This window comes from Streptomyces longisporoflavus (genome assembly GCF_014649775.1).
Taxonomy (GTDB): Bacteria; Actinomycetota; Actinomycetes; order Streptomycetales; family Streptomycetaceae; genus Streptomyces; species Streptomyces longisporoflavus.
This window is the reverse complement of the sequence record NZ_BMTR01000004.1, coordinates 1-57,376: the sequence shown is the minus strand read 5'-3', so window position 1 is coordinate 57,376 and position 57,376 is coordinate 1. Positions and strand designations below refer to the sequence as shown.

Here is a 57,376-nt window from a genome sequence, read left to right as displayed (position 1 = left end):
CCTGCCGCGGCGGCGACGAACCCGCGTACCTTATCCGCACCGCGTCCCTGGACGGCGCCCCCGTACGTACCTCCAGCGGACTCACCCTCGTACCGGACTGCTCCCTCGCCGATGCCCCTGTCCCGCACACCCTCCTGGCCCCCGGCGGCCTCGGCACCCGCGAGGCCGACCCGCGCCTGATCGCCTGGATCCGCGAGAACGCCCCCCGCGCGCAGCGCCTGGTCTCGGTCTGCACCGGCGCGATCCTCCTCGCCGAGGCCGGCCTCCTGGACGGCCGCCGGGCGACGACGCACTGGGCGTTCTGTGACAAGCTCGCCCGCGACCACCCCGCCGTCGAGGTCGACCCCGATCCGATCTTCGTCCGCGACGGTCACGTCGCGACGTCCGCGGGCGTGACCGCGGGCATCGACCTGGCGCTCGCGCTCGTGGAGGAGGATCTGAGCCGGGACGAGGCGCTGACGGTCGCCCGCTTCCTCGTCGTCTTCCTGCGGCGTCCCGCGAACCAGGCGCAGTTCAGCGCCCAGCTCGCCGCGCAGACCGCCCGGCGTGAGCCCCTGCGCGAGGTCCAGCAGTGGATCACCGAGCATCCGGACGACGATCTGTGCGTCGAGTCGCTCGCCGCCCGCGCCCGGCTCTCTCCCCGGCACTTCGCCCGCGCTTTCCAGACGGAGACCGGCATGACGCCGGGCAGGTACGTCGAGCGCGTGCGCGTCGAGCACGCGCGGCGGCTCCTGGAGGACACCTCCGACGGAGTGGAGCAGATCTCGCGCGCCTGCGGCTACGGCACTCCGGAGGCGATGCGCCGGGCCTTCGTCAAGATCCTCGGCGCGGCGCCCGCCGAGTACAGACGGCGCTTCCAAGGCCCACTCGCCCCGCGCGCCCCGATTGCCTCAAGCGCACCACGGCCGGTCCCCGCCCTCCACGGATAGGCACCCCATGCAGATCGCCATCGTCCTGTTCGACCGCTTCACGGCCCTGGACGCCGTCGGCCCGTACGAGATCCTCAGCCGTGTGCCCGGCGCCGAGACCGTCTTCGTGGCGGAGCGCCCCGGGCCGGTGCGCAACGACAGCGGTTCCCTCGCGCTCGTGGCCGACCGCGCCCTGGCCGACGTGCCCGAACCCGACGTCCTCGTCGTCCCCGGCGGACCGGGGCAGAGCGAGCAGATGGCGAACGAGGCGCTGCTTGGCTGGCTGCGCTCCGCGGACGCCACCAGCACCTGGACCACGTCCGTGTGCACCGGCTCCCTCCTGCTCGCCTCCGCCGGACTGCTCAAGGGCCGCCGCGCCACCTCGCACTGGCTCGCGCTCGCGGAGCTGGAGCGGTTCGGCGCGGAGCCGACGGAGGAGCGGGTCGTGTTCGACGGCAAGTACGTCACGGCGGCCGGCGTCTCCTCCGGCATCGACATGGGGCTCGCCCTCGTCGGCCGGATCGCGGGGGACGAGCGGGCCCGGGCCGTGCAGCTCCTGACGGAGTACGACCCGCAGCCGCCCTACGACGCCGGTTCGCCGCGGAAGGCGCCGGCGCACCTGGTCGAGCAGTTCCGCGCGGCCGGCCGCTTCAGTCGGCGGGGGTCGCCCGGGGCATCCACGTGAAGCGCGGCTCGCGGCGCTCCAGGAAGGCGGCGACACCCTCGGCGGTGTCGCCGCCCGCGCGCGCCTGCTCGCCCCAGTAGGCGTCCCGGTCAAGGCGCCCCGCGGCGAACTCCTTGGCCGCGGCCTGCGTCAGCTGCGAGCGCGCGGCGAGGATCCTGGTGAACTCCGCGACCCGCTTGTCCAGCTCGCCCGCGGGCGGCACCTCGTCCACCAGACCGGTGCGCAGCGCACGTTCCGCACCGATCAACTCGCCCGAGAACAGCAGGTACTTGGCGGTGGCGGGCCCCACAAGGGACACCAGGCGCCGCGTGGACGAGGAAGGGTAGACGATGCCCAGCTTCGCCGGAGTGATCCCGAAGAGGGCGCCCTCGTCCGCGAACCGCAGATCACAGGCCGCCGCGAGCTGGCTGCCCCCGCCCACGCAGTAGCCCCGCACCGCCGCGAGCGTCGGCTTCGGAAAGGCCGCGAGCGCCTCCTCGGCCAGCACCGCGAGCTCCTGTGCCTCGCCCGGCGACTGCCGCAGCGAGGAGATGTCGGCCCCCGCGCAGAAGGTCGCGCCCTCGCCGGTCAGCACGACCGTCCGTACGGCCGGGTCGGCGGCGAGCCCGGCGAGCAGCGGCGGCAGCTGCCGCCACATGTCCGCCGTCATGGCGTTGCGCTTGGCCGGATGGTCGATGACGACGGTGGCGACACCGTCGGTGACGGCGTGCCTCAGCTGCGGCTCCATGCGCCGGATGCTATCCGCACGCCCCGAACGTACGATCAAGAAGGGGCGGCCCTGAGAACTCTGCGCAGCGGGGGAAGCAGGACGGAGACGCTGATGGCCCTGTTCAAGACCTCCAAGCCCGCCGACACCTCCCCATCCGCCGAGAGCCCCGGGTCCAGCGGGCCGCCGAACCCCGCCGCGCCGGGGGCCAAAGACGCCAAGCGGCTCAACCGCGGCTTCGGCTGGCTCGCCCTGCTCGGCGCGATCCTCGCGGTGGCGGGAATCGTGGGCCTCGTGTACACGGGCGTGGCCACCCTCACCTCCATGCTCCTCTTCGGCTGGCTGCTCCTGGTGGGCGGCTTCGTCGGGCTGCTGCACGCGGTGCAGTCGCGCGGCACGAACTTCTTCTGGCTGGGTGTCGTGGTGGCGGCGCTGAACCTCGCGGCCGGTGTAGTGATCATCCGCAGGCCGGAAGTGGCGGCGGAGGCTCTGACGATGTTCGCGGCGCTGCTGTTCCTGACCGGAGGTGTCTTCCGCCTGGTCGGGAGCCTGGTGGTGCGCGGACCGCAGTTCGGCTGGACGCTCGTGCAGGGTGCCTTCGGTCTGCTGCTCGGCATCCTCGTGCTCGCCAACTGGCCCAGCAGCAGCCAGTACGTGATCGGCTGCTTCTTCTCGCTCGCACTGCTCTTCGACGGCCTGGGCCTGCTGGCCACGGGCCTCGGCGGGCGCCGGATCGTGAGCATGGTCACGGAGCGCCAAGAACCCCCCGCACAACCGGCACAACCCGTACAAACCGAAGAAGGCACGAAAGCGAAGCCGGGGGAACAGGAACTGTCGTAGGGCTGACGCGGTCGGACGAACGTGATCAGATACCGCCGATAATTGCTGACTTCTGGTCAGTCATGCGGTCGCACCCAGTGCGTTCCCAACACTCGATGTGTGGTGACAATCGAGCGCAAGGGCGGCGACCGGACGATGGACGACGAGGGGAGGGGGCTGGGCCCACTCCCTCGCGAGACCGAGAAGGTGCCGTACGAGGGGGTGTGGCGGTTCACCGCCGCCGCGGTCGACGCCTCGGTGCCCCAGGCACGGCACGCGGTACGCGACCTGCTCACCCGGCAGGGCGTGCCCGCGTCGGACGACCTCGTGCAGGGCTTGCTCCTGATCGTTTCCGAACTGGTCACCAACGCGGTGCGGCACGCGGCCCTGCTCTCGCCCATGCTGGCGGTGGAGGTGGCGGTGGGCGCCGAGTGGGTGCGGGTCTCCGTGGAGGACGACCATCCCTACCGCCCGACCGCCCTGGTGGCCGACCACGGCCAGACCGGCGGCCGCGGTCTTCTCCTGGTCCGCGAGATCACCCAGGAGGCGGGCGGCGCCTGCGACGTCGAGCAGACCGCGAGCGGGGGCAAGGTCATCTGGGCGGCCCTGCCCCTGAAGCCCAACGGAGCCGCCCCGCACGGAAGTTGACTCACCAGCCGGCGGAAGGCCCCGTCAGCTCACGGATCGCGGGCCGCGCCGAGTCGAGGACCGTCATGAACCACGCGGAGAACCGTCCCTCGGCGTGCCGCTCCGCCAGCTCCCCGGCCGTCACGAACGCGGTCTCGCCCACCTCGTCGGCGTCGGGCCGCAGCGGCGACTGGACCATCCCCACGAAGAGGTGGTTGAACTCCTGCTCCACCAGGCCCGAGTCCGGGTCCGGGTGGTTGTAGCGCACCGTGCCCGCCTCCGCGAGCAGCGAGGGCGAGACGCCCAGCTCCTCGTACGTCCGGCGCGCGGCGGCCGCGAACGGCGCCTCGCCGGGGTACGGGTGGCCGCAGCAGGTGTTCGACCAGACGCCGGGGGAGTGGTACTTGCCGAGGGCGCGCTGTTGCAGGAGCAGCCGCCCCTGCTCGTCGAAGAGGAAAACGGAGAACGCCCGGTGCAGCTGCCCGGGCGCTTGATGCGCGGAGAGTTTCTCCGCTGTGCCGATCGTCCTGCCGTCCTCGTCCACGAGTTCCAGCAAGATCGCTTCTCCGGTGCCGTTCGACGAACTGTTCGCCGCGGTGGCAGGTGTGGTCGGCATACCCATCCTTCGCTTCGGTCTACGAGCCTCAAGTCTGCCGCACGAGACCGGTGCTGCTCGCAAGGAACCACCGGAAGCCACTCTCAGGGGCGTCAGTGGCAGAGCTTCGCCTCGTGTTCCGCGTGGCCGATCGGCTCCAGTTGGAATGTGCAGTGCTCGACGTCGAAGTGGTCGCCCAGGCAGCCCTGCAGTTCGTGCAGCATCTTCTCGTTGCCGATCGCGTTCAGCGTCTCGGTGCTGACGACCACGTGTGCGGAGAGGACCGGCATTCCCGACGTGATGGTCCAGGCGTGCAGGTCGTGGACGTCCTCGACGCCCGGCAGGGCCAGTATGTGCGAGCGGACCTCGGCCATGTCGACGTTCTTCGGCGCGGACTCCAGGAGGACGTTCAGGGTCTCCCGCAGGAGCTTCACCGTACGCGGGACGATCATGAGGCCGATGACCAGTGAGGCGATCGGGTCCGCGGCCTGCCAGCCGGTCGTCAGGATGAGGACCGCCGCCACGATCACCGCGAGGGAGCCAAGGGCGTCGGCCATGACCTCAAGGAACGCACCGCGCACGTTCAGGCTGTCCTGCTGGCCGCGCATCAGGAGCGAGAGCGAGATCATGTTCGCCACCAGGCCGACGACGCCGAAGGCGATGGTCAGTCCGCCCGCGGTTTCGGCGGGCGTGATGAACCGCTGGATCGCCTCGAACAGGACGTAACCGCCGACGCCGAGCAGCAGCAGACAGTTGGCGAGCGCGGCCAGGATCTCGGCGCGGGCATAGCCGAAGGTGCGGTTCTCCGTCGCCGGGCGGCCCGCGAACTGGATCGCGAGCAGCGCCATGCCGAGGCCGAGGGCGTCCGTGGCCATGTGCGTCGCGTCCGCGATGAGCGCGAGCGAATCCGCCATGATGCCGCCGACGATCTCCACCACCATGACGGTCAGCGTGATCGAGAGGGCGATACGCAGCCGCCCCCGGTACGCCGCCGTCGCGGTCCCCCCGTGATGAGCGTGTCCGTGGTCGTGCCCTGCCCCCATGGAAGCCGCCTCCGTGTGCTCGGTATCGGTCTTCTGTTCCCCGGTCGCGCGTCTGTCGCGATCACAGTGAACTACGGGGAGGGGGTACCCGGCAACACGGCACTGAACACCGTTGTCATATGCTCTGACCTGCGGAAATGACCGCAGGTCAGAGCGTTGACGCGATCAGGAGCGGCGCACCTCGGGGTGGTGGAGGCACCAACCCGCCCACGCGGATTCGACCATCTCGCGTACCGTGCGCCGCGCCTTCCAGCCCAGCTTCTCCGCGGCCAGGCTCGCGTCCGCCACGGCGCGCGGCGCGTCGCCCTCGCGGCGCGGCTCGACGAGTGCCGGGCGGGCGTCGCCGGAGATCTCGCCGATGAGCGTGACGAGTTCGCGTACGGAAACGCCCTCGCCCCGGCCGATGTTCACCGTCAGGTCCCCCTCGGGGTGCGACTCGACGCGGCGGGCCGCCGCGAGGTGGGCGTCGGCGAGGTCGGCGACGTGGACGTAGTCGCGTACGCACGTGCCGTCCGGCGTCGGATGGTCGTCGCCGAAGATCCGCGGCGACTCGCCGCGGGTGAGCCGGTCGAAGACCATCGGGATCACGTTGTAGACCCCGTTGTCCGCGAGCTCGGGAGCCGCGGCGCCCGCCACGTTGAAGTAGCGCAGGCACACCGTCGCGATGCCGTGCGCCCGCCCCGCGGACCGCACCAGCCACTCCCCGGCGAGCTTCGTCTCGCCGTAGGGGTTGATCGGCACGCAGGGGGTGGCCTCCGTCACCAGGGCCGCGTCGGGCGGGTTGCCGTACACCGCGGCCGACGAGGAGAAGACGAAGCGCTTGATGCCGGCCTCGGCCACCGCTTCGAGCAGCGTCACCAGGCCGCCCAGGTTCTCCCGGTAGTAGCGCAGCGGCTGCTCCACGGACTCGCCGACCTGCTTGCGGGCCGCGAGATGCACCACACCCGTCACCTCGTGCTCGGCGAAGACCCGCCGCAGCAGCTCGGCGTCGAGCGACGAGCCCCTGATGAGGGGGATGTCCGCCGGGAGCCGCTCGGGCACCCCGGCCGAGACGTCGTCGAGGACGACGACCCGCTCACCGGCACCGGCCATCGCCCGCGCCACATGCGCCCCGATATATCCCGCTCCACCTGTGATCATCCATGTCATGGGCGTCGACTTTATGTCGTTTGTGCCGGTCGCATGAAGCGCGGTTTGTGGCCGCCGCCCCCGATCGACCATGATGATCGAGTTGGCGGAGGCCTCTGCAGGTCATGCTTATGGGGCCGTAAACGGGCGGTGAACGCCCGCTTCCCATCATCCGATAGCCTCTGCCGACGTGCCGCCCGGCCCGTGTCGGCCAGGGGCGCCCCTCATCACGCACGTGCCCGGCGCGCGCGCCGGCAATCAAGGAGTGAGTTCGTCTGTCGACCGCCATCCTGACCGGTCAGCCGGTCCCCGGGTCGCCGCTCGAAGGCGATCTGCGGTCCCTGGGGTTTGACGTCCGGGTCGCCTCCGACGCGGCGGACACCGAGACGCTGCTCGCCGCCGTCCCTGCCGGGCAGCGGGTCGCGATCGTCGACGCGCGCTTCGTGGGCCACGTCCACGCGCTCCGCCTCGGCCTGACGGACCCGCGCTTCGCGGCCTCGGCCGTCCCCGGCGCCGTCACCGCTCAGCCCGAGGCCCGGGCCGACCTGACGCGCGCCCTCGGCGCCGCCACCGGTTCCGGCAACGGCGGCGGCTCCGCCCTGACGGTGGAGGCGCTCGCGGACCACGTCTCCGAGACCCTGGCCGCCGAAGGCCGCGACGTCCACCGCCCCGACCTCGGCACCCTCGTCGCCACCGTGCCCAGCGACCCGCAGACGCGCAACGAGGCGCGCCAGGCCGTCGCCGCCGTGGACGACGAGGCCGTACGCCTGCGCACGGCCGTCAAATCGCGGGACGGCTTCTTCACGACGTACTGCATCTCCCCGTACTCGCGCTACATCGCCCGCTGGTGCGCGCGCCGCGGCCTCACTCCCAACCAGGTCACCACCGCCTCGCTGCTCGTCGCCCTGATCGCGGCGGGCTGCGCGGCCACCGGCACCCGCGGCGGCTTCGTCGCGGCCGGTCTGCTCCTGCTCTTCTCCTTCGTCCTGGACTGCACGGACGGGCAGTTGGCCCGCTACTCCCTGCAGTACTCGACGCTGGGCGCCTGGCTCGACGCGACCTTCGACCGGGCCAAGGAGTACGCCTACTACGCGGGCCTGGCGCTGGGCGCGGCCCGCGGTGGCGACGACGTGTGGGCGCTCGCGCTCGGCGCGATGGTCCTGCAGACGGCCCGGCACGTCGTGGACTTCTCCTTCAACGAGGCGAACGCCGACAGCATCGCCGCCAATGCCAACACCAGCCCCACGGCCGCCCTATCGGACAAGCTCGACAGCGTCGGCTGGACCGTCTGGCTGCGCCGGATGATCGTGCTGCCGATCGGCGAGCGCTGGGCGCTGATCGCCGTCCTCACCGCGGTGACCACCCCCCGCATCACCCTGATCGTGCTGCTCATCGGCTGCGGCCTCGCCGCCTGCTACACCACGGCGGGCCGTGTCCTGCGCTCGCTGACCCGCAGGGCCACCCGCACCGACCGCGCCGCACAGGCACTCGGTGACCTCGCCGACACCGGGCCGCTCGCCGCCGCCTTCGCGGCACTCAGGAGCGTCGGACTCCCCGCGCCGGTCATCGCCTTCGCCGGCGGCGCGGTGCTCGCCTGCGTGGCGGGCCTGACGTCCTACGGCAGCCCGTGGGTCGTCGTCGCCGCGGTGATCTACGTCGTCACGTCGGGGCTCGCCGTCGCCCGCCCCCTCAAGGGCGCCCTCGACTGGCTGGTCCCGCCGTTCTTCCGCGCGGCCGAGTACGGCACGATCCTGCTGCTCGCCGCCAAGGCGGACGTGAACGGCGCCTTGCCCGCGGCTTTCGGACTGGTGTCCGCCGTCGCCTACCATCACTACGACACGGTGTACCGGATTCGCGGCGGCGCGGGCGCGCCGCCGCACTGGCTGGTGCGGACGATCGGCGGGCATGAGGGCAGGACGCTGGTGGTCGCCCTCGCCGCCACCCTGCTCACCGACACAGATTTCACCGTCGCGCTCACGGCACTCGCCGTGGCCGTGGCACTTGTGGTGCTCGTCGAGAGCATCCGCTTCTGGGTGACCGCCCATAAACGCGGAGCACCCGCCGTACACGATGAAGGAGAACCCGCATGATCGGCCTTGTGCTGGCGGCCGGCGCCGGACGGCGTCTTCGCCCCTACACCGACACGCTTCCCAAGGCCCTGGTGCCGGTCGACGGTGACACCACCATCCTCGACCTGACCCTCGGCAACTTCGCGGAGATCGGTCTCACCGAGGTGGCCATCATCGTCGGCTACCGCAAGGAGGCGGTCTACGACCGCAAGGCGGCGCTCGAGGAGAAGTACGGCCTCAAGCTCACGCTGATCGACAACGACAAGGCCGAGGAGTGGAACAACGCCTACTCCCTCTGGTGCGGTCGTGACGCGATCAAGCACACGGTGATCCTCGCCAACGGCGACACCGTGCACCCGGTCTCCGTCGAGAAGACGCTGCTCGCCGCCCGCGGCGACGGCAAGAAGATCATCCTCGCCCTCGACACGGTGAAGAACCTCGCCGACGAGGAGATGAAGGTCATCGTGGACCCCGAGAAGGGCGTCCAGAAGATCACCAAGCTGATGGACCCGGCGACCGCCACCGGTGAGTACATCGGTGTCACGCTCATCGAGGGCGACGCCGCCGAGCAGCTGGCCGACGCCCTGAAGGCCACCTTCGAGCGCGACCCCGACCTCTACTACGAGGACGGCTACCAGGAGCTCGTCAACCGCGGCTTCAAGGTCGACGTGGAGCCGATCGGCGACGTCAAGTGGGTCGAGATCGACAACCACGACGACCTCGCCAAGGGCCGGGAGATCGCGTGCCAGTACTGACGAGGCTCATCCCCTCGCCGGTCGTCGTGGACATCCGGCCGGGGGCGCTCAACGACCTGGCCGGGGTCCTGGCCGACCAGCGGATCTGCTCGTCAAGCGGCAAGCTCGCCGTCGCCATCAGCGGCGGCTCCGGCGCGGTGCTCCGCGAGCGGCTCGAACCGTCGCTGCCCACCGCCGAGTGGTTCGAGGTCGGCGGCGGCACGCTCGATGACGCCATCAAGCTCGCCGACGCCATCAAGAAGGGCCGCTACGACGCGGTCGTCGGCCTCGGCGGCGGCAAGATCATCGACTGCGCCAAGTTCGCCGCCGCGCGGGTCGGCGCGCCGCTGGTCGCCGTCGCGACGAACCTGTCGCACGACGGCCTGTGCTCGCCGGTCGCTACGCTCGACAACGACGCGGGCCGCGGTTCGTACGGAGTGCCGAACCCCATCGCGGTCGTCATCGACCTCGACGTGATCCGTGAGGCCCCCGTACGGTTCGTGCGCTCCGGCATCGGCGACGCCCTGTCCAACATCTCCGCGATCGCGGACTGGGAGCTCGCCGCCCGTGAACGCGGCGAGGACATCGACGGCCTCGCGGCCGCGATGGCGCGCCAGGCGGGCGAAGCGGTCCTGCGCCACCCCGGCGGCGTCGGCGACGACGCCTTCCTGCAGGTCCTCGCCGAGGGTCTGGTCCTCACCGGCATCGCGATGTCCGTGTCGGGCGACTCCCGCCCGGCGTCCGGCGCCTGCCACGAGATCAACCACGCCTTCGACCTCCTCTTCCCCAAGCGCGCGGCCAGCCACGGCGAGCAGTGCGGTCTGGGCGCGGCCTTCGCGATGTTCCTCCGTGGAGCGCGCGAGGAGTCGCTGTACATGGTGGAGGTGCTGCGCAGGCACGGCCTTCCCGTGACGCCGGAGGAGATCGGCTTCACCGTGGACGAGTTCGTCCAGGTCGTGGAGTACGCCCCGCAGACGCGCCCCGGGCGCTACACGATCCTCGAGCACCTCAATCTGAATTCCGACCAGATCAAGGACGCATACGCCGACTATGCCAAGGCCATCGGTAGCTGAACTCCGCCCCGTCGTTCACCCCGCAGGGGTGAAGGACCGGCGCAGCGGTGAGCACTGGGCGGGACGCCTGTACATGCGAGAGATCTCGCTGCGCTGCGACCGCTACCTGGTGAACACCAGGATCACGCCCAACCAGCTCACGTATCTGATGACCGTGGCCGGCGCCCTCGCCGCCCCGGCGCTTCTGGTGCCGGGGATCACGGGCGCCGTGCTCGGCGTGATCATGGTCCAGCTGTATCTCCTGCTCGACTGCGTCGACGGAGAGATCGCCCGCTGGCGCAAGCAGTACTCCATGGCCGGGGTCTACCTCGACCGGGTCGCCGCCTACCTGTGCGACGCCGCGGTCCTGGTCGGCTTCGGTCTGCGCGCCGCCGACCTGTGGGGCTCGGGCCGGATCGACTGGCTGTGGGCCTTCCTCGGCACGCTCGCCGCGCTCGGCGCCATCCTGATCAAGGCGGAGACCGACCTCGTCGGTGTCGCCCGCCACCAGCAGGGCCTCGCGCCGGTCAAGGAGTCGGCCTCCGAGCCGCGCTCCTCCGGCATGGCCCTGGCCCGCCGGGCCGCGGGCGCGCTGAAGTTCCACCGGCTCGTGCTCGGCATCGAGGCGTCCCTGCTCATCCTGGTCCTGGCGATCGTGGACCAGGTGCGGGGCGATCTGTTCTTCTCGCGGCTCGGTGTCGCCGTACTCGCCGGTATCGCGCTGCTCCAGACGCTGCTGCACCTCGTGTCCATCCTCGCTTCCAGCAGGCTGAAGTGAGTGCCGCGGGGAGCCGGCCCCTGAAGGTCGGCGCGGTCATCATCACCATGGGCAACCGGCCGCAGGAGCTGCGCGCCCTGCTCGACTCGGTCGCCAAGCAGGACGGCGACCCGGTCGAGGTGGTGGTCGTCGGCAACGGCGCCCCCGTGCCCGACGTCCCCGAGGGCGTACGCACCGTCGAGCTGCCCGAGAACCTCGGCATCCCCGGCGGACGCAACGTCGGCATCGAGGCCTTCGGCCCCGGCGGCACGGATGTCGACGTGCTCCTCTTCCTCGACGACGACGGCCTCCTGGCCAACACGGACACGGCCCAGCTGTGCCGCGAGGCCTTCGCCGCCGACCCGAAGCTGGGCATCATCAGCTTCCGCATCGCGGACCCGGACACGGGGGAGACCCAGCGTCGCCACGTTCCGCGCCTGCGCGCGGCCGACCCGATGCGCTCCTCGCGCGTGACGACCTTCCTCGGCGGCGCCAACGCCGTCCGTACGCAGGTCATGGCCGAGGTCGGCGGGCTGCCCGACGAGTTCTTCTACGCCCACGAGGAGACCGACCTCGCCTGGCGTGCCCTGAACGCGGGCTGGATGATCGACTACCGCGCCGACATGGTGCTCTTCCACCCGACGACCGCCCCCTCGCGGCACGCGGTCTACCACCGGATGGTCGCCCGCAACCGTGTCTGGCTCGCCCGCCGGAATCTGCCCGCGCTCCTGGTCCCGGTCTACCTCGGCGTGTGGATGCTCCTGACCCTGGCCAGGAAGCCTTCGGGGCCCGCGCTCAAGGCCTGGTTCGGCGGCTTCAAGGAGGGCTGGACGACGCCGTGCGGACCGCGCAAGCCGATGAAGTGGCGTACGGTGTGGCGCCTGACCCGACTGGGCCGACCTCCTGTGATCTGAGAAGCTCGGGTCTGAGAACATCTGGGCCATACCCCGGTCCCTGGCCCACGCCTACGCCCGACCGGCTGCGCATCTGAAGACGAAAGTTTCCACTCGTGAGTGAGACAACGCATGACGGCGGGGTCGCGGTGACAGCATCCCCGTCGACACCGCCGCCCGATGACGGGCTCTCCCGGGCCGATCTCGCCGCCAAGTACGGTCTGACCGTCAGCGGCGCACGGCCCGGACTTTTCGAGTACGTCCACCAGCTCTGGGGACGGCGCCACTTCATCCTCGCCTTCTCCCAGGCGAAGCTGACCGCCCAGTACAGCCAGGCCAAGCTCGGCCAGCTGTGGCAGGTGGCGACGCCGCTCCTGAACGCCGCGGTCTACTTCTTCATCTTCGGACTGCTCCTCGGCGCGAGGGAGGGCATTCCGCACCACATCTACGTGCCCTTCCTGGTGACCGGCGTCTTCGTCTTCACGTTCACGCAGAGCTCGGTCATGGCCGGCGTGCGGGCGATCTCCGGCAACCTCGGCCTGGTGCGGGCGCTGCACTTCCCGCGGGCCTCGCTGCCGATCTCCTTCGCGCTCCAGCAGCTCCAGCAGCTGCTGTTCTCGATGATCGTGCTCGTCATCATCATGTGCGCGTTCGGGATCTTCCCGGCCCTGTCCTGGTTCCTGGTCCTTCCCGCGCTGCTCCTGCAGTTCCTGTTCAACATGGGTCTGGCGCTGATCTTCGCCCGGATGGGCAGCAAGACGCCCGACCTGGCGCAGCTGATGCCGTTCGTGATGCGGACCTGGATGTACGCCTCGGGCGTCATGTTCAGCATCCCCGCGATGCTCGCCACCAAGGAGAGCGTGCCCAGCTGGGTGGGGGACGTGCTCCAGTGGAACCCGGCCGCCGTCTACATGGACCTGATCCGCTTCGCCATGATCGACGACTACGGCTCCTCGTACCTGCCGGAGCACGTGTGGTTCATCGCCGTCGGCTGGGCGGTTCTGTTCGGCGTAGTGGGCTTCGTGTACTTCTGGAAGGCTGAGGAGCGTTACGGCCGTGGCTGACGAGGACAAGAACCCCGACAAGACGCACATCCCCACCGTCATCGCCGACGACCTGCACATCGTGTACCGCGTGAACGGCGCCAAGACGGGCAAGGGCAGCGCCACCTCGGCGCTGAGCCGCATCCTCAGGCGCGGCGAGGAGCGGGGCGTGCGCAAGGTGCACGCCGTGCGCGGCGTCAGCTTCACCTCCTACCGCGGCGAGGCCATCGGCCTGATCGGCTCGAACGGCTCCGGAAAGTCGACCCTGCTGCGCGCCATCGCCGGCCTGCTGCCCGCCGAGAAGGGCAAGGTCTACACCGACGGCCAGCCCTCGCTGCTCGGCGTGAACGCGGCCCTGATGAACGACCTGACGGGCGAGCGCAACGTCATTCTCGGCGGACTCGCGATGGGCATGACACGCGAGCAGATCAGGGACCGCTACCAGGACATCGTCGATTTCTCGGGCATCAACGAGAAGGGCGACTTCATCACCCTGCCGATGCGGACCTACTCCTCCGGCATGGCGGCCCGCCTGCGCTTCTCCATCGCGGCCGCCAAGGACCACGACGTCCTGATGATCGACGAGGCGCTCGCGACCGGCGACCGCAAGTTCCAAAAGCGCTCCGAGGCCCGCATCCGCGAGCTGCGCAAGGAGGCCGGCACGGTCTTCCTCGTCAGCCACAACAACAAGTCCATCCGCGACACGTGCGACCGCGTGCTGTGGCTGGAACGCGGCGAGCTCCGCATGGACGGGCCGACCGACGAGGTCATAAAGGAGTACGAGAAGTTCACGGGCAAATAGCCCCTTCCGTACACCCGAACGAGCCAGGGCCCCGCCGGAGTGAATCCGGCGGGGCCCTGCCGCTTCCTGAGTCTCCGATCGCCCCGTTAGTTGCCCCGAATCACTCAAGTCCCGTAAGCCCGGGGAACTTTGACGCCAATCGGTGTGTTGTTGTGATGCGCTGAACACCCCGACGACGCAGGCCGCGTTGTACAACGTAAGCTGTACCGGTGCTGATTCGCGGCAAGTGGGGCGATATCGCGCGGCGCCCCGGCTCATGGCACGGTCCGCCTCGCGGAGGGCCGGGCGGCGTGTCCGAAATAGGATGTATTGGATCGGCAGTGTAGAACGGGAGATGTGACGGCAATGGCTACGGATGATCTCCAGCTACGCGACGCATCCGCCGTCCTCGCGAAGGCCGCGGACGAGAACTTCCCCGTGGCGCCCTTCTTCCTGCCCCGCGCCTGGCGCGGCGACCTCATGGCCGTGTACGGCTATGCCCGCCTCGTCGACGACATCGGCGACGGCGACCTGGCCCCCGGCGGAGCCGACGCCCGCCACCTCGGCGTGGACCCGGAGGCCGCCGACGACCGGCTCGTCCTCCTGGACGCCTTCGAGGCCGACCTGCACCGGGTCTTCGACGCCACACCGCGGCACCCCTTGCTGCGGGCGCTCCAGCCCACCGTGCGCCGCTGCGGCCTCACGCCCGAGCCCTTCCTCGGCCTGATCGAGGCCAACCGCCAGGACCAGCTCGTCACGCGCTACGAGACGTACGACGACCTGCTCGCCTACTGCGAGCTGTCCGCGAACCCCGTGGGCCGGCTCGTCCTCGGCATCACCGGCACCGCGACCCCGGAGCGGATCCGCCGCTCGGACGCCGTGTGCACCGCCCTCCAGATCGTCGAGCACCTCCAGGACGTCGCCGAGGACCTGGGACGGGACCGCATCTACCTGCCGGCCGAGGACATGAAACGCTTCCACGTCCGGGAACGGGATCTGGCCGCACCGACAGCAGGCGCATCGGTGCGCGCGCTGGTTGCATATGAAGCAGAACGCGCCCGCTGCCTCCTGAATGAAGGAACCCCCTTGGTGGGTAGCGTCCACGGCAGGCTGAAGGTGCTGCTTGCGGGCTTCGTGGCTGGGGGGAGGGCAGCGGTTCACGCGATCGCCGCCGCCGGATACGACGTACTTCCCGGACCGCCGAAGCCCGCCAAGCCGCGTTTGCTGCGTGAGGCGGGGGCGGTTCTGCGAGGAGAGGGGTGAGCCGGACCGTGGAGTCAGGCCCGAACGTGTCCGCGCCGGTACTCGCCGCATACAGCTACTGCGAGGCCGTGACCGGACAGCAGGCACGCAATTTCGCGTACGGCATCAGGCTGCTCCCGATGCCCAAGCGCCGCGCGATGTCGGCGCTCTACGCCCTCTCGCGCCGCGTGGACGACATCGGCGACGGCGCGCTCGCCCCGGACGTCAAGGCCGAGCGCCTCGACGAGACCAGGGCGCTGCTCGTCCGGATCCGCGAGGGCCGGGTGGACGAGGACGACACCGACCCCGTGGCGGTGGCGCTCGCGCATGCCGCCGCGCACTTCCCCATCCCGCTCGGCGGCCTCGACGAACTGATCGACGGCGTCCTGATGGACGTCCGCGGCGAGACGTACGAGACGTGGGAGGACCTCAAGGTCTACTGCCGGTGCGTGGCCGGGGCCATCGGGCGGCTCTCGCTCGGCGTGTTCGGCACGGAACGGGGGGCGCTCAACGCCGAGCGCGCGCCGGAGTACGCGGACACGCTCGGCCTCGCGCTCCAATTGACCAACATCCTGCGCGACGTGCGCGAGGACGCGGAGGGCGGGCGCACCTATCTGCCGGCCGACGACCTCGCCAAGTTCGGCTGCTCCGCCGGGTTCACCGGCTCGGAGCCGCCCGCCGGATCCGACTTCGCCGGGCTCGTGCACTTCGAGGTGCGCAGGGCGCGCGCCCTCTTCGCCGAGGGATACCGGCTGCTTCCCATGCTCGACCGGCGCAGCGGGGCCTGCGTCGCCGCCATGGCGGGCATCTACCGCCGGCTGCTCGACCGCATCGAGCGGGAGCCGGAGGCGGTCCTGCGGGGCCGCGTCTCGCTGCCGGGCCGCGAAAAGGCGTATGTCGCCGTGCGCGGTCTCTCCGGTCTCGATGCGCGCACCATCTCCCGACAGACCATCAGGAGGCGTACCTGATGGGCATCCACGGCAGATGCGGCGAACGTAGGACAATCTCCTGTGGCCGGTGGGCAACCCTCCGCTCCGCCCCGGCGTCCCAGACTGCAACGGCCGAGGGGGAAAGAGCATGAAGGACGACGGCACGCGATCGGCCGCGGAGGCCGACGGCGAAGCAGGACGCGGGGCCGCGGTGGTGGTCGGCGGAGGCCTCGCCGGCATCACCGCGGCGCTCTCCCTCGCCGACGCGGGACTGCGCGTGACCCTGCTCGAAGGGCGGCCGCGCCTCGGCGGGCTCGCCTTCTCCTTCAAGCGCGGCGAGCTGACCGTCGACAACGGCCAGCACGTCTATCTGCGCTGCTGCAACGCCTACCGCTGGTTCCTCGACCGCGTCGACGGCACGGCTCTCGCACCCGTGCAGGAGCGACTCGACGTGCCCGTGCTCGACGCCGGCCGAAACCGCCTCGGGCGCCTTCGCCGCACCGCGCTGCCCGTGCCGCTGCACCTGGCGGCAAGCCTTGCCACGTATCCGCACCTGTCGCTCGCGGAGCGCGCGAGCGTGGGCCGCGCCGCGCTCGCCCTCAAGGGTCTCGACCCGGCCGACCCCGACCTTGACGGCAAGGACTTCGGCAGCTGGCTGGCCGCTCACGGTCAGTCGGCGCGCGCGATCGAGGCCCTGTGGGACCTCGTCGGTGTGGCCACGCTGAACGCCGTCGCGGGGGACTCCTCCCTCGGACTCGCCGCCATGGTCTTCAAGACCGGACTGCTCTCGCAGCCGGGCGCCGCCGACATCGGCTGGGCACGCGTGCCCCTCGGTGATCTCCATGACACGCTCGCCCGCAAGGCGCTCGACTCCGCGGGCGTGCGAACCGAACTGAGGACACGAGTCACCTCCATCTCCCGTACGGAGAACGGGGGTTGGCTGGTCCAAGTTCCCGGCGAAGAGATCCGGGCGGAAACGGTCGTGCTCGCCGTGCCGCAGCACGAGACGCACGACCTGCTCCCGGACGGCGCGCTCGACGAGCCCGACCGGCTCCTCGACATCGACACCGCGCCGATCCTCAACATCCACGTCGTGTACGACCGCAAGGTCCTCAAGCGGCCCTTCTTCGCGGCCATCGGCTCGCCGGTGCAGTGGGTGTTCGACCGGACCGACGCCTCCGGGCTCACGGAGGGCCAGTACCTCGCGCTGTCCCAGTCCGCCGCCCACGACGAGATCGACGCTCCCGTCGCCGCGCTGCGCGAGCGCTATCTGCCCGAGCTCGAGCGGCTGCTGCCCGCCGCGCACGGGGCGGAGGTACGGGACTTCTTCGTGACCCGGGAGCGTACGGCGACGTTCGCGCCGACTCCCGGCGTGGGCCGGCTGCGGCCCGGTGCTCGCACCAAGGCTCCCGGCCTGTACCTGGCCGGGGCGTGGACCGCCACAGGGTGGCCCGCGACCATGGAGAGCGCCGTCCGCAGCGGCATCAGCGCCGCCCGGGCAGCACTCTCCGCACTGGACCGACCACGTGATCACCTCTTCGACGTCGAGGAGGCCGCGTGAAGCCAGACCTTCTGGGGTCAGTTCCCCGGAAATTCAGCACCGGAACAAGAGGAGAGACTGTGCCGACTGTGCCCTCGGCCGAATCGGCTGCCGACACGGTGGACGTGACCTCACTGCTCGAGCGCGGAAGGACGCTGGCCACCCCGGTGCTGCGGTCGGCCGTGGACCGTCTCGCGCCGCCCATGGACACCGTCGCCGCCTACCACTTCGGCTGGATCGACGCCGAGGGCAACCCGGCGGACGGTGACGGCGGCAAGGCCGTGCGCCCCGCGCTCGCCCTGCTCTCCGCGGAAGCCGCGGGGGCCGCGCCGGAAGTCGGCGTACCCGGAGCCGTTGCCGTCGAACTGGTCCACAACTTCTCGTTGCTGCACGACGATCTGATGGACGGCGACGAACAGCGCCGCCACCGCGACACGGTGTGGAAGGTGCACGGCCCCGCCCAGGCCATCCTCGTCGGCGACGCCCTCTTCGCGCTCGCCAACGAGATCCTCCTGGAGATCGGCACCGTCGAGGCGGGCCGCGCCACGCGCCGCCTGACCGCCGCGTCCCGTGCCCTGATCGACGGCCAGGCGCAGGACATCTCCTACGAACACCGCGAGCGCGTCACCGTCGAGGAATGCCTGGAGATGGAGGGCAACAAGACCGGCGCCCTGCTGGCCTGCGCGGTCTCCATCGGCGCCGTCCTCGGCGGCGCCGACGACCGCACCGCCGACGTCCTGGAGAAGTACGGCTACCACCTCGGCCTCGCCTTCCAGGCCGTGGACGATCTGCTCGGCATCTGGGGCGACCCGGAGTCCACCGGCAAGCAGACCTGGAGCGACCTTCGCCAGCGCAAGAAGTCGCTGCCGGTCGTGGCCGCGCTCGCCGCGGACGGGCCCGCGTCCGAGCAACTCGGCGAGCTGCTCGCGGCCGACGCCAAGAGCAGCGACTTCGACAGCTTCTCCGAGGAGGAGTTCGCCGCGCGCGCCGCCCTGATCGAGAAGGCGGGCGGCCGCGAGTGGACCGCCGAGGAGGCCAGGCGCCAGCACACCATCGCCATCCAGGCCCTGGACACCATCGAGATGCCGGAGCGGGTGCGGCAGCAGCTCGTCGCGCTCGCCGACTTCGTCGTCGTACGGAAGAGATGATCACTATCGGGCAGATATAGCGCTCGCAGTCGCCGGCCGGCGCCCAGCGCGTCGGCCGACGGCGGACCCACAGCAGAGAAGACGACTGCACGAAGGGGAAGCCATGACAGCGACGACCGACGGAAGCACCGGAGCGGTGACGCCCCGCGCACCTTCGGCCAGCCAGCCACTCGACACGACCGCCGCGCCGCCAGGGCCACGTGAGGCTGCCGCGCGCGCCATACAGCGCTCCACCGAATTCCTGCTCTCGCAGCAGGACGCCCGGGGCTGGTGGAAAGGCGACCTCGACACGAACGTGACGATGGACGCCGAAGACCTGCTGCTCCGTCAGTTCCTCGGCATCCGGGACGAGGAGACCACCCGCGCCGCCGCGCTCTTCATCCGCGGCGAGCAGCGCGACGACGGGACCTGGGCCACGTTCTTCGGCGGCCCCGGCGAACTCTCCACCACCATCGAGGCGTACGTCGCTCTGCGGCTGGCCGGCGACGCCCCCGACGACCCGCACATGGCGAGGGCCTCCGCGTGGATCCGCGACCGGGGCGGCATCGCCGAGAGTCGCGTCTTCACCCGCATCTGGCTCGCCCTCTTCGGCTGGTGGAAGTGGGACGACCTGCCCGAACTCCCGCCGGAGCTCATCTACTTCCCCAAGTGGCTGCCCCTCAACATCTACGACTTCGGGTGCTGGGCCCGCCAGACGATCGTGCCGCTCACGATCGTCTCCGCCAAGCGACCCGTCCGGCCCGCGCCCTTCGCCCTCGAAGAGCTGCACACCGACGCGCGCGTGCCGAACCCCGGCAAACCCCTTGCCGCCGTGGGCAGTTGGGACGGGGTGTTCCAGCGGCTCGACAAGGCGCTGCACCTCTACCGCAAGGTCGCCCCGCGCGGGGTGCGCAAGGCCGCGATGAACAGTGCCGCTCGCTGGATCATCGAACGCCAGGAGAACGACGGCTGCTGGGGCGGCATCCAGCCGCCCGCCGTCTACTCCGTGATCGCGCTGCATCTGCTCGGCTACGACCTCGAACACCCGGTCCTCAAGGCGGGCCTTGAGTCGCTCGACCGGTTCGCGGTCTGGCGCGAGGACGGGGCCCGGATGATCGAGGCCTGCCAGTCGCCGGTCTGGGACACCTGCCTCGCGACCATCGCGCTCGCCGACGCGGGCGTACCCGCCGACCATCCGCAGCTCATCAAGGCGGCGGACTGGATGCTCGCCGAGGAGATCGCGCGCCCCGGCGACTGGGCCGTCCGCAAGCCCGAACTGCCGCCGGGCGGCTGGGCCTTCGAGTTCCACAACGACAACTACCCCGACATCGACGACACCGCCGAGGTCATCCTGGCCCTGCGCCGGATCGCGCACCCGGACCGCCCGCGCATGGAGAACGCGATCTCCCGCGGCATGCGCTGGACCCTCGGCATGCAGTCCAGGAACGGCGCCTGGGCCGCCTTCGACGCCGACAACACCAGCCCCTTCCCCAACCGGCTGCCGTTCTGCGACTTCGGCGAGGTCATCGACCCGCCGTCGGCCGACGTCACCGGGCACGTCGTCGAGATGCTCGCCGTCGAGGGCAAGGCGCACGACCCGCGCACCCGCCGCGGCATCGAGTGGCTGCTCGCCGAACAGGAGCCGGACGGCTCGTGGTTCGGCCGCTGGGGCGTCAACTACGTCTACGGAACAGGGTCCGTGGTGCCGGCCCTCACCGCGGCGGGCCTGCCCGCGTCGCATCCCGCGCTGCGCCGCGCCGTCGGCTGGCTGGAGTCGGTGCAGAACGACGACGGCGGCTGGGGCGAGGACCTGCGCTCCTACCGCTACGAGGAATGGCGCGGCCACGGCGCCTCCACCGCGTCGCAGACCGCCTGGGCACTGCTCGCACTGCTCGCGGCGGGCGAGCGGGAGTCCAAGGCCGTGGAGCGCGGGATCGCCTGGCTCGCCGAGACACAGCGTGACGACGGCTCCTGGGACGAGCCCCACTTCACCGGCACCGGCTTTCCCTGGGACTTCTCCATCAACTACCACCTCTACCGGCAGGTCTTCCCGCTCACGGCCCTCGGCCGGTACGTCAACGGGGAACCCTTCGCGGGCCTCTCCGCCGAGGGGGGTTGATGGACCGGACCCCGGCCGCGCCGGGCCCCGCACCGCTGCTCATCGCCTGCGCGCTCGGCATCGAACACCTCGCCCTGCGCACCGGGGCCCGCACGGGCGCCGCCGGGCACGTCACCATGCTCCGCACGGGCATGGGCCCCAAGAACGCCGAGCGGGCCGTCACCGGCGCCCTCGGCAAGGAACCGCTGCGCCACGCCGCCGTCGTGGCCACCGGCTTCTGTGCCGGGCTCGCCCCCGGCATGCACCCCGGTGATCTGGTCGTCGCCGACCAGACCCGTGACGCACACGGCCACACGCCCTGCGTCGGTACGGAACTGCTGGTCGAGGAGCTGATGCGGGCCGTGCCCGGCCGCACCGTGCACACCGGACCGCTGACCGGCTCCGACCACGTCGTCCGCGCCCACGAACGCACCGGCCTGCTCGCCTCGGGCGCGATCGCGGTGGACATGGAGTCCGCCGTGACGCTGCACAGCGCGCTGCGGGCGGGACAGCGGCCGGTTGCCGCCGTCCGGGTGGTCGTGGACGCCCCACAGCACGAACTCGTCCGCATCGGCACCGTGCGCGGTGGAATATCGGCTTTCCGTGTTCTTCGTGCCGTGCTTCCCGCATTTTTCGAATGGCACCGTTCTTCTTTGCTCCCTCGGAGGTGAGCCAGATGGCCATGCCGCTGCGCCAGACCATCAAGGTCGCGACGTATCTCTTTGAACAGAAGCTCCGCAAGCGTGAGAAGTTCCCGCTGATCGTCGAGTTGGAGCCGCTCTTCGCGTGCAACCTCGCATGCGAGGGATGCGGAAAGATCCAGCACCCGGCCGGAGTGCTCAAGCAGCGGATGCCGGTGGCCCAGGCCGTGGGCGCCGTCCTTGAATCCGGTGCGCCGATGGTGTCCATCGCGGGCGGTGAACCGCTGATGCACCCTCACATCGACGAAATCGTGCGGCAGTTGGTTGCAAAGAAGAAGTATGTCTTCCTCTGCACCAACGCCATGCTGCTGCGCAAGAAGCTGGAGAAGTTCACGCCTTCCCCGTACTTCGCGTTCGCCGTGCACATCGACGGAATGCGCGAGCGGCACGACGAATCCGTCGCGAAGGAAGGCGTGTTCGACGAGGCGGTGGCGGCCATCAAGGAAGCCAAGAGGCGCGGCTTCCGGGTCACCACCAACTCCACCTTCTTCAGCAACGACACACCGCAGAACATCATCGAGGTGCTCAACTACCTCAACGACGAGCTGCAGGTCGACGAGATGATGCTCTCGCCCGCCTACGCCTACGAGAAGGCGCCGGACCAGGAGCACTTCCTGGGCGTCGAGCAGACCCGCGAACTCTTCAAGAAGGCCTTCGCGGGCGGCAATCGGCGTCGCTGGCGCCTGAACCACTCGCCGCTCTTCCTCGACTTCCTCGAGGGCAAGGCGGACTTCCCCTGCACCGCGTGGGCGATCCCGAACTACTCGCTCTTCGGCTGGCAGCGCCCCTGCTATCTGATGAGCGACGGGTACGTCCCCACGTACAAGGAGCTCATCGAGGAGACCGACTGGGACAAGTACGGTCGCGGCAAGGACCCCCGATGCGCCAACTGCATGGCGCACTGCGGATACGAGCCGACCGCCGTCCTGGCCACCATGGGCTCCCTCAAGGAGTCCATCCGCGCCGCCCGCGAGACAGTTTCCGCCAACCGCGCGGGGTGACGTCATGACCCCTGGAACGCCTGTCGCACTGGGCCTTCCTGAGCTGCCGGTCCGGCCGATCGCCGGGCGCCGCCTCTCGCGGCGCATCGAGGTCGGGCCGGTGGCCGTGGGGGGTGGCGCACCGGTGTCGGTGCAGTCGATGACGACGACGCGTACGTCCGACATCGGGGCGACGTTGCAGCAGATCGCGGAGCTGACCGCGTCCGGCTGCCAGATCGTGCGGGTCGCGTGTCCGACGCAGGACGACGCGGACGCGCTCGCGACGATCGCGCGCAAGTCGCAGATCCCGGTGATCGCGGACATCCACTTCCAGCCGAAGTACGTCTTCGCGGCGATCGACGCCGGGTGTGCCGCGGTCCGGGTGAACCCGGGCAACATCAAGCAGTTCGACGACAAGGTGCGCGAGATCGCCCGCGCGGCGTCGGCGGCCGGTACGCCGATCCGGATCGGCGTGAACGCGGGCTCGCTCGACAAGCGGCTGCTCGCCAAGTACGGCAAGGCCACCCCGGAGGCTCTGGTCGAGTCGGCCCTGTGGGAGGCGTCGCTCTTCGAGGAGCACGGCTTCAGGGACATCAAGATCTCGGTCAAGCACAACGACCCGGTGATCATGGTCAACGCCTATCGGCAGTTGGCCGCCGCCTGCGACTATCCGCTGCACCTCGGCGTGACGGAGGCCGGCCCCGCCTTCCAGGGCACGATCAAGTCGGCGGTCGCCTTCGGCGCGCTGCTGAGCGAGGGCATCGGCGACACCATCCGTGTCTCCCTGTCGGCGCCGCCCGCCGAGGAGGTCAAGGTCGGCATCCAGATACTCGAATCGCTCGGCCTCCGACAGAGGCGCCTGGAGATCGTCTCCTGCCCGTCCTGCGGTCGCGCCCAGGTCGACGTGTACAAGCTGGCGGACGAGGTCACGGCGGGCCTGGACGGCATGGAAGTGCCGCTGCGCGTCGCGGTCATGGGGTGTGTCGTGAACGGGCCGGGGGAGGCCCGCGAGGCGGATCTCGGCGTCGCGTCCGGCAACGGCAAGGGGCAGATCTTCGTCAAGGGCGAGGTCGTCAAGACCGTACCCGAGTCGAAGATCGTGGAGACGCTCATCGAAGAGGCGATGAAGATCGCCGCACAGATGGAGGACGACGGCGTCACCTCAGGGGTGCCCGACGTCACCGTGAGTTGAGACCAACCACAGAGGGGGCCCGAGCATGACCATTCTGGAAACCATTCGGGGGCCGCGCGACCTGAAGGCACTGACCGAGTCCGAGCTCGACGAACTGGCCGGGGAGGTCCGGGAGTTCCTGGTGCACGCGGTCGCCAGGACCGGAGGTCACCTCGGGCCCAATCTGGGGGTGGTGGAACTCTCCATCGCCCTCCACCGGGTCTTCGAGTCACCGATCGACCGCATCGTCTGGGACACCGGCCACCAGAGCTACGTGCACAAACTCCTCACCGGCCGGCAGGACTTCTCCAAGCTGCGCGGCAAGGGCGGCCTCTCCGGCTATCCCTCGCGCGCCGAGTCCGAGCACGACATCGTGGAGAACAGTCACGCCTCGACCGCGCTCGGCTGGGCCGACGGCCTGGCCAAGGCGCGCCAGGTCCTGAAAGAGCGCGGGCACGTCGTCGCCGTCATCGGCGACGGCGCGCTGACCGGCGGCATGGCCTGGGAGGCGCTCAACAACATCGCGGCCGCGAAGAACCGGCCGCTGATCATCGTCGTCAACGACAACGAGCGTTCGTACGCGCCCACCATCGGGGGCCTCGCCGACCATCTGGCCACGCTGCGCACCACCGACAGCTACGAACAGGTCCTGGCCTGGGGCAAGGACATACTCCAGCGCACACCCGTCGTCGGCCACACGCTGTACGAGTCGCTGCACGGGGCCAAGAAGGGGTTCAAGGACGCCTTCGCGCCGCAAGGCATGTTCGAGGACCTCGGGCTCAAGTACGTCGGGCCGATCGACGGGCACGACACCGGGGCCGTCGAGTCGGCACTGCGACGTGCGAAACGCTTCCACGGTCCCGTCATCGTCCACTGCCTCACCGAGAAGGGCCGCGGCTACGAGCCCGCGCTCGCCGACGACGCCGACCGCTTTCATACGGTCGGCGTGATGGACCCGCTCACCTGCGAACCGCTCGCGCCGTCCCACGGGCCCTCCTGGACCTCGGTGTTCGGCGACGAGATCGTACGCGTCGGACGGGAACGGCCCGACGTCGTGGCGATCACGGCGGCGATGCTGCACCCGGTGGGCCTGACGAAGTTCGCGGCGGAGTTTCCCGACCGGGTATGGGACGTCGGCATCGCGGAACAGCACGCCACGGTGTCCGCGGCCGGGCTCGCGACAGGCGGCCTGCACCCCGTCGTCGCCGTCTACGCCACCTTCCTCAACCGCGCCTTCGACCAGCTCCTGATGGATGTCGCCCTGCACGAGTGCGGCGTCACCTTCGTCCTGGACCGGGCCGGGGTCACGGGTGTCGACGGCGCCTCGCACAACGGCATGTGGGACATGTCGATCCTCCAGGTCGTGCCGGGGCTGCGGATCGCCGCCCCGCGCGACGCCGACCAACTCCGCCTCCAGCTGCGGGAAGCGGTCGCGGTGGACGACGCGCCGACCCTCCTGCGCTTCCCCAAGGAGTCGGTGGGTCCCGCGATTCCCGCGGTGGACCGGATGGGCGGCATGGACGTGCTCAGCCAGGACCCCGATGCCAACGTGCTGCTCGTCGCGGTCGGCGTGCTGGCGCCCGTCTGCCTCCAGGCCGCGGAGCTGCTGAGGGAACGGGGCCTGACCTGCACGGTGGTCGACCCCCGCTGGGTCAAGCCGGTCGACGCCGAGCTGCCCGCACTGGCCGCAGGACACCGTGTCGTAGGGGTCGTCGAGGACAACAGCCGGGCGGCCGGGGTCGGCGCCGCGGTCGCCCTCGCCCTCTCGGACGCCGAAGTCGACGTACCCGTAAGGCGGTTCGGCATCCCCGAGCAGTTCCTCGCGCACGCCAAACGGGGCGAGGTGCTCGCGGACATCGGGCTCACGCCGGTCGAGATCGCGGGGCGGATCAGCGCCACCCTCGCAGCCAAGGAGCACACAGCATGACCAAGGAGTTCGACCTCGGCAGACTGCTCGCCGAGCGGGGCGCCGAGCGGTACGACCTGCATGCGCGGCACCTGAACCATCAGCTGCCGCGCATGCTGCACACCATCGGCTTCGACAAGGTCTACGAACGGGCCGAGGGCGCGTACTTCTGGGACGCGGAAGGCAACGACTACCTCGACATGCTCGCGGGTTTCGGGGTGATGGGCCTCGGCCGGCACCACCCCGTCGTACGCAAGGCGCTGCACGACGTCCTGGACGCCTCGCTCGCCGACCTGACGCGCTTCGACTGCCAGCCGCTGCCGGGACTCCTCGCCGAGAAGCTGCTGGGCCACAGCCCCCATCTGGACCGGGTGTTCTTCGGCAACAGCGGCACCGAGGCCGTCGAGACCGCGCTGAAGTTCGCGCGGTACGCCACGGGCAGGCCCAGGGTGCTGTACTGCACGCACGCCTTCCACGGCCTGACCACGGGGTCGCTCTCGGTCAACGGCGAGTCCGGCTTCCGGGACGGGTTCGCACCGCTGCTCCCCGACACGGCGATCCCGCTCGGCGACCTGGACGCCCTGCGCACGGAGCTCGAGAAGGGCGACGTGGCCGGGCTCATCCTCGAACCCATCCAGGGCAAGGGCGTGCACGAGACGCCGCCCGGCTATCTGCGCGCCGCGCAGGAACTGCTGCACCGGCACAAGGCACTGCTCATCGCCGACGAGGTGCAGACGGGCCTCGGCAGGACCGGCGACTTCTACGCCTATCAGCACGAGGAAGGCGTCGAGCCGGACCTGGTGTGCGTCGCGAAGGCGCTGTCGGGCGGCTATGTGCCGGTGGGCGCGACGCTCGGCAAGGACTGGATCTTCAAGAAGGTCTTCTCGTCGATGGACCGGGTGCTCGTGCACTCGGCGAGCTTCGGGTCCAACGCACAGGCCATGGCGGCCGGCCTCGCGGTCCTGTCCGTCATGGAGAACGAGGAGATCGTCGCGAACGCGCGCGTGACAGGAGAGCTCCTGAAGTCGCGCCTCGCCGCGCTCGTCGACCGCTATGAGCTCCTGAGCGAGGTGCGAGGCCGCGGCCTGATGATCGGCATCGAGTTCGGCCGCCCCGGATCGCTCAAGCTGCGTAGCCGCTGGACGATGCTGCAGGCGGCGCGCAAGGGACTCTTCGCGCAGATGGTGGTCGTGCCGCTGTTGCAGAAGCACCGCATCCTCACCCAGGTCTCCGGCGACCATCTGGAGGTCATCAAGCTGATCCCGCCGCTGACCGTCGGGGAACGGGAGGTCGACCGCTTCGTGGAGGCCTTCACGGCGGTGATGGACGAGGCGCACAGCGGGGGCGGGCTCATGTGGGACTTCGGGAAGACGCTGGTGAAGCAGGCGGTCGCGAACCGCTGAGAGCGCTCGGCCGCAGGCTTTTTGCCTCTGGGGCAATATAGTTGCCCCAGAGGCAAGGGCGTGGCTCAATCGACGTATGAGCGATGCCGAGCCCGAACCGGTCGACGCGCGGGCCGACAAGGTCGGCGGGGCCGTTGACGACCTCCCCGCCGTTGCCCCGCAACTACGTGAGCTGCGCCGCCGTGCCGCGCTCACGCTGGAGGCCGCGGCCCGCACGGTCGGGCTCTCGCCCGCCCATCTCTCCCGCCTGGAGACCGGACAGCGCCAGCCGTCCCTGCCCATGCTGCTCGCACTCGCCCGTACCTACGGTACGACGGTCTCCGAACTCCTCGGCGAGACGCCCGCCGACCGGGACGCGATCGTCCGCGCCCCGGACATGGAGCCCACACGCGCGGGCGGCTGGACCTACTGGCAGGCCGGCGCGCAGGCCCGCGGCATGCAGGCACTGCGAGTGCACGTGCCGCACGGCGCACAGGGCGACATCGTGCGCGTCCACCCCGGCGAGGAGTGGCTGTACGTCCTCCGGGGGCGCCTGCGCCTGACGCTCGGGGACGCCGTGCACACGCTCGAGCCCGGGGACAGCGCGCACTTCGACTCGCTGACCCCGCACCGGATCGCCGCCGCGGACCACCTCGGCACCGACCTTCTCTTCGTCCACACCCTGCTGCAGAGCCCCGCCACCGCGCTGTGCCTCGGCGGGGCCCCGCACAGCCCCACCACGGGAGATTCGCGATGACGGAACCTGAAGCGCAGCAGACGGGGCAGGACTCCGCGCCCGCCAAGAAGAAGATGTCCCTGGAGGAGAAGTTCCCCCGCGGGCTGTGGGTCCGGCTGATCGTCTACGTGGCCGTCGGCCATCTCTTCGCCGCCTTCATCTACCTGCTGTTCACGCTGGGGGCGCAGAACCAGTAGGCCCGGGCGGCACACCGGGCGGCACGGGGATCAGTCCAGCAGGTTCTCGCGGAGCCGCTCACGTACCTCCGGGGTCACCTTGAGACCCTCGGCGAGATAGGTCTCCGTGTCGCCCCAGGTCTGCTCGATCGTCTCGAAGGCGACGGCCAGATACTCGGCGCGGGCCTCGAAGAGCGGGCTGAGCAGCTGCATGACCTCGGGGGACAGGGCGTTGGGGGAGTTGTCGCCACGGCGTACCTTGTAGCGGCGGTGGGTGGCGTTCGACTCCAGGTAGTCCGCCTCGATGGCGTCGCGCTCGACGCCGACGGCGAGCAGGGCGACGGCGATCGAGAGGCCCGCACGGTCCTTGCCCGCGGCGCAGTGCATCAGGGCGGGCACGCTGTCCGCGGCCAGCTCGTGCAGTACCCGGCTGTGCTCGGCGGTGCGGTCCCTGATGATCTCGCGGTACGTGTCGGTCATGCGCCCCGCGGCCTGCCCGTCGGCGAGGGCCGCGCGCAGCTGCTCCAGGTCGCCGTCGCGCACCATCGCCCAGAACTCGGCGCCGTGGGCCGGGTCGGTCAGCGGCAGGTTCACGTTGCGTACGCCGGGCAGTTCGACGTCCGGGCCCTCGAGCCGCTGGTCGGCCGCGTTGCGGAAGTCGTAGACCGTATGCAGGTTCAGGGTGGAGAGGAACGCGGTGTCCGCCGCCGTGGCGTGCGCGAGGTGACCGCTGCGGAAGAGCCGGCCGGGCCGGACCCGGCGGCCGTCCACCGTCGGAAGTCCGCCCACGTCACGGAAGTTGCGGACTCCGGTCAGCTCGGGCTCCGACGGTTCCGAAAGCTCCGTCGGAGGGACTTGCTGCGTCACGGGGGCTCCTCCCATGCGGCCGCCGGCGCGACTCGCCGGTGGTGATTGCGGCTTCGACCATACGACACGGGTTCCCGGCGCAATCACTGCTGGTGCATGAGCGTTGCCTCACAGGTGACGGCCCCGGGCTCCGAGCGCCGTCGCACGCGGCCGCCGCGTATTCCGGGCTTGAAGGAAACTTGACCGGTGGCTTATCTCACCCCCCGTCAACCCCTCCCTACGATGGCGTAGGTCACTTGCCAAGGTGAAAGATGTGACGACGTGAGAGCAGAGTCGACATCCTTCATCCCTGACACATTCACCTCCTACGCAGCGGTCGGCGACAGCTTCACCGAAGGCGTGGGGGACCCCGGTCCCGACGGCACCTTCGTCGGCTGGGCCGACCGCCTGGCCGTCCTGCTCGACGACCGGATGCCGGAGCACACGTTCCGGTACGCCAACCTCGCCGTGCGCGGCAAGCTGCTCGACCAGGTCGTCGCGGACCAGGTGCCCCTGGCCAAGAAGATGGGCCCGGACTTCCTGTCGTTCTGCGCGGGCGGCAACGACATCATCCGTCCCGGCACCGACCCGGACGAGGTCGCCGAGCGGTTCGAGCGGGCCGTCGCCGATCTCACCTCGGCCATCGGCACGGTCATGGTGACCACCGGCTTCGACACCCGCGGGGTGCCGGTCCTCAAGCACCTGCGCGGCAAGATCGCCACGTACAACGGACACGTCCGCGCGATCGCCGACCGCTACGGCTGCCCGGTCCTCGACCTGTGGTCCCTCAAGACCATCCAGGACCGCCGCGCCTGGGACGGCGACCGCCTGCACCTCTCCGCGGAGGGCCACACCCGCGTGGCTTTGCGCGCGGCGCAGGTCCTCGGCCTCGAGATCCCCGCGGACCCCGACCAGCCGTGGCCCCCGGAGCCGCCGCGCGGCACGCTGGAGGTGCGGCGCGACGACATCAACTGGGCGCGCGAGTACCTGGTGCCGTGGTTCGGGCGGCGGCTGCGCGGAGAGTCGTCGGGAGACCACGTGGAGGCGAAGGGAAGCGTGGACCCGTACACCGTCCGGATGCACATCGAGTCGGCGTCCTGAACGGCGGCGTCAGATCGCCCGCGCGTCGACCGGGAGCAGACCGAGCTCCCGCGTGAGGGCCTCGTCGACCCAGGCCAGCATGCGGGCGCGCGGCAGTGTGCCGCCGTACGCGGTCATCTGCACCGCGAGGCCGTCGAGCAGGGCCGTGAGGCGCAGGGCCGCGTCACGGGGGTCGGCGCAGGTGAACTCGCCTGCCGTGACGCCCTCTTCGATGACCTGAGCCAGGGCCGCCTTCCACTGCTGGTCCAGGTCGCGCGTCACCGCACGCAGAGCGGGTTCACGCAGGGCGGCGGACCAGCCCTCGATCCACAGGCGCCAGCCCTTGGCCTGGCCGGTGGGGGCGTACCAGCGGACGGCGGCGCGCAAGCGGCGCAGGGCCGTGGTGCGGCGTTTCAGGAGGGTGTGCAGGTGGGCGAGGTCGGCCCGGGCGGCATGCGCGAAAGCCGCCGCCACCAGCTTCTCCTTCGTGGAGAAGTGGTACAGGACCAGCGCGTTGCTCACCCCGAGCGCCGCGGCCACGTCCGCGATGCGCACGGCGGCCACGCCGCGCACCTCGATCTGTTCGACGGTCGCGGCCAGGATCTCCGCCCGTCGCTCCGCCACGCTCAACCGCACTCTCGCCACGCCGGGCAGCCTAGCCTTCTCCGGTCTACGCGTGTCTGCGTGCGTCCATGGATGGCGGTCCAGGGCCGTGCAGGGCTGTGTTTCTCCGTGCAGGGCCGTGTTTCTCTACGAGGGCGCGTACCAGCCGAATCGCTCGCCGATCCGCGGCAGACGATCGGCGACCAGCGCGTGGGCCGCAGCACGCGGCGTCGTACCGTCCGCCTCCGCACGGTCCAGCATCAGGCCGACCAGGGCCCGCATCGAACGCCGCGTGTGCGCGAAGGCCTCCTGCGCGTCGGCCCCGATGTCACCGAACAGGGTCCACCACCACCAGGCGTTGGTACCGGAGTTGACCACCACGTCAGGCAGGACGGTGACGCCGCGCTCCGCGAGCAGCGCCTCCGCCTCCGGCAGGACCGGCATGTTGGCCGCCTCCGCGATCCAACGGGCCCTGATCCGCGCCTGGTTGACCCGGTCGATTGAGTACGACACCGCGGCGGGCACCAGGATGTCCGCCTCCGCGGCCAGCCAGTCGTCGCCCGGCAGTTCGCGGTCGCCGGCGCGCAGGGCGGAGCGGTCCACCGTGCCGTGCGCGTCGCGGGCGGCGAGCAGTGCCTCCACGTCGAGTCCGGCCGGATTGGCGATCGTGCCCTTGATGTCGGCGACGGCCACCGTCGTCAGGCCGGCGCGCGAGAGGAAGCGGGCGGTCGCGCCGCCCATGGTGCCCAGGCCCTGCACGGCCACGCGCGCGCCCGCGCGCGCGTGACCCTCGCGATCGAGCGCGGCCAGGACCGCCTCGGCGACCCCGTGGCCGCCGACCAGCTCGGCCAGACCGATCCCGTCGGCCCGCACGGCGAACGCGTCCGCCAGACGGTCACGGGCCGCCGCCTCGTCGTCCAGGAGCGGGTAGACGGCCTGGACGCACGAGACGAGGCCGGCGTCCGCCGCCGCTTTGTCGACCAGGTCCTGGGTCAGACCCAGATCCTCGCCCGTGGTCCAGGAGCTCTCGATGTAGGGGCGCATCGCCCGCAGATAGCGCACCAGGACGTCGTACGCCTCCGGGGCGCGCGGATCGCAGTCGATGCCGCCCTTGGCGCCGCCGAGCGGGATGTAGCGGGCGCTCGGGTCGTAGTGCAGGGCTTCCTTCATGGTCATCCCGCGCGCGAGGCCCGCGACCTCGTCCAGGGTGCAGCCGGGGCGCATCCTCAGGCCACCGCTGCAGACCCCCCGTACGAGACGGTCGATGACGAGAAAACCCCGGTGCCCGGTGAGGTGATCCGTCCAGGTGAGGGAGAGCAGAGGCGTGGGAACCGGGGACGTGGAGACCATGGAGCACGCAGAGCACACAGAGCACACTCCTACTGAATGGGGAATCAGTAGTAGTACATCACGCGGCCAGGGGTACGAGGCCGGAGCGGGCCCCTTCGAACGGCCGTCGCCGACGGCGGTGCACATAATGGAGATCTGACCTATCCCTTCCAGGAGGTGCTGTGTCCCGTTCGCTGAGCTCTGGGCTCCGCTCGCTCAGGACCGCCGCCTTCGGCGCGGATCCGGCCGGTGAGCGGCTCGCGAGGATCCACAGATCGCCGAACTTCGCCGACGGGTCCTTCCAGAACCCCGAAGGGGCGCGAACCCGGCCCACCGGTTCGTCGCTCGAGTTCGCGAAGATCTACTTCCGCAAGGAGGAGCGGGCCCGGCGCGCTCCCGCGGGCACCGTTCCGGTGCATTCCACGACCCTCGCCGACCTCGCCGCGCCGCCGGCCGACGGTCTGCGGATCACCTGGATGGGGCATTCCAGTGTGCTCGCCGAGATCGACGGGCAGCGGGTGCTCTTCGACCCGGTCTGGGGAGAGCGGTGCTCTCCCTTCTCCTGGGTCGGCCCCAAGCGGCTGCATCCCGTGCCGGTGCCGCTCGCGGCGCTCGGCCCGGTAGACGTCGTGGTGATCTCGCACGATCACTACGACCACCTCGACATGCCCACCATCCAAGCCCTGGCCGGCACGGACACGGTGTTCGCGGTACCGCTGGGCGTCGGCGCCCACCTGGAGCGCTGGGGCGTGCCCGCCGACCGGCTGCGCGAGCTCGACTGGAACGAGTCCGCGAAGGTCGCGGGCCTGACCCTGACGGCCACCCCCGCGCGCCACTTCTGCGGCCGCGGCCTGCGCAACTTCCAGCACACGCTGTGGGCGTCCTGGGTCGTCACGGGGTCCGAGCACCGCGTCTACCACAGCGGGGACACCGGCTACTTCGCCGGTTTCCGGGACATCGGCGCGGAGCACGGACCGTTCGACGTCACCATGATCCAGATCGGCGCCTACAGCGAGTTCTGGCCCGACATCCACATGACGCCCGAGGAGGGCGTGCGCGCGCACCTGGACCTCCAGGGCGGGCGGCCCGAGGGCGTGCTGCTGCCCATCCACTGGGGCACGTTCAACCTCGCACCCCACCCGTGGTCCGCGCCGGGCGAGGGCACGGTCTCCGCGGCGGAAAGCGCGGGGGCGAAGATCGCGCTGCCCGTGCCGGGGGAGCCGTTCGAGCCCGCGTCGGACTCCGTGCCCGCGGAGCCGTGGTGGCGCGGGGTCGCGATCGAGCCGGAGGGCGGATGGACCCCTTCGGGGACCGTCGCCGCGGCCACCGAGGGCGTGGAGGCCGCCGCTCGCGCGCTGGGAGCCGCGGGTTCGGAGGGCACAGAAGGCACCGGGGAGCCCGAGACGGCGCGGGTCGGCTGACGCTTCCGGGGCGGCCGCGTGCGGCGCGCCGCCCCCCAGGCCGTGTCAGCCGGACGAGGGCGTCAGGGCGGGCGGCACAGCGGCATCCCGGTCGGCCGACGCGATCAGCGTGGTGAACCACACGGTCTTGCCGGTGGCGCACGGCCGGGTGCCCCAGGCGTCCGCGAGGGCTTCGACCAGGCACAGCCCGCGGCCGTCCTCCTCCGTACTGGCGGCGAGCCGGGCGCGCGGCCGCGGCGTACTGCGGTCGGTGATCTCCACGCCCAGTTCGCGGACGCTGTGCCACACCCGCAGATTGAACGGCCCCCGCGCGTGCCGGAACGCGTTGGTCAAAAGTTCCGAGGTCAGCAGGAGCGCCGTGTCGGCATGATCCGTGAGCCCCCACTCCTCCAGCTTCGCCCGCAGGAACCGCCGTCCTGCCGGGACCGAGACCGCCTCGCAGTCGAGGGCCGTCTCCGCGGTCTCCAGGGGCGCCGTGGGGAAACTGACGAGCAGCAGGGTCACGTCGTCGGCGTAGGTGTCGGTGTCCGGCACCAGCGTGTGCAGGACGCGGTCGGCGGCGGTCTCCAGACCGCCGCCGGTCGTGGCGAAGGCGTCCTCCAGCATGGTGGTCATCAGCTTCAGCCGCTGTTCGATGTCGCTGCTCGCCGTCTCCACCAGGCCGTCGGTGTAGAGGGTCAGGGTCGTACCGGCCCGTAGCGGCAGGCGGACCTGCTGGTGCGGCACCCCGCCCACCCCGAGGGGGATACCGGTCGGCACCGGCAGCGCACTCACCGTCGCGTCCGGTTCGATGAGGAGGACCGGCAGGTGGCCGGCCGAGCACACCGTCATCTCGCCCCTGGCGGGGTCCGCCTCCAGATAGACGCAGGTGACGAACGGCTCGGGCAGGTCACGCGTGAACGCGTCCAGCGTCTGCATCACCTCGCACGGCGGCAGGCCCGCCAGGGCCAGGGCACGCGCCGCCGAGCGCAGTTGCCCCATCACCACCGCCGCGTCCATGCCGCGCCCCATCACGTCCCCGACGAAGACCCCGACGCGCCCGGCGCCCAGATCGATCAGGTCGAACCAGTCGCCGCCGACCCCCTGCCCCTGGGTCGAGGGCAGATAACGGCTGGCCGCCAAAGCACCGGGGATCTGGCGTGCGTTGCCCATCAGGTTGAGGGCGAGGGAGATCTGCCGCTGCTGCGCGTGCAGTCGTGTGAGCTCCGCTTCGGCCCTCTTGCGGGCGGTGATGTCGCGCATGAGCGAGCAGACGGCGGTGATGGAGCCGTCGCGGGTGCGGATCGGCCACAGGGTCACGTCGACGTCCAGGACGCGGCCGTCGCTGGCCGTCCGGCGGGTCTCGTAGTGCTCGACCCGCACGCCGCGGGCGATCTGTTCGAGCAGGCCGGCTTCCTCGTCCTTGAGGTCGGGGGGCAGGAGCATGCCGACGTGGCTGCCGATGACGTCTTCGGGCGCGTATCCGTAGAGCCGTTGGGCTGCCGCGTTCCAGAAAGTGATCTGGCCGTCGAGGGTCTTCATGAGGATCGCGTCCTGTGAGGATTCGACCAGCTCCCGGAAGAACCCCGGCTGGCTTCCGGCGCCCCGCAGCTTCTGCACTGACATCACTGATGCCTCGCTTCACCTGACGCGTCGGCTTCCGTACGAGGAGAATCGCGTCTACCCGCACCGGTGCACGTCCACGTCAACCATCACCTGTTGTGATGACGGATATTGCAGCACATCCGTGGTCGTCTTCACGGTTCCGCCGGTATTTCACCGCTACGGACGCCCAGTTGTCCGTTCCGTGTCATGTCGGGGCGGCCCGGGTGCCACAATGGGGCAGCCGGGCCCATTTGCCGCGCCGCGCCTGTTCTTCCGCGCTCACCTCCGCCCGCCGAACTCCCAGTCGTGCACCTCGATCCCGGCGTACCTGCCCGGGACCAGGACGGCGCGTGCCGCGTCCGGATCCGCCGCCCGGACCAGCGCGGCCGTCCCCACCCAGGTGGTGCCGTCGTCGCCGAGCAGTGGCCCGTACGCGATGAGATCGTCCCGGCCGGGCGGCACGTCCAGGTCGGCGCGGTGCCCCGAGCCGAGGCCGATGACCAGGTACCGGTTGCCGCCCGTAGCGCCGCCGGGGAACTCCCACATGGTGCGCCCCAGCGTGTTGCGCCAACGGCGCAGCAGCACGTCCCGGTAGGCGCCCGCCTGGTAGTTGGGCTCGTCGAAGGCGAACCCGCGGGCAGCGGCGGAATCGGGCAGGTCGACTATGTGCACGCTGCCGGTGGGTGTTTCGCCGTCGGGGGCGAATGTCGGGCCGCGCGCGATCAGGTTGGCCGCGTACTGGTCCATGTAGGACCAGTGGGCCTCGGTGAGTTCTTCGCGCAACGCGCGGGAACCGGACCGGTCGCGGTGATAGCAGAAGAAATACATATCGCCGACTCTTGTCAAGCGGCGGCGGATTCTCAACAGGATTCGAGAGGCGATCGGTTTCTGTCGTAATACGGGGCCGAGTTCCTACCGTAATCGGACGACCGTGCGAGGTGTCATACCAGAGCGGGACGCCGAGTGCCGGACTTTGTCAACTGCCCCACGCACTTGAAGCGTTGGTGACTACCGTGAGTGTCCGCCGGTCGACGCAGGGATCATGACGGCTCCCACGCCTGTGCCCTCCCGCCCGGTACGGCGATGCCGCGAAGCCACGCGTCGCGCGCCCGTCGGAGCCCGCTCCCTGACCGAGGACGCTGATGTCTCACCTTCGTGCACCGGCCGCCCGCGCAGACCGCCGTGAGGGCGGCGGCAGGCACGGGAAGCCCGGGAGCCGACCCACCGCGCCGCTGCCCGAGGCCCGGATACGGCCGCAGCTCCTGCGCATCGCCGTACTGCCCGTCGTCGCGGTGGTGCTCTGCGCCGGCGCCGCCGTGCTGTACATCGTCCGCGCGGCCCCCGGCCCGCTCGAACCGGCGCTCCTTCTCGTACTCGGCATCGCCGGGGCCATCAGCCTGGCCAGCATCGTGATCGCCGCCGTCGCCGCCGACCGCACCGCGGCCTCCGTACGCGAGCGCGTCGGCACCCTGCGCCGCACCACCGCCCGCGGCCAGGCCGAACTGCGCGAAGTCGTCGAGAAGCTGCGCCGCGGCGACGGACCGCCCCCGCGCAGAGTGTCGACCAGAACCGCAGGGGAAGGCGACGAGTTCGGGCTGCTCGCCGACGAGCTCTCCCGGGCCCAGGACGTCGCCGTCACCGCCGTCGTGCAGGCCTCGCAGCTCTCCAGCCACGCGGGCAGCGAACAGAAGGTCGAGGTCTTCGTCAATCTGGCCCGGCGGCTGCAGTCCCTCGTACACCGCGAGATCTCCATCCTCGACGACCTGGAGAACGACGTCGAGGACCCGGACCTGCTCAAGGGCCTCTTCCACGTCGACCACCTGGCCACCCGCATCCGCAGGCACGCCGAGAACCTCGCCGTCCTCGGCGGCGCCATCTCGCGCCGCCAGTGGAGCAACCCGGTCTCCATGACGGAGGTGCTCCGCTCGGCCATCGCGGAGGTCGAGCAGTACTCGCGCGTCAAACTGGTGCCGCCGATCGCGGGCACCCTGCGCGGCCACGCCGTCGCCGACGTCATCCACCTCCTCGCCGAACTCGTCGAGAACGCCACGGTGTTCTCCGCCCCGCACACCCAGGTCCTGCTGCGCGCCAATCTGGTGACGGCCGGGCTAGCCGTCGAGGTCGAGGACCGCGGGCTCGGCATGCCGCTGACCGAGCAGAACAAGATGAACCATCTGCTCGCCGACCCGGACCAGGTCAACGTCGCGAGCCTCCTCCAGGACGGGCGGATCGGCCTCTACGTCGTCTCCGCGCTCGCCCGCAGGCACGGCATCGCGGTGCGCCTCCAGACCAACATCTACGGCGGTGTGCAGGCCGTACTGATCCTGCCGCAGGTCCTCCTGGGCGCCGAGCCGCCGAACGAGGCCGTCCCCGCCGGGCTCCCGCAGCAAGCCGCGCAGCCGGCCGCCCCCGGCGGCGTACGGGAAACGGCACCCGCGCCCGCGGCGGCCCCCCGCCCGGAACCGGTCCCCGCGGCGCGCAGGCCGCAGCAGAACGCGCCGTCGAGCACCCCGCACGCCCCCGCGGTGAACGGCGCTGCGGTGAACGGCGCTCCGGTGAACGGCTCCGCGGTGAACGGCGTCACGGCGAACGGCTCCGCGCCCGCACCGCTGCCCGTGCGCGGCAGGGAGGGCAGGCCGACCCCGGCCGAAGCCGTGCCCGGCATCCGGCCGGAGGACCGGCAGGCCGTCGCCGAGCATGCCGGGACACCGCCGACCCCCCTCAACGGCGTCGTACGCGGCCGGGTCGGCAAGCCCCAATTGCCCAAGCGGCGCGCCCAGGAACACATCGCGCCCCAACTGCGGGAGGCGCCCGCGCCCCGCCCGGACAGCGAGCACCACGTCGGCCACGACCCGGGCCTGATGGCCGCCTTCCAGCGCGGCATCGGGCTCGCCGCCGCACAGGACACGCGTGACCCGGCACCCGAATCCGACCTCAACGTCCCCACTGACGCAGGCGACCAGGGTGGCTGAACCCCACCACCACCCGGCCACCCCCACATCTGCTGCGGCAGACCCTCGTACCGCAAGGAGTCGATCCACCATGGTGAGCGATGCGCCGACAGGGCAGGTTTCCGACCTCGACTGGCTGATGAGCGGACTCGTGCAGCGCGTGCCGCACACCCACAGCGCGGTCCTGCTCTCCTCCGACGGACTCGTGAAGTCGGTCCACGGCCTCGACCCGGACAGCGCCGACCACATGGCGGCCCTGGCCTCCGGGCTCTACTCACTGGGGCGCAGCGCCGGGATCCGGTTCGGCGACGGCGGCGACGTACGCCAGGTCGTCGTGGAACTCGACTCCACCCTCCTGTTCGTCTCCACGGCGGGCTCGGGCACCTGTCTGGCGGTGCTCGCCGGGCGCGACGCGGACGCGGCGGTGCTCGGCTACGAAATGGCGATGCTGGTCAAGAGCGTGCGCCCCTACCTGATGACCGCCCCCCGGCAGCTCGCCGGCGAACCCGCGCCGATGAGGCATTGAGCGTGGCGGCCCCGCACGACGGGCCATGGCTCGACGAATCCGCCGGACGGCTCGTCCGCCCCTACACGGTCAGCGACGGACGGACCCGGCCGACCGCCCAGATGGACCTGCTGACCCAGGTGATGGCCACCGGAGGACCGGTCATCGGCTACCAGGGGCCTGATCACACGGCAGCGCTCGGACTCTGCGCGGCACCGACATCGGTCGCGGAGATCGCGGCGCAGCTGAAGCTGCCCGCGGTCGTGACCAAGGTGCTGCTCTCCGATCTCGTCGACTGCGGGGCCCTCACCCTGAGAGCCCCGGACTTCTACCACAACCCCACCGACCGGTCCCTGTTGGAGGCAGTGCTCGATGGACTACGACGACAGCTCTGACCCCTTCCCCACCGCGCTGAAGATCCTGATCGCGGGCGGTTTCGGGGTCGGCAAGACGACCTTCACGGGCGCGGTGAGCGAGATCGCGCCGCTCAGTACGGAGGAGCTCCTGACCACCGTCAGCGAGGGCACCGACGATCTGACGGGTGTCGAGAACAAGACCACGACGACCGTGGCCATGGACTTCGGGCGCATCACCCTCGATCCGGGTCATGTGCTCTACCTCTTCGGGACGCCCGGCCAGGAACGCTTCTGGTTCATGTGGGACGAACTCTCCGAAGGCGCGCTCGGCGCGGTCGTCCTCGCCGACACCCGCCGCCTGGAGGACTGCTTCGCGGCCGTCGACTTCTTCGAGCAGCGCGGCATGGGCTTCATCGTCGCGATCAACGAATTCGACGGCGGCTACCGCTACGAACCCGAAGAAGTGCGCTCCGCCATCGACCTCGACCCCCGGGTGCCCGTCGTGCGGTGCGACGCGCGGATCTCAAGCTCGGGGATCGCGACGCTCCTCACCCTCGTCAAGCACCTCCTCGCCCACGCCCCGGCCGCCCCGAGCTACGGAGCCCACACCTGATGTACGACACGACAGCGCATCTGCTGCTCACGCCCGTCGACAAGGAGGCGCCGAGCCGGGCACGGCGGCTGCGCAGGCTCGGCATAGGCCTGCGCCCCGACCTCGCCTTCGACGCCTTCGCCGACCGGCTCGCCGTGGTCACCGGCGCTCCGTACTCCATGGTCAACTTCATCGACGAGAACCGGCAGTTCTTCGCGGGGCTGCACGCCCGTGACGACACGGTGTCCCGCTACATGGCGCGTGATCACGGCTACTGCCCGCATGTCGTCGTGCGGCGCAAGGCGCTGGTCCTCGAGGACGTCCGCGACTATCCGCGGTTCGCGGGGAATCCCGTGGTCGACGAGATCGGGATCCGCTCCTATCTGGGCGCCCCGCTCATCGACCGCACGGGCACAGCACTCGGCACGGTCTGTGTCGTGGACGTCGAGCCGCGGCCGTGGGGCAGGTCGGGCCTCGAGACGATCAAGGCGATGGCGGCGGAGCTGATCGAGCAGATCCACCGCCGGGAGGACGGCGGGATCTGACTCACAGCTCCAGCTCGGTGCCGTCGGAAAAGCGGACGTGGACGGTGACGCCCTCCACCGTGCACGCGATGGACTCCCGCAACGCCGCCGGGCGGACGGTGTCCCCGGACAGGGCGACGAGCGTGACGTGGACGCCGGGTCCGCCCGGATGCCCAGTGGACATCAGGTAGGGCGTCGCCGAGTGCGGCCCGTAGGCGTTGGCCGCCACCTCGCGGGCGATGCCCGTCTCCTCGTTCCAGCCGTGGAGGGCCACCAGGGCGCTGGTCAGTCCGGTTTCCGTGCGGGTGAGGGCCCAGCCGGGCCCCTGCTCGGCGTACGGCTGTGCCTCGTCGGCCACCGCGTGGCCGCCCTCGCGTACCGTCACACCCCGTGGGGCCGTGACACGGTGGACGCGGATCTCCCACGGGCCGTGCAGCACGCTGGTCGTCAGAATCGGGAACTCGTCCCGCGTGCCCGGCAGCAGCGCGTCGTGGCGCGAGACGGCCGTGCGTCCCGCGCAGCGCACCGGGTGGATCCGGCGCCGGCGGGACGCGGTGCCGTCCGGCGCGAGCAGGGCGAAGTGGTTGTCCACGTTGCGGTGCCAGGCGCGCGGGGCGGTTTCGGGGGCCGTCGCCGTCGAGTAGCCGAACTTGGCGTAGTGCGGGTCGTCGGCGGCCTCGCCCTCCGGCGGGTTGTGGTCGCTGCCGTGGTTGACCAGGCGGACGATGCCGTCGTGGCGTGTGCCGTGCAGAAGCCAGCCGGGCTCGGGCAGCGCCGTGTACTGGTCGGACTCCTCGACGGGGAGCGGAAGTTCGCGTTCCGTCCACACCGGGTGCCCGGCGGGCAGGAGCAGGCCGAGGAAGCCCTTGCTGGCCCAGTACGGGGACGCCGGACCCGAGTAGGCCTGGGTGGCCGGCAGGAACGTCCCGTACCAGCCGAGCGGGAGCAGCCCCCGCTCGTCCGGGACGCCGCGTTCCACGAAGTGCCGGGCGGTGCCGGAGGCCAGGCGCCGGGTGAGGCCGGGGGCCAGGGGCGTGCAGTTCGCGAGGGCGCCCATCCAGACGGGGGCGGTCGCCGCGAAGCGGTAGGTGAGGGAGCGGCCCTGGTGGACGGGGGCTCCGTCGGCGCCGAAGAAGTGCGGGTATGTGGCGAGGAACTGTGCGAGGCGCTCGCGGTATACCTCGGCGCGGCCCCCGTCGTCCTCGCCGGCCATGCGCGCCCACAGCAGTGGGTACAGATGCATCGCCCAGCCGATGTAGTAGTCGAAGTTCTGCCCGTCGCCGTCGGTGTACCAGCCGCCGCCGCGGTACCAGTCCTCGATGCGGTCCAGGCCGCCGTCGATGTCGGCCTTGCTGTACGGGGCGCCCACGGAGGCCAGGAACTGCTCGGACACCACCTGGAAGAGCCGCCAGTTGTTGTCCCACGTCCTGCCGCCGACGAAGCCGGAGAACCAGTCGACGACCCGCTCCTGGACCCGGGTGTCGAGCTTGTCCCAGATCCAGGGGCGGGTCTCGTGCAGGGCGATCGCGATCGACGCGGCCTCCACCATCTGCTGGGAGCAGTCGCTGAGTCCGGGCCAGGCCTCGCCGCCCGCGCCGTCGCGGTCCGTGCCCGTTGTCAGACCCTGCGCGTAGCGTTCCAGGAGGTGGGGGTCGACCTCGCCGCCCGCCCCCGCGATCCGGAAAGAGGCGAGCAGGAATGACCGTGCGTAGCCTTCGAGCCCGTCCGACACCACCCCCGACCAACTGCCGCGCCCCGGCAGCCGGAACTGCGCGAAGTTCGGCGTGGCGTAGGGGACGAGCGCGTCCAGCTGCCGGTCGGCGAGCGCCTCCCAGTGGGACCGGGTCCAGCCCGTGAGCGGGGACAGGACGCGGTCGGTGGGCGGCAGGGTCAGGTGCGGTGCGGGCATGGCGGAACCGTGTTTCCTCGTCGTGGTCCGTTGAACAGCTGCTCAGCGCAGGCGTGCGGTGTGCGTATGGCCGCGGGAGCCCGCGACGCGGACGGTGACGGTGCCGCGGCGGCCCGGTGTGACGGTGACCGTGTCGTCGGCGCTGACCACCTCGCGTACGGGGAAGGGCAGTTCCAGGGTGACGGTCGTGCCGGTGCGGCCCGGGTCGGCCACGGCGAGGGACATGCCGGCGGCGCCACGTCGTACGACCACGGTGCACGGACCCGATGCCGTGAGACCGGCCGCGCTGCCCGGCTGCCAGAAGTGCGCGGCGACGAGACCGTGGCGGCGGGCCTCGACGGCTTGTGCCGTGGCGTGGTTGGCGACGATGCGGACCGGCCGGGAGTGGGACCAGACGGCGGTCGCCGCGGCGCTCGCGCCGGGGAGGAGGACGTAGGCGTACGAGGACGCGGCGGGGGAGACGCCGTGGTCGAGCCACAGGGTCAGATAGCGGCGGGTGAGCGGGGTGGTGCTGCCTCCGGTGTCAGCTCCGGTGTTGATCGCCCGCCAGGTGCCGGTCCGCTCCTCGCGCAGGGCGTGGAGACCAGCGCCGCCGCGGCCTTCGGAGGGCTGTGCGGGGTGGTCGGGGAAGACGTAGCCGCCGGTGCCCTCCAGATGGGCCCAGTGGGCGCCGGGCAGGGACGCCGACCAGCCTGTGCGCGAGGGCTGCCGCCGGCCGTCGACCGTGAGCCGGGGCGCGCCGTCCGCGTACAGATTGCGGTTCTCGACGACCGTCTCGATGCTCCGGCCGTCGCTCGCGGTGATGTCCGCGCCCAGGGCGACGACCGCGTTGTCGAGGAAGAACCACGCCTTCCTGGCGCGCAGCGTGCTGCCGTCGGCCAGGAGCTCCATCGCGGCGGCGCCGTATCTGCCGTCGAGCGCCGCACCACCCGCGACGGCGTTCTTCGGTACGTAGGTCCCCGTGCCGCCGCCGGTGCCGATGTCGGTGCGCTCGCGGGTGTCCACGGTGGTGCCCGGCAGGCGGTACGGATCGACCGTGGCCCAGAAGCCGTCCCCGAACTGCCCGAGGTCGTCGCCGTCGTAGAGGTAGGTCATGCCGTCGCCGGTGTACCAGCCGTGCAGGTTCTCGCCGTTGCCCGCCTCGTACGCGGCGATGCGCTTCGACGAGAGCGAGAGCGTGAGGGCCCAGCCGGGGCGCCGGTGCACCACCCGGTCCATGTCCGCGAACGCGAAGTGCCCGGTGAGCCGGTCGGCGGCCGGTACGGCGGCGTCGTCGATGACCGCCTTGGCGCGGGCGATCGCGGGGACGCCGACCAGGCTCAGATAGGGGTGGGTCTTGTTGCGGCGTATCCACCCCTTGGCCAGGGCGCGCCAGCGTGCGGCGTAGGCGGCCGGGGCGCCGTCCGCCAGTTGCAGGATGTTGGTGAGGGCCGCCGCGCCGTCCTTGTGGTCCGGCGCCTTCTGGCGGGAGGTGGCGCGGCCGCGCAGCGCGTCCATCATCAGGCCGTCGAAGACCACCGGCGAGAAGGTCCGCTCCACCGCCTCGTACAGCACGGATGTCTTGGGGTCGGTGACGGCCCAGTCGGAGTCCGCGAGCAGCGCGATCAGCTGCCCGGCGCTGCCGAGCAGCACACTGCCGTACGTCCCCGTGTACGCGACGGAGCCGTGCTGCACGAACGACCCGTCCTCGTAGAACCCGTCGCCCGAAGTGACGTAGGTGAACAGGCTGTTCTTGCCCTTGTCCCGTACGTCGGACAGGCCGTCGCGCGCCAGGGCGAGCGTGTCCGCGTCGCGTGCGAGGAGTCCGCGCAGCGCCACGATGACGGCCTTGTCGGCGCGGTTGGCGCCCGTCTCGGCCAGGGTCGGGATGTTCGTGCGGCGGTCCGGGTTCGGGACGAACTTGGCCACCGTGGAGACGTACGCCGTCAGGTCGGCCGCGGGGATCTTCTCCCGCAGCAGTACGCAGGTGTCCATCAGGGCGCGGGGCGCGCCGATCTCCCAGAACCACCAGTTGCCGGATTCGGGGCGAGTGGTGTTGTAGGCGTCGGCGTGCAGGAAGCGCAGGGCTTCGAGCAGGGCATCGGCCACTTCGGTGCTGTCGCTGAGGGATGTGCCGGGAGTGGCCCGGGCGATCGCGATGGTGCGCAGGCGCGTGTAGCTCTGGCCGAAGTTGCCCGGCTCCTTCGCGGGGGAGAGGTCGGACCACAGGGCGGTGCGGCCCGCCGACCGGTCCAAGTCCCGCCACCAGCCGGACGCCTGGGTGTCCAGGACCTTCAGCGCCGCCGCGAAATCCGGGTCGGCGGCGTCGAACTCCCCGCCGGTGAGCTGGGTCGCCGCGCGGGCCAGGAGGGTGTCGTACGGGTCAGCGTCCGAGGCCGATCCCGGGGTGGATCCCGTAGCGGCCCGCGCCGTGCCGCCCGCCGCGAGGGGCAGGAGGGTTGACGCGGCACTCGCGGCGAGGATCGTGCGGCGTCGTGGACCGGTGGAGCCGGAGTGGGGCATGCGCATGGGGAACTCCCGTGAGGCGTCGGGGTGTCAGGACGTCGGGGTGTCAGGGCATGGGGCGGGGGAGTGGGGGAGTGGGGCGTGAGTTTGTGCAGTGCTGCGTGAGCTGTGCCGGGTGAGGTGAGTGATCCCGCGACAGCATGTAAGCGGTTGCTACGGCACGCAAGAGGGCCGGGAATCTTTCTACGTCTTTCTGTCCTGGTGACGGCCTGGCGAGGGCCTGTGTGCGGGGTATCCAAAGGGTCATTGGATACATCGGAGGTATTGACGCTGACAGTAAGCGATTACTACGTTGCGGCCCCATGGCTGAGAACTGGACCCGAAACGTACGCGCTCGCAGCTTCCACACCGGCCGCGCTCGCAGCACCCGTACCGTCCGAGCCCGCAGTACTCGCACCCTCCGCGCCGCGACGGCGACCGCAGCCGCGGCGGCCACCCTCGCGCTCGCCCTCCCCGCGCACGCCCACGCGGCGCCCTTCGACCCGGCGCCCTTCGATCCGGCCCCGGGTGCGGACGGCGTCGGTGACCCGCTCTTCCCGACGCTCGGCAACGGCGGCTACGACGTCCGCCACTACGACCTCTCCTTCGACTTCACGCCGGTGACGTACGACTTCACCGGCACCATGAAGATCAAGGCGAGAGCCACCCGGGACCTGTCGTCCTTCAATCTCGACGTCGACTCGCCGGCCATCGACGCCGTCAAGGTCAACGGCAAGAAGGCCGCGTGGCGGATCGGGCCCGGCCAGAGTGGCCAGGAGCTCACCGTCACACCGGCCGGCGGACTGCACGATCGCCGCGCCTTCGAGGTCGAACTGACCTACCACGGCAACGGCAAGACCAAGCCGGTCGGCCAGCCTGGCTGGCGCTACATGTCCGACGGCGGCTTCGCCTCCGCCGCCCAGGCATCCCGCGCCGACACCTTCGCGCCGGTCAACGACCACCCCTCCGACAAGGCCACCTGGACCTTCCACCTCACCGCCCCCGACGGCTGGACGCCCGCCGCCAACGGCAATCTGACCGGAACCCGCGAAGCCGCCGGGTCCGCCGGGTCCGTCGGGTCCGTCGGGTCCGTCGGGTCCGCCGTGCCGAAGAAGACCTGGGACTTCTCCCTCAAGTCCCCCATGGCACCCGAACTCCTCGGCATCTCCGTCAACAAGCAGACCTACCTGTACGGACGCGGCCCGCACGGCGTGAAGCTGCGCCATCTCGTCCCCGAGGGCCAGGAGGCGAAGTACAGGCCCATCGCCGAGGAGACCGGCGGGCAGCTTGCCTGGCTGGAGAAGACTCTCGGGGTGCGCTACCCGTTCGACACATACGGGGTGCAGATCGTGCGGGACGGGTACAGCGACGCCCTGGAGAACCAGACTCTCTCGCTCTTCGGGCCCTCCTGGTTCGACCGGCCCACCTACTCGACCACCATGGTCCACGAGCTGACCCACCAGTGGTTCGGCGACTCCGTCACGCCCGCCACCTGGCAGGACGCCTGGCTGAACGAAGGACCCGCCGTCTACTACGCGGCCGTGTGGGCGGACCGGAAGGGCTTCCAGCCCATCGAGGAGAAGATGAAGACCGCCTACGCCAAGCTCGACGCGGTCCGCAAGACCGACGGGCCGCCCGGCAAGCCCACCGGGCTCGGCGGCTTCAACATCTACGACGGTGCCGCGGTCTCCCTCTACGCCCTCAACCAGCGGATAGGGCAGGAGAAGTTCGAGGCCGTCATGAAGTCGTGGCTCACCGAGCACCGGCACGGCAACGCCTCTACGCGCGACTTCATCGACAACGCCGTCGAGGTCACCGGCGACTCCTCGGTCGGCACGTTCCTGAACCACTGGCTGTTCGACCTCGACAACCCGCCGATGCCGGGCCACCCGGACTGGGGAGTCGCGAAGTGAGGCGGCGGCAGAGCACACGGACGCGCCCGCGCATCGTCGCGGCGGCCCTCGCGGTGGTGGCGGCCGGCGCCGTCATTACCCCGCAGAGCGCACAAGCCGCCCCGAACCCCAAGATCCTCCACGTGGTTCCCGACGGTGGCGCGGGGAAGTCCTGCACCATCGCCCGCCCCTGCTCCCCGCAGGCAGCCCGTGACGCCGCACGCACCGTCGACGGTCGGGACGTACGCATTGAACTGGCCGACGGCACCTATGAGTTGAGCGAGCCGCTGACGCTGGGCGCGGCCGACTCCGGGCGCGACGGGCACACCGTCACCTGGACCGCCGCGCCCGGCGCCCGCCCCGTCCTGTCCGGCGGCCGGGCGCTGACCGGCTGGTCCAAGGGCACCGACGGCACCTGGACGGCCGATGTCCCCGAAGGGGTCACCCCGCGCCAGCTGTTCGTCGACGGAAGGAGGGCGGTACGGGCACGGGGCGAGGCCTGTGCGGCCAGTACCTGTGACGCGACGAAGACCGGCATGACGGGCGCCACGGCCACCGGTATCGCCCGGTGGCAGCGGCCCACCGGCGCGGAAGCCGTCATCAAGGTGCGCTGGCGCGACTACCACTGCCGGATCACGGGCGTCGAAGGCGACCGCCTCACCTTCGCGCAGCCCTGCTGGACCAACTCCGCGAGCGGCACGAACCGTACGGGCCCGGCCTGGGACTCCACCACCGTCGACTCGGCGCGCTACTCCGGAGTCGCCTACTTCGAGAACGCCCGTGAACTCCTCGACGAGCCGGGTGAGTTCGTGTGGGACGCGCGGGAGCGCACCGTCACCTACCTCCCGCGCAAGGGCGAGAACATGCGGCACGCGCGCGTGCTCACCCCGGCGACCGAGCGGCTCATGGTCGTCGACGGCGCCCACGACCTGCGCGTGGAGGGCATCGGCTTCGCGTATGCCGCGTACGGCCGGCCGTCCACGGACGAGGGCTACGCGGGCACCCAGGCCGGACTCACCCTCACCGGAGCGAGCGGCCCCGTCGACCACGCGGGCCGTCACTACACCAAGCCGAGCGCGGCGCTCACGGTGCGCGGAGGCCGTCATGTGACCGTCAGTGGCGCGGAGTTCAGCCAGCTGGGCGGCGCCGGGATCATCCTCGAAGCAGGCACCAAGGACACGTCGGTCACCCGCTCCCGCTTCACGGACCTGTCGTCCGGCGCCGTGTACGTCGGCGACACCGAGCCCGGCCCGGCAGCGGAACTCGCCGGTGAGCGCAACACCGTGGCGTACAACACGATCCGCCGCACCGGCGTCGAGTACACCGACGCCGTGGGCATCTGGGCCGGTTACGAGGCCGGCCTCACCGTCGACCACAACACCCTCGACGACCTGCCCTACTCGGGGATCTCCGTCGGCTGGGGCTGGAACCAGCCGGAGGCCCGGGAGTCGGTCCTGCGGGACAACCGGATCACGAACAACCGGATCACGAACGTGATGCGCGTCGAGCACGCCCAGCACGACGGCGGCGCCATCTACACCCAGGGCGCGCAGCCCGGCACGGTCGTCTCCGGCAACTACATCAACCGCTCCGCCTACGAGAACACCGAGCGTGACGGCAACGGCATCTACCTCGACGAGCAGTCCTCGTACATCCGCGTCGAAGGCAACGTCATCACGCGCATCGGCTACAAGTGGGTCTCCAACTGGGCCGATTACGGCATCCGGAACCACGCCACCGGCAACTGGACCGACACCGACGCCCCGGCCCTCACCGGCACCGGATCGACGATGCGGGACAACCACACCAAGCTCGACCGGCTGCCCCCGGAGGCGCTCGCCGTGGCGACCCGGTCCGGCGCGCACAGGGCGGCGCCGGAACAGCTCAGGCCGGACCTCGCCCGCGCCGGCACCGCCTCCCAGTCCTCCACGGACACGGACGGCGCGGGACCGGCGGCGTACGCGATCGACGGAGACACCTCCACCGACACCCGCACCCTGTCCGAGCAGGGCGCGTGGTGGCAGGTCGATCTCGGCGGTGTGCGGCGCGTGGGACAGGTCGAGGTCTGGAACAACGCGTCCATGACGACGGCCGGCTTCGACGTCCAGCTGGCCACGGCCGCGGACTTCTCCGACGCCACGACCGTGCGCGTCGACGGACGGGCACTTCGCCCCACACTCCTCGACACGGACACGGAAGCCAGATACATAAGGATCAAGCGCGCCGGCACGGGACCCGTGGCGCTTTCCCACGTACTCGTGCACCCTGCACGTACATAGGCAACATCCGCACACGCACTGGTTTTTGCACGGAAAGGCACACCATGACCGACCTCCGTCTCGGCGTCCTCGGCTACGGACTGCGCGGTTCGCTCGCCCGCACCGCGCACCGGCCCGGCGCGGGCTCCCGCGTCATCGCGCTCGCCGATCACGACGCCACCGCGCGGACGGAGGCGGCCACGGCCTTCCCCGATGCCCGGATAGCCGCCGACCACCGCAAGGTCGTCGAGGACCCGGACGTCGACGCCCTCGTGATCCTCACCCCCGACCACACCCACGCGCGGCTCGCCTGCGAGGCGCTGCGCGAGCACAAGCCCGTCTTCGTGGAGAAGCCCCTGGACATCGGCATCGAGGCCTGCGACGAGATCCTGCGGACCGCGTACGAGACGGGAACGCGCCTCTACGTAGGCCACAACATGCGCCACATGCCCGTCATCAGGCTGATGCGCGACATCATCGGGCGGGGTGACATCGGCGAGGTCAAGACGGTGTGGGTCCGCCACTTCGTCGCCTACGGAGGCGACTGGTACTTCAAGGACTGGCACGCCGAACGCCGCAACACCACCGGCCTGTTGCTCCAGAAGGCCGCCCACGACATCGATGTCCTGCACTGGCTCGCGGGCGGCTACACCCGCCAGGTGCAGGCGCTCGGCGACCTCATGGTCTACGGGGACAACCCGCACCGCCGTCAGCCGGGCGAGCCGAAGACCGACGACTGGTACACCGAGGACGGCTACTGGCCGGCGCACACCCAGCGCGACCTCAATCCGGTCATCGACGTCGAGGACGTCTCGCTGGTCAACATGCGCCTCGACAACGGCGTCCTCGCCTCGTACCAGCAGTGCCACTTCACGCCCGACTACTGGCGCAACTACACCGTCATCGGGGACGCGGGCCGCCTGGAGAACTTCGGCGACGGCCCCGGCGGTGTGGTGAAGGTCTGGAACTCGCGGCGCTCGGGCTACCGCGCCGACGCGGACGCCGAGTACCCGGTGCCGGACGAGCAGGACGAGGGCGGGCACGGCGGATCCGACCCGCTGCTCATCGACGAGTTCGTACGTTTCGTGCGCGAGGGAGGCCGCACCGACACGTCGCCGGTCGCGGCCCGGATGGCGGTCGCGGCGGGCGTGCGCGCCACGCAGTCGCTGCGTGACGGGGGTACGCCGCGTGAGGTGCCGGACCTCGATCCGGAGCTCGTGGCCTACTTCGAGCGGGGGCAGACGCGGGACTGACCCCGCTGCGGTCCGGGCCTGAAGGAAAGCTGCGGCGGCGCTTAAGAAATCCTCGATGGACCAGGGCGCCGCCGTAGGGAAGATTCCTGTGTCGTCGGTGGAAGAAGCGACGTACGACAGGAGCCGCTGCGTTGAAGGCGCTGGTCAAGGAGAAGGCGGAGCCGGGACTCCGGCTGATGGACGTACCGGAGCCGGTGATCGGCCACGGGGACGTCCTGATCAAGGTGCTCCGCACCGGGATCTGCGGCACCGATCTGCACATCCGGGCCTGGGACGGCTGGGCGCAGCAGGCGATCGCGGCACCGCTGGTCGTCGGTCACGAGTTCGTCGGCGAGGTCGTGGAGACCGGGCGCGACGTCGCGGACATCAAGGCCGGCGACCGGGTCAGCGGCGAGGGCCACCTCGTCTGCGGCAAGTGCCGCAACTGCCAGGCGGGCCGCCGCCACCTGTGCCGCGCCACGGTCGGCCTCGGCGTCGGCAGAGACGGGGCGTTCGCGGAGTACGTCGCGCTGCCCGCCGCCAATGTGTGGGTGCACCGCGTTCCCGTGGACCTCGACGTGGCCGCCATCTTCGATCCGTTCGGCAACGCGGTGCACACCGCCCTGTCCTTCCCGCTGGTCGGCGAGGACGTCCTGATCACCGGCGCGGGACCGATCGGCCTGATGGCCGCGGCCGTGGCCCGGCACGCGGGCGCCCGCAACGTCGTCATCACCGACATCAGCGAAGAGCGCCTCGAACTCGCCCGCAAGGTCGGCGCGAGCCTGGCGCTGAACGTCGCCGAGACCCCGATCGCCGAGGGGCAGCGAGAACTGGGCCTGCGCGAGGGCTTCGACGTAGGCCTGGAGATGTCCGGCAACCCCGTCGCGATGCGCGACATGCTCGCCAACATGACGCACGGCGGCAAGATCGCCATGCTCGGCCTGCCGTCCGAGGACTTCGCCGTCGACTGGTCCCGGATCGTCACCTCCATGATCACGATCAAGGGCATCTACGGCCGCGAGATGTTCGAGACCTGGTACTCCATGTCCGTGCTGCTCGAAGGCGGCCTCGACCTCGCTCCGGTGATCACGGGACGCTACGGCCACCGTGACTTCGAGGCGGCCTTCGACGACGCGGCGAGCGGCCGCGGCGGCAAGGTCATCCTCGACTGGACCTCCTGAACCTCCTCGGCCGCACCGCTCAACTCCCAAAGGATTCAAGCATGTTCGACTCCGTACGCGACGATCTGCGCACCACCCTCGACGAGATCCGCGCCGCGGGCCTGCACAAGCCCGAGCGTGTCATCGGCACCCCGCAGTCCGCCACGGTCGCCGTCACCGCGGGAGGCCGCCCCGGCGACGTACTGAACTTCTGCGCGAACAACTACCTCGGCCTCGCCGACCACCCCGAGGTCATCGCCGCCGCGCACGAGGCCCTGGACCGCTGGGGCTACGGCATGGCGTCCGTGCGCTTCATCTGCGGCACGCAGGAGGTGCACAAGGAGCTGGAGGGGCGCCTTTCCGCCTTCCTCGGCCAGGAGGACACGATCCTCTACTCCTCCTGCTTCGACGCCAACGGCGGAGTCTTCGAGACGCTGCTCGGCGCCGAGGACGCGGTCATCTCGGACGCGCTCAACCACGCCTCGATCATCGACGGCATCCGCCTGAGCAAGGCCCGCCGCTTCCGGTACGCCAACCGCGACATGGCCGACCTGGAGCAGCAGCTGAAGGAGGCCGCCGAGGGCGGCGCACGCCGGAAGCTGATCGTCACCGACGGCGTCTTCTCCATGGACGGGTACGTCGCGCCGCTGCGGGAGATCTGCGACCTCGCCGAGCGTTACGACGCGATGGTGATGGTCGACGACTCGCACGCCGTCGGCTTCGTCGGCCCCGGCGGTCGCGGCACCCCCGAGCTGCACGGCGTCATGGACCGCGTCGACATCATCACCGGCACCCTCGGCAAGGCGCTCGGCGGCGCCTCCGGCGGCTACGTGGCCGCCCGCGCGGAGATCGTCGCGCTGCTGCGCCAGCGCTCGCGCCCGTACCTCTTCTCCAACACCCTCGCCCCGGTGATCGCGGCGGCCTCGCTCAAGGTCATCGACCTCCTGGAGTCGGCGGGCGAACTGCGCGAACGGCTCGCCGCGAACACGGCGCTCTTCCGTTCGCGGATGACGGAGGAGGGCTTCGACATCCTGCCGGGCGACCACGCGATCGCCCCGGTGATGATCGGCGACGCCTCCGTCGCGGGACGGATGGCCGAGCTCCTCCTGGAGCGCGGCGTGTACGTGATCGGCTTCTCGTACCCCGTGGTGCCGCAGGGCGCGGCCCGTATCCGCGTCCAGCTGTCGGCCGCGCACTCCACGGACGACGTGAACCGCGCGGTGGACGCCTTCGTGGCGGCCCGCGCGGAGCTGGACGCCTGAGGGCGACCGGTGTGTCCGCGGGTCCCGTCGTGTGCGGGCAGGGGGCCCGTGCGCGGGCGGGGGCCCCGGAGCCCTTGGGGGCTCAGCCGGACCGCCGGTGTCGGTGAGGCCCGCGGTTTGGGAGAATCGACCTCATGATCGAAGCGCGGCGGCTGCACATCCTCCGTGCGGTGGCCGACCACCGCACGGTCACGGCCGCTGCCGCCGCGCTGTATCTCACCCCCTCCGCGGTCTCCCAGCAGCTGACCGCCCTGGAGCAGGAGACCGGCCACCGCCTGGTCGAGCGGGGCGCCCGCGGGGTCAGGCTGACCCCGGCGGGCGAGATCCTGCTGGCCCACACGAACGCGGTCCTCGCCCAGCTGGAGAGGGCCGAGGCGGAGCTCGCCGCGTACAGCTCGGGCGCGGCAGGGACGGTGACCGTGGCGTCCTTCGCCACGGGGATCGCCCTGGTGGTCGGCCCCGCCCTGGCCCGCCTCGCGTCCGGCGCGCCGGGAATACGCGTACGGGTCCAGGACGCGGAGGGCGACGCGAGCCTGCCGATGGTCCTCGACCGCCAGGTGGACGTCGCCGTGGCGGTGGAGTACCGGGGCGCGCCGGGAGCCGACGATCCGCGCCTGACGCGGGTCCCGCTGTACGCGGAGCCGTTCGACGCGGTGCTTCCCGAGACGCATCGCCTCGCGGACCTGGAGCGGGTGCCGCTCGCGGAGCTGGCCAAGGACGCGTGGATCGGCCCCTTCGCCGGCAACCCCTGCCATGACGTGGTGATACTCGCCTGCGAGGCGGCGGGTTTCCAGCCCCTGCTCGAACACTGGTCGGACGATTTCCGGGCCGTGGTCGCCCTTGCATCGGCGGGCGCCGGAGTGGCCCTGGTGCCCCGGTCGGCGCTGCGCGGCATGGACGTGTCGGGGGTGGTGATCCGCCCGGTGGACGGCGTGGCCCCCACCCGCCGGGTGTTCGCGGCGGTCCGCTGCGGGGCGGAGGAGCATCCGCTGATCCGTCCGGTGCTCGATGCGCTGGGGGAAGCGGCGGGATAGGGGCGGCGCGCCGGCGTCCGGGGTGCGGACGCCGGCGGACCGGGGGCCGGACGGCGGCTACATCCAGAGGCCGTCCAGGAACGGGTAGATCTCGGTGAGCCTGGCCGGGCCCTGGATCAGCTTGTCCTCGGAGACGACGACGAACTCGTCGCCCTTGGTGAGGAAGTAGTGGACGGTCGACTCGGAGACAGCCGTGCTCGCAGCGTCCGGGCCGAACCCGAAGGCCTCGGGCGCCGCCGTCAGCAGGAACTGCTGGTGCATGGAGCCACGCGCCGGGTCGACCGACGCTGGGTCCATGACACAGCTGTCCTTGCGGCCGAGGACGTAGAGCTTCCCGCCCTCGGCGCCGAAGCCGGTGACGTCGCACAACTCGCCGACTGCCTCCAGGAGTTCGTGGTGCAGGATGTGGTCGGTGTCGTGGACGGGGCCGTGGCTCCTGTCGGAGAACTCGATGGCCTGGTCCTGTGCGAAGCCCAGGTAGGTGTGACCGCTGCGCTCATGGGCCGGACCGACGGCGTCGAAGCCCTCGCTGAACGGCTTGGGCAGGTGCGGGAACTGCTCGGCGATCTTCCGCGGGCCTGCCTCGATGCCGCGCCGCTTCGAGAAGCGGATGAACTCGTCCCCGCGGAATCCGTCGAAGCGTACGTACGGTGTGTCGCTGTCCGGGATCGCCTTGGCCGCCGCCTCGAAGATTCCGCCGCCCGCGTCGAGCGCCCTCTTGGTCACGCCGCTCAGGGAACCGAGGACCGAGCCGAGGACGCCGCCGCTGGAGGAGACCACGATGGCCGTCAGCGCGTCGAACGCCTTGGTCTCGCCGCGCCCGGGCACCCGCTCCAGGATCCACTGCTGGGCGGTGCGGGGGCCGAGGGCGGGCTTGGGCGCCTGCTCCAGGGCGGCGTCCGGCGAGCTGCTGTCGTCGTGGACGGACAGCAGGTGGCCGCTGTTCACGTTGACCAGCGTGTACCGGCCGTCGCCGATGTCCACCGGCCGCCACAGCTGGGACACCAGCAGGTCGCGCCGGGTCTCGCCCGGGCACTGCTGCACGGGGGAGCCTGCGCGGTCGCGGCCCGTCATGACGTCCATGCGCAAGGTGCTGTGGATGCTCTGCAGCGTCCAGGCGCCCTCCTCGGCGGCGTTGGGCCGCAGATGCCACAACTGGCTGTAGCGGGCGGGCCCTTGCGGGAGCAGCTCCTGCTGCACGATCGGCACGCTCTGTGCTGTCTTGGCGCCCCGCACTCCCGCGTAGAGCCCGCTCTCCTCGTTCTTGAGCAGGTAGATCCCCTCAGACAGCTCAGACAACCCAGGCAACTCGGACGACGCAGATAACGCAGACATCGACAACCTCCGTGGAAGACGGACGGTGATCCCCCGGGTGTACTCCCGGTGATCCCCCGCGCGTGCGCCTCACAGAGTATGAGGTCTGTTCGATTACCGATACGGGTGGAATTCGGCTGCTATTCACCTGTCAATCACCGGGACTTGAGGCTGCCCGGCGGGCGGGCGTCGACCCAGGTGGCGTCAACTCGCCCCGGCAGCGCTGTTGTTGGGGGGAGGGGCGGAGGGGCGGAATGCGGCCGGTGCGCGGGGTCCGGTTCTCACCCGTGATGACGCCGGTCCCGCCGCGCCGGACCGTCGGAGAGCCGAGCCAGACCGCCGGAGACGGGTGCGGTGCCGAGGTCGCCGTCCCCGTACCTGTCCCCGTACTTGTCCCCGTACCCGTCCCCGTACCTGTCCCCGTACCTGTCCCCGTCCTCGTGACGCAGGACCCAGTCGTCGAGGTCGAGCGCGGCTTCGAGGGGGTTGCCCGCCGTGTAGGCCCGCCACCAGCCGGGCCCGCCGGGGTTCTCGCCTTCGCCGGGGTCCGCGGGGGAGCGCAGTTGCTCCGCGAAGGAGGACTCCGCCGCGGCGAAACGTGCCTGTGCGGTCTGCGCCTCCACGCCCAGGACATCTCCGACGAGCTGCCAACTCGCGCCGCCGGTGCGCTCGCACACGGCGGCAGCCTCGAAGAACCGGTACGCCGCCCGGAGCACGTCGGCGGCGCCGGCCAGAACGGCGCCGGGGGAGCGGACGGTACCGTCGGGGCGCAGCTCGTGCTCGCCGATCGGTACGGCGGCACGCGCGAGTCTGGCCAGTTCGCATGCTTCTTGGGCCATCGCGAGACGCGCGAGGGCCGCGTCCGTGTACGGCGGGTCGCCGACCACACCGGAGTCCTTGCCATCCTGCGCGGCCTGGTCCGTCCGGTCCACCTGGTCCGTCTGGTCCACCTGGTCCGTCCGGTCCGTCCGGTCCGTCTGGTCCGTCTGGTCCGTCTGGTCCGTCTGGTCCATCCTCCTTACCCCGTCCGCCATGCGATCCGCCTCAGCCGCGTACGAAGTAGAGGACGGTCATCGTGACGGCGGTGGTGAGGATGACGCTGCGCAGCAGCCGCGCGGAGAGGCGGCGGGCGAAGTGGGCACCGGCGAAGCCGCCCGCGAGGGCGCCGGCGAACATGGCGCCGAGGACGAGCGGAGTGCTCAGCGCGTCCGAGGCGACGAGGAGCAGCGCGGTCGCACTGAGGTTGATGGCCGCGATCTGGGTGATGCGCATCGGATTGCTGACAGCGGCGTCGAGCCCGAGGCCGATGCCCCACAGGGCGAACATCATGATGCCTACGGCTCCGCCGAAGTATCCGCCGTACAGCGCGAGCAGGAACTGGCCGATCAGGACGGCGCGCGGACTCATGCCGATCTCGCGGCCGAGTGTGCTGCTGATCGTGCGGGAGAGGCGACGGCCGAAGGCGAGGACCGCCGTGGCGAAGGCGAGCAGCCACGGCACCGCGGCGTCGAACGAGGCCGCGGGGAGGGTGAGGAGCAGGGTGGCGCCGAGTCCGCCCCCGACCACGCTGACCGTTGTGAGGGCGGTCAGCGATGTCCCCCCGACCGGGGCGATTTCACGCCGGTAGACCCATCCGCTGGCCACGGCTCCCGGCACCAGGGCGATGGTCGACGACGCGTTCGCCGTCACCGGGGACAGGCCGACCGCGACCAGGGCGGGCAGCGCCACGAACGTGCCTCCGCCGCCGACGGAGTTCAGCGCTCCGGCGGCGAGACCTGCGAGGAGGACGAGCAGAATCTCCGGCACCCGCCGAGCATCGCCCGGCGAGGGGGAGGTCCACAATGCGTAATCAACGTACCTAGCCTAAGGCTGGGCCTAAGGCTAGGCCCTAGGCTGGCCTGGTGCGCTACGACTTGGACGACCTGCGGCTCTTTCTCGACACGGTGACGGAGGGGTCGATCACGGCGGGCGCTCGCCGGATGCATCTGAGCCTGCCGTCGGCCAGCGCCAGGGTCCGCTCCCTCGAACAGCAGGCCGGGGTGGCGCTGCTGATCCGCGGCAGGAGGGGCGTTCGCCCCACCCCGGCGGGGACCACGCTGGCCCGGCACGCGCGCGAGGTGCTTGCCCAGACGGTCAGGCTCGAAAGCGCCGTCGCCAGCTATACGCGCTCCCCGACCGCGCCCGTGACTCTCCTCGCCGGCGGTTCCGCGGTGCACAGGCTCGTACCGCAGGCCCTCGTCTCGTTCCTCAGGGCCCACCCGGACGTCGACGTCAGGGTCTCGGAACACCGCACTCCGCAGATCGTGCGGATGCTGACCGACGGGGAGGCGGACCTGGGCATCGTCCTCGATGACGAGGCACGCGACTGCGGTCTGGCCATGGAACCCCTCGGCGACGACTCCCTCGTGGTGGTCGGCCAGGTCGGTGGCGTCCTCGCGGGTCGTACGTCGCTGACCTACAGCGAGGCGGCCGAGCATCCGCTCGTCGGGCTCGACCCCGAGGCCTCGCTGCGCCGCTGGATCGAGAGGCACGTCGGGCCGCACGCGCCGGTCGTGCGCTATCGCACCACGGTCGCCAACCTCGGCGTTCTGCTTGCCCTGGCCGCCGCAGGCGTGGGCCTCGCCATCGTCCCGCGCCGCGTGATCGACCCCGCCCAGCCCCTGGACGTACGCCCCCTGCAGGACCCCTGGGCCCAACGCCACCACCTCTTGGCCCGCAGCGCGCATACGGGCCCCACGACGCCGGCGACGGAAGCACTGGCGGACCATCTGCGGGGGGCGGCGGGTGAGTTGTGCGGGGCGGGGTTGCTGCCCCGGTGACTCAGATCGGCGGGCCGTTCTGCGCTGGCCCGCAGCCCGACTCGGCGACTTGGCGACTTGGCGACTTGGCGTGCGTGCGGGCTGACGTGCGTGTCTTCGCTCCGGGCCGTGGGGGCGTTGGTGTGGTGCTGGGTTCCCGATGGGCCTGGTCGTGGGGCGTCGCGAGTTGGCCCATGGTGCGGCGCTGTGAAGTCGTGACAGGGTGCTGTGCTGGTCCGGTGTTGGTGTCGGTTGCCGGTGCCGTCCGGTTCTCCGGAGTTTGGCGGTTCCGGGCCGGGCGTAAAGGGCGCTCCGCTGCGCTGCGCGTCGGCTGCGCCGATGGCCCTTCGGGATGGCGTCCCATGAAGTGGTGTAGCCGGGCAGTGGACCGGAGTGCGCGGCTGCTTGCCCGGG

General features: G+C 71.0%; 51 protein-coding genes (1 of these 51 cut by a window edge). 37 read left to right on the top strand and 14 right to left on the bottom strand.

What is annotated here, in order from left to right:
• Nucleotides 1-929: the 3' portion of a GlxA family transcriptional regulator gene (locus IE226_RS09440; RefSeq protein WP_190080622.1), read on the top strand. The gene continues 91 nt to the left of window position 1, outside the view; only the last 929 of its 1,020 coding nucleotides appear in the window; its start codon lies off the left edge, out of view; its stop codon occupies nucleotides 927-929.
• 7 nt (nucleotides 930-936) lie between these two features.
• Nucleotides 937-1,593 (top strand): DJ-1/PfpI family protein, encoded by a 657-nt coding sequence (locus IE226_RS09435; RefSeq protein WP_190080621.1) that lies wholly within the window; start codon nucleotides 937-939, stop codon nucleotides 1,591-1,593.
• Here the strand turns inward: IE226_RS09435 and IE226_RS09430 are convergent.
• Nucleotides 1,559-2,320 carry an enoyl-CoA hydratase/isomerase family protein gene (locus IE226_RS09430; protein ID WP_190080620.1) on the bottom strand — a complete coding sequence of 254 codons (762 nt, stop codon included), beginning with the start codon at nucleotides 2,318-2,320 and terminating at the stop codon, nucleotides 1,559-1,561. The genes IE226_RS09435 and IE226_RS09430 overlap by 35 nt on opposite strands.
• 93 nt (nucleotides 2,321-2,413) lie before the next feature.
• Between IE226_RS09430 and IE226_RS09425 the strand changes: the two genes are divergently transcribed.
• Complete coding sequence (locus tag IE226_RS09425; RefSeq protein ID WP_190080619.1) at nucleotides 2,414-3,139, top strand: HdeD family acid-resistance protein; 726 nt, start codon at nucleotides 2,414-2,416, stop codon at nucleotides 3,137-3,139.
• 99 nt (nucleotides 3,140-3,238) lie between these two features.
• Nucleotides 3,239-3,766, top strand: a complete 528-nt coding sequence (locus tag IE226_RS09420; RefSeq protein ID WP_373306915.1) for an ATP-binding protein — start codon at nucleotides 3,239-3,241, stop codon at nucleotides 3,764-3,766.
• A gap of 1 nt (nucleotide 3,767) precedes the next feature.
• On the opposite strand, the gene idi is transcribed toward IE226_RS09420, so the two are convergent.
• The 3 genes from idi to galE form a co-directional block, all read right to left on the bottom strand.
• Nucleotides 3,768-4,361, bottom strand: a complete 594-nt coding sequence (idi, locus tag IE226_RS09415) for an isopentenyl-diphosphate Delta-isomerase (RefSeq protein ID WP_190080618.1) — start codon at nucleotides 4,359-4,361, stop codon at nucleotides 3,768-3,770.
• Between the two features lie 92 nt (nucleotides 4,362-4,453).
• Nucleotides 4,454-5,383, bottom strand: a complete 930-nt coding sequence (locus IE226_RS09410; protein WP_190080617.1) for a cation diffusion facilitator family transporter — start codon at nucleotides 5,381-5,383, stop codon at nucleotides 4,454-4,456.
• 165 nt (nucleotides 5,384-5,548) lie between these two features.
• Entirely contained in the window at nucleotides 5,549-6,532 is a 984-nt protein-coding gene (galE, locus tag IE226_RS09405) for a UDP-glucose 4-epimerase GalE (RefSeq protein ID WP_190080616.1), read from the bottom strand.
• 254 nt (nucleotides 6,533-6,786) lie between these two features.
• On the opposite strand from galE, the gene IE226_RS09400 reads away from it, so the two are divergent.
• The 19 genes from IE226_RS09400 to IE226_RS09310 all read left to right on the top strand — a co-directional run bounded on the left by IE226_RS09400 (nucleotide 6,787) and on the right by IE226_RS09310 (nucleotide 27,849).
• Nucleotides 6,787-8,601 (top strand): DUF5941 domain-containing protein, encoded by a 1,815-nt coding sequence (locus tag IE226_RS09400; protein WP_190080974.1) that lies wholly within the window; start codon nucleotides 6,787-6,789, stop codon nucleotides 8,599-8,601.
• Nucleotides 8,598-9,335: a phosphocholine cytidylyltransferase family protein gene (locus IE226_RS09395; RefSeq protein ID WP_190080615.1), complete on the top strand. Its 738-nt coding sequence runs from the start codon at nucleotides 8,598-8,600 to the stop codon at nucleotides 9,333-9,335. The genes IE226_RS09400 and IE226_RS09395 overlap by 4 nt, the downstream gene beginning before the upstream one ends.
• On the top strand, nucleotides 9,323-10,387 hold the full coding sequence (locus tag IE226_RS09390; RefSeq protein WP_190080614.1) for an iron-containing alcohol dehydrogenase family protein: 1,065 nt from the start codon (nucleotides 9,323-9,325) through the stop codon (nucleotides 10,385-10,387). Before IE226_RS09395 ends, IE226_RS09390 begins: the two co-directional genes overlap by 13 nt.
• A complete protein-coding gene (locus IE226_RS09385; RefSeq protein WP_190080613.1) occupies nucleotides 10,365-11,144 on the top strand; it encodes a CDP-alcohol phosphatidyltransferase family protein in 780 nt (259 codons plus the stop codon). The genes IE226_RS09390 and IE226_RS09385 overlap by 23 nt, the downstream gene beginning before the upstream one ends.
• 47 nt (nucleotides 11,145-11,191) lie before the next feature.
• On the top strand, nucleotides 11,192-12,037 hold the full coding sequence (locus IE226_RS09380) for a glycosyltransferase family 2 protein (RefSeq protein WP_190080973.1): 846 nt from the start codon (nucleotides 11,192-11,194) through the stop codon (nucleotides 12,035-12,037).
• Between the two features lie 95 nt (nucleotides 12,038-12,132).
• Nucleotides 12,133-13,080: an ABC transporter permease gene (locus IE226_RS09375; RefSeq protein WP_190080612.1), complete on the top strand. Its 948-nt coding sequence runs from the start codon at nucleotides 12,133-12,135 to the stop codon at nucleotides 13,078-13,080.
• On the top strand, nucleotides 13,073-13,861 hold the full coding sequence (locus tag IE226_RS09370) for an ABC transporter ATP-binding protein (RefSeq protein ID WP_190080611.1): 789 nt from the start codon (nucleotides 13,073-13,075) through the stop codon (nucleotides 13,859-13,861). The genes IE226_RS09375 and IE226_RS09370 overlap by 8 nt, the downstream gene beginning before the upstream one ends.
• 345 nt (nucleotides 13,862-14,206) lie before the next feature.
• Nucleotides 14,207-15,103 (top strand): squalene synthase HpnC, encoded by an 897-nt coding sequence (gene hpnC, locus IE226_RS09365; protein WP_190080610.1) that lies wholly within the window; start codon nucleotides 14,207-14,209, stop codon nucleotides 15,101-15,103.
• Nucleotides 15,100-16,050: a presqualene diphosphate synthase HpnD gene (gene hpnD / locus IE226_RS09360; protein ID WP_190080609.1), complete on the top strand. Its 951-nt coding sequence runs from the start codon at nucleotides 15,100-15,102 to the stop codon at nucleotides 16,048-16,050. Before hpnC ends, hpnD begins: the two co-directional genes overlap by 4 nt.
• Nucleotides 16,051-16,159: 109 nt before the next feature.
• Nucleotides 16,160-17,572 (top strand): hydroxysqualene dehydroxylase HpnE, encoded by a 1,413-nt coding sequence (gene hpnE / locus IE226_RS09355; protein WP_190080608.1) that lies wholly within the window; start codon nucleotides 16,160-16,162, stop codon nucleotides 17,570-17,572.
• Entirely contained in the window at nucleotides 17,569-18,699 is a 1,131-nt protein-coding gene (locus IE226_RS09350) for a polyprenyl synthetase family protein (protein WP_190080607.1), read from the top strand. The genes hpnE and IE226_RS09350 overlap by 4 nt, the downstream gene beginning before the upstream one ends.
• A 103-nt stretch (nucleotides 18,700-18,802) precedes the next feature.
• Nucleotides 18,803-20,797, top strand: coding sequence for a squalene--hopene cyclase (shc, locus tag IE226_RS09345; RefSeq protein ID WP_190080606.1), 1,995 nt, complete (start codon nucleotides 18,803-18,805; stop codon nucleotides 20,795-20,797).
• On the top strand, nucleotides 20,797-21,447 hold the full coding sequence (locus tag IE226_RS09340) for a phosphorylase family protein (protein WP_190080605.1): 651 nt from the start codon (nucleotides 20,797-20,799) through the stop codon (nucleotides 21,445-21,447). Before shc ends, IE226_RS09340 begins: the two co-directional genes overlap by 1 nt.
• Before the next feature lie 5 nt (nucleotides 21,448-21,452).
• A complete protein-coding gene (gene hpnH / locus IE226_RS09335; RefSeq protein ID WP_190080604.1) occupies nucleotides 21,453-22,478 on the top strand; it encodes an adenosyl-hopene transferase HpnH in 1,026 nt (341 codons plus the stop codon).
• Nucleotides 22,479-22,482: 4 nt separating this feature from the next.
• Nucleotides 22,483-23,649, top strand: a complete 1,167-nt coding sequence (gene ispG, locus IE226_RS09330; protein ID WP_190080603.1) for a flavodoxin-dependent (E)-4-hydroxy-3-methylbut-2-enyl-diphosphate synthase — start codon at nucleotides 22,483-22,485, stop codon at nucleotides 23,647-23,649.
• A 25-nt stretch (nucleotides 23,650-23,674) separates the two neighbouring features.
• Nucleotides 23,675-25,555: a 1-deoxy-D-xylulose-5-phosphate synthase gene (gene dxs, locus IE226_RS09325; protein WP_190080602.1), complete on the top strand. Its 1,881-nt coding sequence runs from the start codon at nucleotides 23,675-23,677 to the stop codon at nucleotides 25,553-25,555.
• Nucleotides 25,552-26,937 carry an aspartate aminotransferase family protein gene (locus tag IE226_RS09320; RefSeq protein ID WP_190080601.1) on the top strand — a complete coding sequence of 462 codons (1,386 nt, stop codon included), beginning with the start codon at nucleotides 25,552-25,554 and terminating at the stop codon, nucleotides 26,935-26,937. The genes dxs and IE226_RS09320 overlap by 4 nt, the downstream gene beginning before the upstream one ends.
• A gap of 76 nt (nucleotides 26,938-27,013) precedes the next feature.
• On the top strand, nucleotides 27,014-27,673 hold the full coding sequence (locus IE226_RS09315) for a helix-turn-helix domain-containing protein (RefSeq protein WP_190080600.1): 660 nt from the start codon (nucleotides 27,014-27,016) through the stop codon (nucleotides 27,671-27,673).
• A 53-nt stretch (nucleotides 27,674-27,726) separates the two neighbouring features.
• A complete protein-coding gene (locus IE226_RS09310) occupies nucleotides 27,727-27,849 on the top strand; it encodes a DUF6126 family protein (protein WP_190080972.1) in 123 nt (40 codons plus the stop codon).
• Nucleotides 27,850-27,879: 30 nt separating this feature from the next.
• Here the strand turns inward: IE226_RS09310 and IE226_RS09305 are convergent, their stop codons facing one another.
• Complete coding sequence (locus IE226_RS09305; protein ID WP_190080599.1) at nucleotides 27,880-28,695, bottom strand: tyrosine-protein phosphatase; 816 nt, start codon at nucleotides 28,693-28,695, stop codon at nucleotides 27,880-27,882.
• Nucleotides 28,696-28,956: 261 nt separating this feature from the next.
• Between IE226_RS09305 and IE226_RS09300 the strand changes: the two genes are divergently transcribed.
• Entirely contained in the window at nucleotides 28,957-29,775 is an 819-nt protein-coding gene (locus IE226_RS09300) for an SGNH/GDSL hydrolase family protein (RefSeq protein ID WP_229870693.1), read from the top strand.
• Nucleotides 29,776-29,784: 9 nt separating this feature from the next.
• On the opposite strand, the gene IE226_RS09295 is transcribed toward IE226_RS09300, so the two are convergent.
• Together IE226_RS09295 and IE226_RS09290 are read right to left on the bottom strand one after the other, a co-directional pair.
• On the bottom strand, nucleotides 29,785-30,399 hold the full coding sequence (locus IE226_RS09295) for a TetR/AcrR family transcriptional regulator (RefSeq protein ID WP_190080598.1): 615 nt from the start codon (nucleotides 30,397-30,399) through the stop codon (nucleotides 29,785-29,787).
• Between the two features lie 105 nt (nucleotides 30,400-30,504).
• Nucleotides 30,505-31,707: a glutamate dehydrogenase gene (locus IE226_RS09290; protein ID WP_190080597.1), complete on the bottom strand. Its 1,203-nt coding sequence runs from the start codon at nucleotides 31,705-31,707 to the stop codon at nucleotides 30,505-30,507.
• A 161-nt stretch (nucleotides 31,708-31,868) separates the two neighbouring features.
• On the opposite strand from IE226_RS09290, the gene IE226_RS09285 reads away from it, so the two are divergent.
• Nucleotides 31,869-33,107, top strand: coding sequence for an MBL fold metallo-hydrolase (locus IE226_RS09285; RefSeq protein WP_190080596.1), 1,239 nt, complete (start codon nucleotides 31,869-31,871; stop codon nucleotides 33,105-33,107).
• 45 nt (nucleotides 33,108-33,152) lie between these two features.
• On the opposite strand, the gene IE226_RS09280 is transcribed toward IE226_RS09285, so the two are convergent.
• Both IE226_RS09280 and IE226_RS09275 read right to left on the bottom strand, forming a co-directional pair.
• Entirely contained in the window at nucleotides 33,153-34,712 is a 1,560-nt protein-coding gene (locus IE226_RS09280) for an ATP-binding SpoIIE family protein phosphatase (RefSeq protein ID WP_190080595.1), read from the bottom strand.
• Nucleotides 34,713-34,970: 258 nt separating this feature from the next.
• Nucleotides 34,971-35,519 (bottom strand): YciI family protein, encoded by a 549-nt coding sequence (locus IE226_RS09275; RefSeq protein WP_190080594.1) that lies wholly within the window; start codon nucleotides 35,517-35,519, stop codon nucleotides 34,971-34,973.
• A gap of 314 nt (nucleotides 35,520-35,833) precedes the next feature.
• Here IE226_RS09275 and IE226_RS09270 point away from each other — a divergent pair, with 314 nt between their 5' ends.
• The 5 genes from IE226_RS09270 (at nucleotide 35,834) to IE226_RS09250 (ending at nucleotide 39,640) form a co-directional block, all read left to right on the top strand.
• Nucleotides 35,834-37,663: an ATP-binding protein gene (locus IE226_RS09270; RefSeq protein WP_190080593.1), complete on the top strand. Its 1,830-nt coding sequence runs from the start codon at nucleotides 35,834-35,836 to the stop codon at nucleotides 37,661-37,663.
• A 70-nt stretch (nucleotides 37,664-37,733) separates the two neighbouring features.
• Complete coding sequence (locus IE226_RS09265; RefSeq protein ID WP_190080592.1) at nucleotides 37,734-38,168, top strand: roadblock/LC7 domain-containing protein; 435 nt, start codon at nucleotides 37,734-37,736, stop codon at nucleotides 38,166-38,168.
• Nucleotides 38,169-38,170: 2 nt separating this feature from the next.
• Nucleotides 38,171-38,542, top strand: a complete 372-nt coding sequence (locus tag IE226_RS09260; RefSeq protein WP_190080591.1) for a DUF742 domain-containing protein — start codon at nucleotides 38,171-38,173, stop codon at nucleotides 38,540-38,542.
• Nucleotides 38,520-39,116, top strand: a complete 597-nt coding sequence (locus IE226_RS09255; protein ID WP_190080590.1) for a GTP-binding protein — start codon at nucleotides 38,520-38,522, stop codon at nucleotides 39,114-39,116. The genes IE226_RS09260 and IE226_RS09255 overlap by 23 nt, the downstream gene beginning before the upstream one ends.
• A complete protein-coding gene (locus tag IE226_RS09250) occupies nucleotides 39,113-39,640 on the top strand; it encodes a GAF domain-containing protein (protein ID WP_190080970.1) in 528 nt (175 codons plus the stop codon). The genes IE226_RS09255 and IE226_RS09250 overlap by 4 nt, the downstream gene beginning before the upstream one ends.
• Before the next feature lies 1 nt (nucleotide 39,641).
• Here the strand turns inward: IE226_RS09250 and IE226_RS09245 are convergent, their stop codons facing one another.
• Together IE226_RS09245 and IE226_RS09240 are read right to left on the bottom strand one after the other, a co-directional pair.
• Complete coding sequence (locus IE226_RS09245) at nucleotides 39,642-41,528, bottom strand: DUF2264 domain-containing protein (protein WP_190080589.1); 1,887 nt, start codon at nucleotides 41,526-41,528, stop codon at nucleotides 39,642-39,644.
• Between the two features lie 42 nt (nucleotides 41,529-41,570).
• The gene (locus tag IE226_RS09240) at nucleotides 41,571-44,036 is read right to left on the bottom strand and encodes a polysaccharide lyase 8 family protein (RefSeq protein ID WP_229870691.1); all 2,466 of its coding nucleotides are present in this window, start codon (nucleotides 44,034-44,036) and stop codon (nucleotides 41,571-41,573) included.
• Nucleotides 44,037-44,335: 299 nt separating this feature from the next.
• Here IE226_RS09240 and IE226_RS09235 point away from each other — a divergent pair, with 299 nt between their 5' ends.
• The 6 genes from IE226_RS09235 (at nucleotide 44,336) to IE226_RS09210 (ending at nucleotide 52,850) form a co-directional block, all read left to right on the top strand.
• Nucleotides 44,336-45,925 (top strand): M1 family metallopeptidase, encoded by a 1,590-nt coding sequence (locus IE226_RS09235; protein WP_190080588.1) that lies wholly within the window; start codon nucleotides 44,336-44,338, stop codon nucleotides 45,923-45,925.
• Nucleotides 45,922-48,183: a galactose-binding domain-containing protein gene (locus tag IE226_RS09230; protein ID WP_373306914.1), complete on the top strand. Its 2,262-nt coding sequence runs from the start codon at nucleotides 45,922-45,924 to the stop codon at nucleotides 48,181-48,183. The genes IE226_RS09235 and IE226_RS09230 overlap by 4 nt, the downstream gene beginning before the upstream one ends.
• 44 nt (nucleotides 48,184-48,227) lie before the next feature.
• Nucleotides 48,228-49,415 carry a Gfo/Idh/MocA family protein gene (locus IE226_RS09225; RefSeq protein WP_190080587.1) on the top strand — a complete coding sequence of 396 codons (1,188 nt, stop codon included), beginning with the start codon at nucleotides 48,228-48,230 and terminating at the stop codon, nucleotides 49,413-49,415.
• Between the two features lie 131 nt (nucleotides 49,416-49,546).
• Nucleotides 49,547-50,575, top strand: a complete 1,029-nt coding sequence (tdh, locus tag IE226_RS09220) for an L-threonine 3-dehydrogenase (protein WP_190080586.1) — start codon at nucleotides 49,547-49,549, stop codon at nucleotides 50,573-50,575.
• A 41-nt stretch (nucleotides 50,576-50,616) separates the two neighbouring features.
• On the top strand, nucleotides 50,617-51,816 hold the full coding sequence (locus tag IE226_RS09215; protein WP_190080585.1) for a glycine C-acetyltransferase: 1,200 nt from the start codon (nucleotides 50,617-50,619) through the stop codon (nucleotides 51,814-51,816).
• A gap of 134 nt (nucleotides 51,817-51,950) precedes the next feature.
• Complete coding sequence (locus IE226_RS09210) at nucleotides 51,951-52,850, top strand: LysR family transcriptional regulator (RefSeq protein ID WP_190080584.1); 900 nt, start codon at nucleotides 51,951-51,953, stop codon at nucleotides 52,848-52,850.
• 57 nt (nucleotides 52,851-52,907) lie between these two features.
• Here the strand turns inward: IE226_RS09210 and IE226_RS09205 are convergent, their stop codons facing one another.
• From IE226_RS09205 to IE226_RS09195, 3 genes are all read right to left on the bottom strand, one after another.
• Nucleotides 52,908-54,149 carry an RICIN domain-containing protein gene (locus tag IE226_RS09205; protein ID WP_190080583.1) on the bottom strand — a complete coding sequence of 414 codons (1,242 nt, stop codon included), beginning with the start codon at nucleotides 54,147-54,149 and terminating at the stop codon, nucleotides 52,908-52,910.
• 296 nt (nucleotides 54,150-54,445) lie between these two features.
• Nucleotides 54,446-55,177 (bottom strand): hypothetical protein, encoded by a 732-nt coding sequence (locus tag IE226_RS09200; protein WP_229870689.1) that lies wholly within the window; start codon nucleotides 55,175-55,177, stop codon nucleotides 54,446-54,448.
• A gap of 31 nt (nucleotides 55,178-55,208) precedes the next feature.
• Nucleotides 55,209-55,970, bottom strand: a complete 762-nt coding sequence (locus tag IE226_RS09195) for a sulfite exporter TauE/SafE family protein (RefSeq protein WP_190080582.1) — start codon at nucleotides 55,968-55,970, stop codon at nucleotides 55,209-55,211.
• 95 nt (nucleotides 55,971-56,065) lie between these two features.
• Here IE226_RS09195 and IE226_RS09190 point away from each other — a divergent pair, with 95 nt between their 5' ends.
• Nucleotides 56,066-56,983, top strand: coding sequence for a LysR family transcriptional regulator (locus IE226_RS09190; RefSeq protein ID WP_190080581.1), 918 nt, complete (start codon nucleotides 56,066-56,068; stop codon nucleotides 56,981-56,983).
• The last annotated feature ends 393 nt before the right edge of the window (nucleotides 56,984-57,376 follow it).

Bases quoted from the DNA above. Each gene is read 5' to 3' on its own strand.
- galE (WP_190080616.1), bottom strand. From the start codon at position 6,532: ATGACATGGATGATCACAGGTGGAGCGGGATATATCGGGGCGCATGTG.
- IE226_RS09255 (WP_190080590.1), top strand. From the start codon at position 38,520: ATGGACTACGACGACAGCTCTGACCCCTTCCCCACCGCGCTGAAGATC.
- shc (WP_190080606.1), top strand. From the start codon at position 18,803: ATGACAGCGACGACCGACGGAAGCACCGGAGCGGTGACGCCCCGCGCA.
- dxs (WP_190080602.1), top strand. From the start codon at position 23,675: ATGACCATTCTGGAAACCATTCGGGGGCCGCGCGACCTGAAGGCACTG.
- IE226_RS09210 (WP_190080584.1), top strand. From the start codon at position 51,951: ATGATCGAAGCGCGGCGGCTGCACATCCTCCGTGCGGTGGCCGACCAC.
- IE226_RS09290 (WP_190080597.1), bottom strand. From the start codon at position 31,707: ATGGTCTCCACGTCCCCGGTTCCCACGCCTCTGCTCTCCCTCACCTGG.
- IE226_RS09340 (WP_190080605.1), top strand. From the start codon at position 20,797: ATGGACCGGACCCCGGCCGCGCCGGGCCCCGCACCGCTGCTCATCGCC.
- hpnC (WP_190080610.1), top strand. From the start codon at position 14,207: ATGGCTACGGATGATCTCCAGCTACGCGACGCATCCGCCGTCCTCGCG.
- IE226_RS09310 (WP_190080972.1), top strand. From the start codon at position 27,727: ATGTCCCTGGAGGAGAAGTTCCCCCGCGGGCTGTGGGTCCGGCTGATC.
- IE226_RS09270 (WP_190080593.1), top strand. From the start codon at position 35,834: ATGTCTCACCTTCGTGCACCGGCCGCCCGCGCAGACCGCCGTGAGGGC.
- IE226_RS09430 (WP_190080620.1), bottom strand. From the start codon at position 2,320: ATGGAGCCGCAGCTGAGGCACGCCGTCACCGACGGTGTCGCCACCGTC.
- IE226_RS09425 (WP_190080619.1), top strand. From the start codon at position 2,414: ATGGCCCTGTTCAAGACCTCCAAGCCCGCCGACACCTCCCCATCCGCC.
- IE226_RS09200 (WP_229870689.1), bottom strand. From the start codon at position 55,177: ATGGACCAGACGGACCAGACGGACCAGACGGACCAGACGGACCGGACG.
- hpnH (WP_190080604.1), top strand. From the start codon at position 21,453: ATGGCCATGCCGCTGCGCCAGACCATCAAGGTCGCGACGTATCTCTTT.
- IE226_RS09410 (WP_190080617.1), bottom strand. From the start codon at position 5,383: ATGGGGGCAGGGCACGACCACGGACACGCTCATCACGGGGGGACCGCG.
- IE226_RS09245 (WP_190080589.1), bottom strand. From the start codon at position 41,528: ATGCCCGCACCGCACCTGACCCTGCCGCCCACCGACCGCGTCCTGTCC.
- IE226_RS09320 (WP_190080601.1), top strand. From the start codon at position 25,552: ATGACCAAGGAGTTCGACCTCGGCAGACTGCTCGCCGAGCGGGGCGCC.
- hpnE (WP_190080608.1), top strand. From the start codon at position 16,160: ATGAAGGACGACGGCACGCGATCGGCCGCGGAGGCCGACGGCGAAGCA.
- IE226_RS09235 (WP_190080588.1), top strand. From the start codon at position 44,336: ATGGCTGAGAACTGGACCCGAAACGTACGCGCTCGCAGCTTCCACACC.
- ispG (WP_190080603.1), top strand. From the start codon at position 22,483: ATGACCCCTGGAACGCCTGTCGCACTGGGCCTTCCTGAGCTGCCGGTC.
- IE226_RS09395 (WP_190080615.1), top strand. From the start codon at position 8,598: ATGATCGGCCTTGTGCTGGCGGCCGGCGCCGGACGGCGTCTTCGCCCC.
- idi (WP_190080618.1), bottom strand. From the start codon at position 4,361: ATGCCGACCACACCTGCCACCGCGGCGAACAGTTCGTCGAACGGCACC.
- IE226_RS09275 (WP_190080594.1), bottom strand. From the start codon at position 35,519: ATGTATTTCTTCTGCTATCACCGCGACCGGTCCGGTTCCCGCGCGTTG.
- IE226_RS09385 (WP_190080613.1), top strand. From the start codon at position 10,365: ATGCCAAGGCCATCGGTAGCTGAACTCCGCCCCGTCGTTCACCCCGCA.
- IE226_RS09265 (WP_190080592.1), top strand. From the start codon at position 37,734: ATGGTGAGCGATGCGCCGACAGGGCAGGTTTCCGACCTCGACTGGCTG.
- IE226_RS09435 (WP_190080621.1), top strand. From the start codon at position 937: ATGCAGATCGCCATCGTCCTGTTCGACCGCTTCACGGCCCTGGACGCC.
- IE226_RS09215 (WP_190080585.1), top strand. From the start codon at position 50,617: ATGTTCGACTCCGTACGCGACGATCTGCGCACCACCCTCGACGAGATC.
- IE226_RS09315 (WP_190080600.1), top strand. From the start codon at position 27,014: ATGAGCGATGCCGAGCCCGAACCGGTCGACGCGCGGGCCGACAAGGTC.
- IE226_RS09280 (WP_190080595.1), bottom strand. From the start codon at position 34,712: ATGTCAGTGCAGAAGCTGCGGGGCGCCGGAAGCCAGCCGGGGTTCTTC.
- IE226_RS09380 (WP_190080973.1), top strand. From the start codon at position 11,192: ATGGGCAACCGGCCGCAGGAGCTGCGCGCCCTGCTCGACTCGGTCGCC.
- IE226_RS09225 (WP_190080587.1), top strand. From the start codon at position 48,228: ATGACCGACCTCCGTCTCGGCGTCCTCGGCTACGGACTGCGCGGTTCG.
- IE226_RS09240 (WP_229870691.1), bottom strand. From the start codon at position 44,036: ATGCGCATGCCCCACTCCGGCTCCACCGGTCCACGACGCCGCACGATC.